The sequence below is a fragment of the Streptococcus macedonicus ACA-DC 198 genome (genome assembly GCA_000283635.1).
GTDB lineage: Bacteria > Bacillota > Bacilli > Lactobacillales > Streptococcaceae > Streptococcus > Streptococcus macedonicus.
Window position 1 is genome coordinate 1,702,299 of sequence record HE613569.1, and the last position, 57,671, is coordinate 1,759,969.

Genomic DNA, 57,671 nt, shown 5'->3' on the forward strand with positions numbered 1-57,671 from the left:
AGCATTAGCGTAAAAATTGCTTACGGTTTGTTCTTTTTTGGTCTTTCTTACATTTTAGCCATTAAACCAAGCAAAATTGCTGACCGCATTGGGAAATATTTGACACCTGCGCTTCTTATCATTCTTGCAATCTTGGTGATTGCTTCCTTTATCAAACCAGCCGGTGATATTGGTACTGCTTATAACGCCGCTAATGATATTAGTAATGCCTTTAAAGATGTACCTTTTGTTGCGGGGCTCATTCAAGGATATGGTACAATGGACGCTCTTGCTTCCCTTGCTTTTGCCATTATTGTTATCGATGCTAGTAAACAACACGGTGCCAAAAATCAGTCAGAAGTCGCTCTTTTGACCTTCAAATCTGGGATCATTGCAACCGTATTGCTTGCGCTTATTTACATTTTTGTGGCTCGTATCGGCGCAACATCACAAAGCTTATTTACATTTACTAACGGACAATTTACATTTAATGGCGCTGCTATCGATGGCGGAAATGTTCTGGGACAAGCAGCTTATTTCTATCTTGGAAGCATTGGACGAGCAGTTCTTGCGGCAGCGATTTTCCTTGCTTGTTTAACAACAGCAACAGGGCTAATCACAGCCTGCGCGGAATATTTCCACAAACTACAACCAAAATTGTCTCACGTTGCTTGGGCAAGTATCTTTACCTTGATTGCTTTATTCTTCTACTTTGGTAGTCTTTCTGAGTTGATTAAATGGTCACTGCCAGTTCTTTACCTTCTCTACCCACTTACAGTCGTGATTGTACTTTTGGTACTCCTTGCTAAATTCTTCAATAATAGTCCAATTGTTTATCGATTAACCATTGGTTTCACCGTTATTCCAGCACTTTATGATGCCTTTTCAACATTATCTACAATGACTGGATTATTCACACTTCCAACAAGTCTCGTTGAATTCTTCACAACAATTGTTCCATTCGGACAATTCTCAATGGGGTGGATTAGCTTTGCCCTCGTCGGCTTCATTCTTAGCATATTTATCACAAAAGTCAAAAAAGCATAGATAATATGATTGCTAACAAACCCCACCAAGCTCAAATGAGTTTGGTGGGGTTATTCTATCTTATTTTCCAAGTAAACTGATGCGTTCTTTGATGTGTTTGCTATTTTCAATTTCATCAACAAAGCCAATAGCATAATCTGCGTAGCTGATAATACATTTACCCTTATCGTTTGTGGTTAATTCTTCACCAGCAAGAATATATTGCCCTGTACGGTTACCGTCAGCTTGGAAATCTGCTGCTGGGCTAACAAATGTCCATTTGACATCATTGCGTTCACGAATTTCTGCCAATGATTGACGTTGCGCATTAGCCAATGGTTTGAAAACAGCAGGAAATTCTGGTGTGTCAACCAATTGTACGGTGTGTTCAGGATTGACATAAAGACTTCCTGCACCACCAACAATCATCAAGCGTGTATCTGTTCCTGACAACAAATCTGCTAAATGCTTTTGTGACTCGCTGTGAAGATGAAGTTGGTCTTCTGTCCAAGCCCAAAAAGCATCCACAACCACATCAAAGCCAGCCAAATCTTCTTTTGTTAAGTCAAATAAGTCTTTTTCAATAACTTTCTGAGCTTTTGATTTATTAAAACTACGAACAACTGCCGTGACATCATGTCCGCGATTAAGCGCTTCTTCAACGATCAATTGACCTGCTTTACCATTTGCGGCAACTACTGCAATTTTCATAATGATTCCTCCAAAATATAAATAATTTTTTTGTTGTAATATATTTTATTACAACTACATCTATAGTATATTCTTCTTCAGATGTAATGTCAATGATTACAACTAAAAGGTTGTAATATTTTTAATTACAACAAAATTATGCTATAATACTCTTAACAAATTAGATTAGTATAAGGAGAAAAAATGCCTTACTCTGCACGATTAGCGACTTCTGTCCATATCCTATTAGCTATTTATCATTTTGAAAATAAAGAAAAAGTGACATCTACCTTTCTCGCTAACAGTATCCAAACCAATCCTGTGATTGTCCGAAATTTATTGGGTAAATTACAAAAAGCTGAACTCGTAAAGGTAGAAGCTGGTGTTGGCGGAGCGCATTTGACAAAAGCACCTCAAGAACTCACTTTTTGGGATATTTTTCAAGCAGTCGAAGATAAAAACAAGCCTATTTTTAAAGCTAATGATGATACCAACCCAAATTGTCCAGTTGGTCGCGTGGTGAACTCCGTTTTACAACCACGTATTGATGTGGTTCAAGAAAATTTTAAAGCTTCTCTCGAGAATATCACTCTTGCTAGTCTCATTACAGACATGGACAATAAAATAGCACAAAACAATCATTAAGCACCTCTGTTTTCACAGAAGTGCTTTTTTCTATTTATGACTTAGTTTTTTAGTGAGGAAGTCTCCGATAAATTGGATAATAAAGACTAGGATAAGGATACAGATTGTTGCAACGATAGTGACATCTGTTGCTGAGCGGTTATAACCGTAGTAAATGGCAATATAACCAAGACCACCTGCTCCAATCGCACCCGCCATAGCTGTTTCACCGATAAGTGAGATGAGCGTTACTGTTGAGACACGGATAAGCTCTGGCAAACATTCGCTAAGGTAAATTTTGATAATATCCCAAAGGGTAGCTCCTGAAGCTTGTGCGGCTTCAATAACACCTCTATCCATTTCTGAAAAGACAACTTGAACCTGACGAGCATAGAAGGCAAATGTCGCTGCTGATAGCGGAATTAGCGCTGCTGTTCGACCTAGGTTGGTTCCAACGATAGCATAGGTAAAACCTTTCAAAATAGCCAACAAAATGATGAAAGGAATGGCACGAACAATTGACGTGAAAATATCTAAAATTTTAAACCCAATACGATTGCTAAGCACACCATTTGGTCCAGTTAGAACTAAAAATAATCCCATTAAAAGCCCTAAAATACCACCAATCACAAATGACCAGCCAGTCATATAAAGCGTTGCTGAAAAGGCATCTGACCAAGAATTCGTTCCTTCCCAACCAATGCGGTAAACATTTGGTAAATTTGTCTCAATCCATTCCATCATTTAGGCACCTCGTTTCAATACAGTTAATTCAATTCCAGCTTCAAGAATAGCTGTTTGGGCAGCAGCAAGCGCATCGGCTTCACCAGATAGGACAACAATCATTTCACCAACTGGTGTATCGTCTAGAATTTCAATATTTCCATAAAGGATATTCGCTGTTACTTCAAATTGTTTGTAAATCTGATTTAAAATAGGCTCGTCTGTTGATGTTCCTGCGTATTTCAATTGAACAAGCAAATCGTCTTTTGGCAAATGTTGCACAAGAGCTTGTTTTTCAATTTTAACCAAGGCTTCATCAATACCAGTAGCTGTTTTGATAAATTCTTGCGTCAATGGTTCTTTTGGATTTGAGAAAATCTCCAATACAGAACCTTCTTCAATCAAGTGCCCATTTTGCATAACAGCAACACGGTGACAGATGTCTTTGACAATTTGCATTTCGTGCGTAATCATAACCACAGTCAAACCAAGTTTTTGATTCAAATCTTGCAATAAAGTCAAAATTTGTTTTGTTGTTTTAGGATCGAGGGCAGATGTTGATTCATCAGAAATCAAGATTTCTGGGTCATTGGCAAGAGCACGTGCAATCGCAACACGTTGCTTTTGCCCACCTGATAATTGAGCAGGATAATTTTCAGCACGATCTGACAAGCCTACTAATTCAAGTAAATCAGCGACTTTTTTGTCTTTTTCTTCTTTTGATAATTTTGAATGACGAAGCGCAAAAGCCACATTTTGGCGCGCTGTTTTTTGTGCCATTAAATTAAAATGTTGGAAAATCATCCCAATTTTTTGACGTTTTTGACGTAAAGCTGCACCTTTTAACTGCACTTTACCATTGTCAAATATCACATCATCACCAATCGTAATTTTTCCAGAAGTTGGTGTCTGTAATAAGTTAATCGTACGAACTAAGGTTGATTTTCCTGCTCCAGAATAACCAACGATTCCATAAATTTCACCTTTGTCAATCGTAATGGAAACGTCTTTTACCGCTTCTATCTCACGTTTTTTCTGATAAAACGTAATGGCAATATGTTCTAAATTAATAATCGGTTTTCTCATAACTCTTAATCAACTCCTCAATCATTTCAATGTGGGTGTAATAATCCGCCAAATTAACATTTTCATCTCCAGCATGGTCACGGCTGTCTGGATTGCCAATACCAAAAGAAGCAATCGGAACTTCTAATACTTCAAAGAATTGGTGCATTGGTCCAGTACCAGCAGTCGTCGGCAAAACTGAAACACCATTTGGTGAAAATGTCTTTGCAATCTCAATCACATTGAGAATAGTCGGGGCAGACATATCACTACGATAAGCCTTTTCGCCCAATGTGTAAACCAACTCTACCTGTTCAAAGCCATGTTGTTGCAAATGTTGTTCAATCTTCTGAAGAACATCTTTTGGCTCAAGCCCAGGAACCAAACGAACTTCCATTTTAGTCTGAGCTTTAGCTGGTAGAATCGTTTTGACACCTTGACCTTGATATCCTGTTGAAATTCCTTCAATCGTGATAGCTGGTTCAAAGAAAAGCGTTCGAACTAACTTTTCCTTATCCCTTGTCAACATTGGCAAATTCAAACCATATAGTGTTTTTAGGTTATCGGCATCAAGATTGGCATGCTCTAGGATAAGTGACAACTCACGCTCACTTGGCTCAATGACTTGGTCATAAATTCCGTCAACCAAAATGCGACCAGTTTCATCACGAAGGCTAGCAATTGCATTAAGCAAATACCATGATGCTGACTCAATGACCGCACCAAATTTCGAATGAATATCAACCTTAGCAGAATCAACAATCATATCAAAGGTGACAATACCTTTTGTTCCACCAGAAATTTCAATCTGACCTTTGGCATTTGAAATACCTTGCTCCCACACCAATAAATCCGCACCACGGAGCTCATCAGCGTATTTTTCAAGATAGGTTTCAAGACCCACAGAAGCTGATTCTTCCGAACCTTCCATAATAAATATAATGTTAACTGGAAAATCTCCAAACTCACGGCGATACTTCTGAACGGCTGTCAAGCGTGCTGTGATATGCCCTTTATCATCATCAACACCACGTCCATACATGTAGCCATCACGGACGGTTAATTCAAAAGGATTTGACGACCAAGGCTGGTCATCATCAGCTGGCACAGTGTCATAATGGTTGTAAAAAATAATCGTCTGAGCATCAGGTCTATTGCTCTTAAAACGCGCCAAAACAAACGGCGCCGTACAAGTATCGTCAATCGTTACCTCAGCACCAGCTTCAGTAAAAATATCGCCTAGATAATTTGCTACTTCTGCTAACCCAATCTGCTGTGCAAAAATCGATTTTTTAGCAATTAACTGACGTAAAATCTCAAAATAATATTGAGCAACGTCATCATTTTCAAACTTCTGCAACTGATTATTATCACTTACTACCATTTTCTACCTCTCAAAATTCAAAACACATCGGTAGCACAGTTTTGAAAACTCTCCAAGTTACTATTCTACCATATTGCTAATTATTTTAAAATCCACTCCCAACAAAGAAGCAATTTAGAAGTTATTAACTCTCCATAAAATACGAAATAATGATTTAGAGACTGGGAAGTTATCCCAGCCTCTAATTTTTCATTTTCAATAGGCTATATTAATCGTCATCAGAAGATGATGAAGATGTTGTTGCGCCATCCCATGCAGGAATATCAGCACCGCCTGAAGCTTCTTTGATGATTTTTCCGACTTCGTCTGTTTGGTAAACAGAAACTAAAGTCTTGATAGCATCAGCTTTATCTGATTTTTTCCAACCTTTTTGGGCTGCAATAACGTTAATCCATTGATTTGAGTTTTCATCAACAGCTTCTTTGTAAAGTGTTGTGTCATAGTCAACATCAGCAGATTGAGCATAAGAGTTGTTAATAACTGCAGCATCAACTGATGTCAATGTAGAAGCAGTTTGAGCAGCATCAACTTCTTTAATATCTAAGTTTTTCGGATTTGATGAAATGTTTTTAATTGTAGCCAATTCATCACCAGAAACGTCTAATTCAATCAAACCTGCAGATTGAAGAAGGTAGAGGGCACGGCTTTCATTTGAAGCGTCATTAGGAATTGAAATAGTTCCTTTATCTGGAATATCACTAACGTCAGTGTATTTTGCATCGCCGTCGCTGTCAGTTCCTGAGAAGAGACGAATTGGGCTAAGAAGCGTATCAGCAACTTCTACCAAAGTTCCATCATTTTCAGAATTCCAGTTTTTCAAGAAATATTTGTGTTGGAAAGCATTGACATCAATTTCGCCATTTTGAAGAGCTTCGTTTGGTTGATTGTAGTCTGTAAATTCAACAAGTTCAATCTTAACGCCTTTGTCTTCTGCCAATTCTTTAACTTTGTCCCAAAGTGGTTCTGTTGCATCATCCAAAGTCATGATACCAACTTTAAGTGTTGTGTCATCAGAAGATGATGAACTTGAAGAACCTCCACATGCTGCCAACAAGACGGTTGACGCAAAAGCTACGCTAGCTAATCCAAATAATTTTTTCAATTTCATAGACATGTTCTCTTTCGTTTTAATCATTGTTTTTATTTTATCCTATTTGATTCTAGGTTTCAAATTGTTATTAATAAGGTTTTCTTATAGTTTAAAACTATAACCCACACTTTTTAATCTGATGTTGGAACTTTCAAATCATCAGCAGAAGGCGTGTAATCTCCACCAAGGTATTTTTCAGAAAGTTCTGTCAATGTACCATTTTCTTGCAATTCTTTCAAACGTTTATTAACAAATTTTTGTAAATCTTCTTGGTCTTGTCCAAAGATGAAATAGATGTATGGTTGCTCTTCTGATTCCAAATCAATGGTTTTCAAATTATCCAAACTTTGATTCTTAATGACAGAATTAACAGTTGGGGCATCAAAAATCTTGAAATCATATTTGCCATCATTTAGATTTGTCAAGATTTGAGTGATATTTTCATTTGTATAATTGATGTCAACAGTATTGTCTGCATTTTCTTCATTGTATTTTTCCAATTGAGCAGCGGTTGTCGTTCCTTGAACAACTTGTGTTGAATGACCACCGATATCATCGTAAGATGTTATATCGCTGTTATTTGGCACGACAAGTACTGACGGTGTTGAACCGATAGGATATGAGAAAAGGTATTTTGCTGAACGTTCTTCAGTATAGCTGATGTTATTACCACCCATTTGATATTTTCCTGAATCAAGCCCAGTAAAGATTGAAGACCATTCTGTTTTTTTGAATGTTACTTCGTATTTATCTGAATCTTTAAAGACTGCTTTTGCGACTTCAATATCATAACCTGTCAATTCACCGTCTTTTTCATATGAAAATGGAGCCGTTGTTCCAACTGTTGCAAAGACAACTTCTTCCTTTCCTGAAGAACTAGATGATGAAGATGAGCTTGATGAACAAGCTGCTAAAAAGGTTGTAGAGGCTAGTGCAACACCTGTTACACCAAGAATTTTTTTCATTAATGTCATAATTGTCTCCTATTTTTGAAACTCCCTTTCAAAGGTATACTTATATCTTAACATCACAAAGCTCACTTAACAAATACTTAAAATCTATCACAGTGATAAACAAAACTTATCACACACGGCTAATCATTTTTAGAACGGTAATAGTCTAGTAGATACTGAGCATTTTGTACATAATAATTAACAGCTGTTGGTAGGGCTTCATCTTTTACGGTAAAGGTATCATGGTGCAAATCTGCTGCATTGTCATCACCGTTGCTGCCAATCAAGGCAAAAACGCCTGGAATATGTTCTTGATAGGTCGCAAAGTCTTCTCCTCCTGTTAATGGAGCAACTTCTAAAACTTCCGCAAACTGTTTTGAATACTCAAAAATAAGCGGTGTCAACGTCTCGTCGTTATAAGTCACTGTTGGTGTTTTTCCCCACTCGATAGTGACTTGTGCGCCAAATTGCTCGGCTGTATTTTTCACAATTTTGGTAAATCGCTCGCGCAAATGCTGACGATTTTCTGGCGTAAATGATCGAATCGTTCCTTCAAAATAACCTGAGTCCGGCAAAACATTCCATGTCGTTCCAGCATCAATATGTGTCACCGATAGCACCGCCGCATCAAATGGCGAAACCGTTCGGCTGATAATCGCCTGCAAATTATTTACAATGGTCGTAATAGTCAAAATCGTATCAATGCCAAAATCTGGACGCGCAGCATGACCGCTAACACCAGTTACCGTAACCTTAAATTTTTCAACCGCAGCCATAATCGCTTTAGAGCGCAAGCCAATTTGCCCTGGTTTAAGATGAGGGTTATTATGATAGCCGATAATTGCAGACACTCCTTCGATACCACCTGCTTCAATCACCGCATCAGCACCAGTCGCCACTTCTTCAGCTGGCTGGAAAATCAATCGAATGGTTCCCTTGATGTCGGCTTCTTTTGCCTTTAATAATTCGGCTGCTCCCAGTAAGCTCGTTTGGTGAAAATCGTGTCCACACGCATGCATTGCACCGTTTTTACTCGCATAATCAAACGTATTGGCTTCTCGAATCGGCAGAGCATCAATATCAGCTCGTAGCGCAATAATTGGCTCACCTTGTCCGATTTCAGCAATAAATCCCGTCTTTAAATGTGTTTCAACAATACGAATTCCAAGATTTGAAATATGATTTTTCAGGAACTCTGTCGTATTAAATTCACGTTCAGACACTTCTGGATGTTGATGAATATCACGACGAATTTTGGCTAATTTTTTATAAAGTTCTGCTGTCATTTGCTCACCTCTAATGCTGATGCTTCTGGTAAATAGCTACCACCTAAATATTTTTGGCTCAATTTTTCCAAAGTACCATTGTTATACAATTTCTTCACGGCTTTATTAAAATCTGTTTGTAACTGCTTGCTATCACTTGAAAAGATAATGTAGTTATTCGGATTATCATCTGTATTCAGCTCAATAACCGTCAAATCCAGATTCTTTTGTTTAATAATCGTTTCAACTGAGATTTTATCAAAAATCAAATAATCAAATTCCCCATCATCCAAATCCAACAAACGTTTGGTAACATCTTCTCCAGAATAGTCAATCGTTGACGGGTTATCACTATGCTGACTATTCCAATCATCAACAAATTTAGCAGTTGATGTGCCTGTATCATCTTGAGTCGTCTTACCGCCAATATCATTCAAAGAAGTGATTTTAGAGCCCTTTTTCACGACTAGAACCAACGGATTTTTAGCAATCGGCACCGAATAGAGGTATTTATTGGCACGTTCTTCCGTGTAGGATAGATTATTAGCCGCCACTTGGTAAATATCGCTATCCAAACCAACAAATATCGAATCCCAAGCCGTCTTTTTAAAACTAATCTTATAATCGTTGATATATTTGCTAGCCGCTTTTATCACCTGAATGTCATAGCCTGTTAACTGCCCTTTCTTATTCTGATAAGAAAAAGGCTTGATGTCACCAGCCGTTGCGACAACTGTTTTTTTATCAGCCGCTTCCACACGGACACTCAAGCTAGCACTCAATAAAACTGCCAATCCCAATAAAACTTTTTTCATTTTCATTCTCCCTAAATATCTAGATATCAAAAAAACTGACTGACATCAGCTTTATCTATCTTATAGTGTTTTTACCAAATAATTGAACAACAAACGACTTTCACTTTTTTCTAAAAGAAGTTCTGGGTGCCATTGAATTCCCAAAATCGGCTCACCGTGTTTGCTTTCATAGGCTTCGATTGTCCCGTCACGAACATCACGCGCTGTCGCAATCAAATTAGGTGCCAAATCTTTGATACTTTGATGATGAAATGAATTAATCCATGAACCTGATTTTACCAAATGGCTGACACGACTATTCGGCAAAATTTCCACTTCATGAGATGTTCCTGAAATATCATCTTGCCAATGATTATCAACCTTTTGATTGAGAGTGCCACCCAAAGCAACATTAAGTAGTTGCATACCACGGCAAACTGCAAAAATCGGTTTATTTTGACGAATGGCTTCTTTCACCAAAGCAAATTCAAATTCATCACGTTCTAAGCTGTAATCGTCACTATCAACTTCTTTTTCTTCACCGTAAAATTCTGGCGTAACATTTTGTCCACCTGATAAAACTAATTTATCAATCATACTAATATAGGTTTTAGCAAGCTCTGGTGTTCCCACAGGAATGATGATTGGAGCTCCTCCAGCTACCTTAATACCATCTGATAAATAACGAGAAACCGCATCAAAATGCAATCCTGACATAGCTGGCATTTCTTTGATATTTCCTGTAATCCCAACAATGACTTGTTTCATTTGATGTCCTCACTTTCATTAGTTTAAAAGTTATCTTACTGTGATAAGATTATTCTATCCTAGATTCGCACCAATTGCCAATAGATTTTTTTTATCACCAAGTTAGCCTTAGCTTATCACCAAAAATAAAAAGGATATTCAGCCTTTTGAACTGAATATCCTATCATTTTATCAATGATGTCTGATATTAGAAATCTGATACGTTATGGTAAACTTTTTGAACGTCTTCGTCATCTTCAAGAACGTCAACAAGTTTTTCAAAGACTTCAAGATCTTCACCTTCAAGTGTCACTTCTGATTGAGGAATCATTTCAAGTTCAGTTACTTTGAATTCTTCAATACCGTTAGCACGCAAAGCTTCGATACCTTTGTGAAGATCAGTTGGCGCTGTGTAAACAGTAACAACACCATCTTCTGCTTCAACGTCTTCAACATCAACATCAGCTTCTAGCAATTGTTCAAAAACACTATCTGCGTCATCACCATCAAAGACAATAACACCCTTTTTATCGAACATGTAGGATACAGAACCAGATGCTCCCATGTTACCACCGTTTTTACCAAATGCAGTACGCAAGTTAGCGGCAGTACGATTAACATTACTTGTCAAAGTATCAACGATAATCATTGAACCATTTGGTCCAAATCCTTCGTAACGACCTTCAACGAAAGTTTCGTCTGTACTACCTTTTGCTTTATCGATTGCGCGGTCGATAATGTGTTTTGGTACTTGCGCTTGTTTTGCACGTTCAAGTACAAATTTCAAAGCTGAGTTTGATTCTGGATCTGGTTCACCTTTTTTAGCAGCAACATAGATTTCAACACCAAATTTCGCATAAACTTTAGAGTTAGCACCATCTTTGGCAGTTTTTTTGGCAACAATATTGGCCCACTTACGTCCCATGGGTAGTCTCCTTTGTAAAGATTATTTTTATTTTAGCATGATTAATTGATTTGGACACCCTAAAGCCCCAAATCATTGAACTACTGAACTAGCAAAGCTAAATTCGTAATCTTTAATATTATAGCACTTTGACGGGGCTGTGTAAAATGGGGGACGGTGTTTAAATCCCTTACAATCGACTAAACGACCATTTTTTAGAAAAAGAAGCCCTTTTACAGTACATAAATGATTAAAAATCAGCTCAAATCTCGTAAATACTCTGCCAATGACGTTGGTGCCTTTCCTAGCACACACTCAATATCATCTGATAAGCCTACTTGTTCCCCTTTAGCGATTGCAGTATAATTTGACACCCAAGAATCGTATTCCTATTGCTCGGCTTGCCAAATTTTGCGAGAGTCATAAGCTTCCTCAACAGTTTCTTCAACGTACGTCACCGTTTTTCCAAGAGAATGACTGATTTGCTCTGCCATTTCCGATAATGTCAATTCTTCTGGTCCTGTCATATTTAAGGTTTGATTTGCCCACTTTTCAGGATTTTTAAGAATTTCTACCGCTACATCGGTAACATCCGAACGCACAACAGCAGAAACTTTTCCATTACCTGATGGACCTTTGATTTCACCGTATTGGCGTGCCATATCAACAAAAAAATCAATATAAAAATTATTACGCAAAAAAAGTGTATGCCAATCCTTTTTCCTTAATGTATTGCTCCGTTACCGCATGGTCACGCGCCAAAGTAAATGTTGAACTTGGACTAGCATTGTAAAACGAAGTGTAAACAATATGCTTAACACCAGCCACTTTAACAGCATCAATAAAAGCCCTGTGTTGTCGCAAACGTTCAGGATTCTCCTTGGCTGAAATCATAAAAAGTACATCAATTCCTGAAAGAGCCGCGATAACTTCATCAGAATACTCATAACTGCATTTTTTCACAGTTGCCCCTGCCAGTTTGGGAGCACGTTCTGGCGAACGCGCCAAGTGACGTGCCGCAACACCTGCTTCTGATAATTCCTTAGCGACAAAACCACCCGAATGCCCCGTAACACCAGTAATCGCTAATGTCGTCATGTTTTTTCCTCCGTTAGCTTTAATAACCTTCATTTTAACATGAGCTCACAAAAACTGCTGACGTTTGGTTTGAAAATGAAAAGCCAAACTTTTTAAAAGCTTGGGCTACTTATAAATTATCCGTTATTTTTAACATATTCTGCAATAACTGAACTGACAAAACTAGCTGTCCCTTGACCTGCCGCTTTATCGATAAAAGCTGTGAAACGATTATCCGTAATATACATTTGCCCCAGACCTGACAAAATCTCCACATCACATTGGTAAAAATGCTCACTAATATAGCTTTGTAAAGTTTCAACTTGTTTTTGAACCTTGCTATCAGAAAGAGAATGCTCTTTTAGCTTTGCAAAGTCTCTCATTATCGCTGCCATTTCTTCCGTAATGACCGAAAAATCAGTCTGTGGATTTTTTTCAAATGCTTGATAAGCTTCCGTCGTTCCCCAACGTTCTTTAGCTTCTCTTTGAAAAGCTTCCAACTCTGACTTGTCGTAAGCCGTAAATGTCATCATGTTTCCTCCATTTTCCTGCAAGGACTTGGCATGAAAAATAACTTTTTCCAAATGCTCTTTTTTCAATTCGAGCCATTTTATCTGCTCGCATAAAGCTTCTTCTTTGTCATAGCTTGGGTCCGACAGGATTTCCTTTATTTTTTTAAGAGGAAATTCTAGCTCACGAAACAGAAGAATTTCTTGCAAGCGTTCAAATGCGTCCATATCATAAAATCGATAGCCATTTTCCCCAATAAAGGAGGGAGTTAAAAGACCAATCTGGTCATAATAATGCAACGTTCGCACGCTAATGCCTGATATCTGACTCATCTCTTTTACTGTTTTCATGTACTAGCTCCTCTCGATGATAAGTATAGGCTATAACGTTACGTTAGAGTCAAGAGAAAAAATAAAGTTTTTTACTTGTAACCGCTCACTTCTTTATTATCACTGGAACTTTTCCCCAGTTTTGCTCTTGAATGTGTGGATTTCCTAGCGCATAAACTTGATCGGCTTGTTGCGTTCCCACATCCCACGGTTTTGCACCGATTCGAGCCACGATATCCACAGATTTTTTCACCGTTTTGAGGTGTTCCTGCCCTTTTGGCGTAAATCCCAGCACATGAACAGCTTCTGGCAAGGGCTTTTCCACAGCTCCCACCAAAATATAAGCCAAAATACGGCGCACACGCGCCTTTGTGTAGCGTTTCGTGGCAACTTTATCCACTAACTCGTCCACAGTCGCTACGCTCCTAACAGCAGAGCGAATACGGCTAGCTAGTTCTTCATTAACTTGGAAAATCCCCGTCAAATCAGCATTTGTTAGGATTTGATATTTAAGCAAAGGGAGATAATCATCCCAAGTCACCTGAGAGGCGTTGAGGAAAAGATCCGCATTTGGCATGAATTTATCCACAAAAGCTTTGTCTTTTCTGTGGACACGCAAATTTGTCGCGGACGCAAAAGGTGTTTCTGTCTCAAGCGAGTGATAACCTGCTCCTTGACGCATGATTGGAGTCAGCTGAATAGCTTTTCCAGCGCAAGCTTTGGCATAAGAAAGCCCTAAAATATGATTTGGGGTATTTCCAGTAAAGTTCACACCAGCAAAAGTCTCCCACATTTTCTGCGTTTTCTGTGGATAAGACAAATTATCTGGCAAACTTTGCAAGTAATCCACCATTTTCTGTTGATTATCCCCATAAATCTGTGAAAAGTGTTGATAATCCAGATTTTCTTCAGTGCCAAATACCAACTTATCCACACCTAAACGCTCTAAAATGTCCACCGCACCTTGTGCAAAGTAATCCGCTGACTGAACAGCCACCAAAAATGGCAATTCAACCACCAAATCAGCGCCATTTCGCAGCGCCATTTCCGCGCGTGTCCACTTATCCACAATCGCAGGCTCGCCACGTTGGACAAAATTTCCCGACATGGCAACAATCTTGATCCCCTCAGCCTGCGACAACAAATACTTATGCCCATTATGAAAAGGATTAAATTCAGCAATAATACCAGTAACAGTCATGGAGTGCTCCTTTTAATTCTAATTCAATCAACTTTTATCACACAGTAACTATGAGTTTACATTTCTGAATAATCAATTAAAGTCATTTTGTTATAGCTAATTTTATCTGGCAAATTCTCAATCTCACTGATATCGATAAAATCCTCACAGTCAATTTTAAAATCATCTAACAGCCACTCTTCTTCAAAAATACCCTCTGAAATCTCTTTAGTAGTAACAATATCATTTGCGATATTAACAAGCTTATTATTATTTGATGACAAATAATCTTCAAATAGATTATTATCCTTGCTTTTATAGATTATTTGAACAATGAGTCTATTTAACCATATGTCTAAATATTCATTTTCACCAAATTTCTCTAACTTCTTGCGTATTTTCTTTATTGTTTCAAATTTCTTGTAAATATTTGTGCTATCTTGGATATTGAATTTCGATAATAAGATAGATAATAATTGAATTCCAATACTAGTTATTTTAGGATTTTTTAAAATAATATCTACTAAGATAGAAATTAAAGTATCAATATCAGTCCCATTATGTATAAAATCTTCTTCAAAAGAATTTATACGATTTTTAAACTCATTAAGTACCTTCACAAGTTGCCCACTATTTGGATATCTATCAGCAAAATCTTTGACAATGAACAGGTGCTTTTTGTACAGTTGCACTATATATTCGATTATCAAAATAATTTTTAAATCTTTTCTTAGAAAGATTTTTCTTTTTTGTGAACCCTACGTAACTTAAAAAATCTGAAAAGAATTCTTCTGGTTTCTTATAAAATTTATCACCACTTAATTTCACAACAGGATCATGTTTCAACCAGTATAACTTATCTTCTTTTATCGAATCCTTGACAACATTATCAGATAATTTTGTCTTTGAGTCACCTAACGATAGTTTATATCGCTGTAAAATTACAGATAGTATCTTTTTGATTTTATGCAATTCATCTATACTATTCGTAAAAATTCGATAATCATCCCTGTATCTTAAAATATGATATCCGCTGATTTTTGAGATTTCGAGCTCATTAACTAATTTAACATCAATATAGGCAAGATAGGCAAGCAATAGTTCGGCAAAAAAATCTGAAACTACATTTCCCTGTGGAATACCAACCGTCTCTCGATAATTCATCCACTGAAATCTTTTATCTATACCACTTCCAAAACTATTATGTTCTTCTTTTGCATTTTCTTCTCCTATAATAGCCCAATGCAGACTGTGAGTATAGATACTTCCATAAAAATTACTAATATCTAATTTTAACATGTAGGAATATTCTACACTAAACCTAATACTTTCTTGTTCTATCTTTTTCCAAAAATGAAGTGCCAACTCTTTTTTATAATCTGTAGCTAATTGACTCTCAACTTCAAACGGAATACTAAAACATTCAATCTGATTTTTTACTTTGCTCCTTAGCTCATTAAATCTTGTTACTAAATTTCTCCAACTATCAGATTTTGTAATGGCATTTACCAAATCTACGTATAAGTAAGGATGGATTAAAGTAATTGGGCGATATGAGTTAGAAGTCTTATTTAGTTGCATGCAAAAATTAATATTTGGATAATCTGAATACTTTACTTGATTCTTCACAATATTTATTTCAGTATCAGAGTTATTCTTATTGGAAAGAATTTTATCTTCCATCTTATCAATTGCTTGATTAAGAATAGAATCAATGTTGAAATAAGAAGGGAGATTTAATGTAAAATAGCTTTCTGATTTTAATAAAAAATTTCTTGCTTCTTCATGGGACATTTCTAAAATAGATCTTTTCTGATATGACATACAGATCTCTTTTATGTAATAAGAATTATCAGCTTAACTAATAAATTGACAAACTCCCCCTACTTCTGGCACACAAAGAACCAGCGGTTTGATTTTTTGCGTGGCTTTTTGTCCTCAAAGTCGGCGTATAGTTTGAATGATTTGAAGCCTGCTTGTTCCAAGAGGATATCGTAAGTTAGAACTTCATAAGTGCGTTCTTCATGAACTTCGTCATAACGTGTGAAGCGTCCATCCTCGTCCTGCAGGAAGAAAGTCAATTCATGCACAACAGAATGTGGTGCCTCATCAGCATAGGTGTCCCAAACCATGGCAAATTCTTCTGCATTTTCATGGTAAGAATAACCAGGAAAAACGGTATCAGTTTGGTAAGTCGAGTGCACGTCAAAGATGAATACTCCGTCCTCATTCAAACAGTCATAAACTTGTTTAAAGACATCGCCAACCTCAACTTCATCAGCCATATAACAGATAGAATCTGAATAACAGGTCACCAAATCGTAATTTCCTGCTTGCGACAAATCGAGCATATTACCTTGTTTGAACTCTATAGCTTCGCCAGCTGCTTTTGCACGTTTTCTTGCGATTTCAAGCATATCCTCACTCAAATCAAGCCCTGTCACGTCAAAGCCAGCTTTGGCAAAACGTACTGACTGAATCCCAGTTCCACAGGCTAATTCCAAGAGTTTTTTCTTATTTTTTGGAAAATGGCGGAGCGAAAAGTCAGTCCATTTATCATAAAGGGAGTCATCCATGATAGCATCATAAACCGATGCAAATTTTTCGTAGTTTTTGTTCATTGTTTTGTCCTATCAAAATTCTATCATTCTTAGAATGAAATAATCTGAGACAAGTGCCCCAGATTATAAGAATAATGTTGCAAAATTAAGCAAGGTATTCTGATACGTCAACCATTGATGCTTCGTGCCAAAGTTTTTCAATGTTGTAGTGTTCACGTTCGTCTTCTGAGAAGATATGGACAACAACATCATTAAGGTCAAGAAGTACCCAACCTGTACGACTATCACCTTCAGCATGACTGGCATCACGACCAGCTTTTTTAACTTTTTCACGAATATTTTCTGCAATAGCGTCCAGTTGACGTGTGTTCATAGCGCTAACCACTACAAAATAATCTGTCACACTAGTCAATCCATAAAGGTCTAAGACAACCATGTCTTCTGCACGTTTTTCATCAGCTGCCTTGACAACAACAGCTAAAAGTTCTTCTTTAGTCAATATAAATCCTCTTTCAATTCTATAAATCTATCTAGTCTTTTAAATAATGAACATACGCATTATAAGTCTCAATGGTTTGTGGGAAGATAGGAAAGGCTTGGTGCGCTAGATGTTCTACGGTATGAACAGTTTCGTAGGCAACCGCCTTATCTAACGATTCTTTAGCAATCACGCGCGCTTCTTCCACCAAGGGAAAACGGCGATTTGGCTCGATATAGTCTGCCACATAAACAATCTTATCTAGCAAGGACATATCACTTGAACCAACTGTATGAGTCTCAATACTGCGCAAGATTTCCTTGTCCGTCACGCCCAAATCTTCTTGAATCTTATAAATACCGACTATGCCATGCCAAACATTATTGCCCCATTTTTTTAGTTCTGGGTCAAGCTGATACTTATCAATCAAATTTAAAAATTCTTGGTCTGAAATCTCTTTGGCATAATCGTGGATTAATCCAGCCAGTCCAGCTTTTTCCGTATCATAACCATAACGCTCTGCTAATTCAATAGCAGTTTTTTCCACGCCAAGGACATGGTTAAAACGTTTTTCACTCATAACTGATGCAACTTTGCCTAAAAGCTCAGCACGTTCAATTCCCACGGTATAAGCCTCATAAGTCATGATAAAGTCCTTCTTTCTCAATGTAGTCAATAACTGCCTGTGGCATTAGGAAATTAGGACGGCAACCAATTTCAAAATGACGACGAATCATACTAGATGAAATATCCATCAGCGGCACATCAACCCAAATCACTGGATAAGACGTTCCAGCTTTGTATTTAGGACGTTGAACACCGACAAATTGCACCATTTTAATCAATTCATCAATTTTATACCATTTTGGCAAATAATCCACCATGTCTGCGCCAATGATGAAATAGTAATCAACATCAGGATTTTTTTCAATCAAAAGCTTCATTGTATCGTAAGTATAGCTAATGCCTTTACGTTCCAACTCAATGGTTTCAATCCCCAAACCATCAACACTTTCAATGGCTAATTCAAGCATTTTCAAGCGATGTTTTTCATCGATTGTATTTTTCTTATCAACGTGTGGTGGCTCGTATTCGGGCATAAGAAAAACCTTATCCAAACACAATTGTTGGCGAACTTGGTCTGCAACGACGAGATGTGCATTATGAACAGGATTGAAATTACCTCCTAAAATTCCAATCTGCTTACGATTTTTATCTTTTTCTTTCTTCTCCAATTCAACTTTGGTGAATGGAGTTAACAATTCTAATGCCATATTGACTACCTCCAAGCCAGGCGACTTCTTAAACGACTAACTCTTTAAACGACATTATCAATTCGTAAACTTGACTTTATCGATTCAATTCTTTTACTTTTGGTGAGATTTTACGGTTTTGTTTTTTAGACGATTCTTTATAAAGAATAAGGATACGTCCGATTTTCAAAACAGTATCGCAACCAATTTGATCTTCTAAGATTTCAGCAACTTCGTGAATATCTTCATCAGTATTTTGAAGAAGCGTTACCTTAATCAATTCGCGCGCATCCAAAGCAATTCGGACACTTGTTTTAATTTGGTCATTAAGACCATTTTTCCCAATTTGCACAATTGGTTTCATTGAGTGTGCTTGTGATTTCAAAAAAGCACGTTGTTTTGATGTTAACATAATTATCATATCAGGCATGAAAATCCGCTGAAAACACACTCAACAAAAAATCTTAATTTGTTCAGTCGGCTTTTCAGTAAATTTTCCGCCTCTGTTCAAGTCACTCAAAACTGACCTGAACTTCCTTTCTTTTTATTCTTTTAAATCAATGCCTTGCGAAGCAATACTGCCACACCTTCTGGCGCCCAAGCAGCAATTTTAACAGGGCTATCTTGCGAAGCTTTAATGCGAATCCAACCCAACCCAGAATAAACCACATCCATTTTAGCTTTAATGGTAAATTCATGACGGACTAATTTTGGAAAATCAACTAATTCCTTGTCTGTCGGTGGTGTCAAAAGACTGCCGACATGTTTGTCATAGAAAGCATCAGCACCAGCTAACTTGGTACGGTGCAATTTCAAATTATTGTCAAAATAAGCTGTAAAACCTTGCTTGTCTCCTGAGATAAAATCAAAACGTCCCAAACCAGCCAAGAACAGCGTTTGTTCAGGGTTGAGCTGATAAGTTTTCGGTTTAATTTCTTTCTTAGGACTGATATATTTCAAATTTTTATCCCCAAGATAATGTGCCATTTGGTGACGGTGAATAATCCCTGGTGTATCAAAAATATAACTACCGTCGTCCAATGGAATTTCGATTTTATCAAGGGTTGTTCCAGGGAAGCGAGATGTCGTAATAATATCTTTTTCCCCTGTTATTTCTTTGATAATAGCATTGATAAGGGTTGATTTACCAACGTTTGTAACACCCACGACGTAAACATCACGCCCACGACGTAATTTTTCAATCTTTTCAATCAAGTCCTTGATAGCTTGGTGATTTTGGGCGCTCGTCAAAACAACATCAACTGGACGAATCCCTTCTTCGTGCGCACGTTCTGTTAGCCATTGTGTCACTTTGCTATCCTTAACTGATTTTGGCAAAATATCCTTTTTATTTCCGACAAGTAGGACGTCATTGTCAGAAACAAAACGTGGCAAGCCAGGGATAACTGAACCATTGAAATCAAAGATATCCACAACATTAACCACAAGGGCGTCACTATCACCAACTTCGTGTAGAAGTTTCAAAAATTCATCATCAGTAATGTGCACATCGGTGATTTCATTGTAATGACGTAATCTAAAACATCTTTGGCAATACAATTTGCCACTTTCTAAACCTTTTTCAAGAGCAGCTTTTGGGGTATATCCTGCCTTTTCCTTATCTTCTATTTGAATTTTGGCTCCACAGCCAATACATAATAATTCTTCCATTAAATTCCTTTTTGATATTGAATTTTTCCGTATTTTTCTTCAAGTTTAGCCCAAACACGGCGTTCGCGCCAACGATTAATCTTTGTATTCCAAGCATCAGAAGTCACTAACGGTCTGACCAAAACGGACTGAATATCAGAACGGTGTGCCGCACGAATGTCCGTCATCAACTGATCACCAACCATGATAACCTCATCACGATCAAAACCATAACGTTTGATTGCCATATTGATACCGCGTGTGAAAGGTTTCATGGCACGGCTAACAAAGTCCACACCAAATCGTGAAACCGCACGATTCACACGAGAATGCTTGTTATTTGATACGACAACAACTGAAATATCCGCCATAGTCATCTCATCTAACCATGCACGTACTTCAGGCGTTCCATCAGGATTATTCCATGCGATTAAGGTATTATCTAAATCCACTAACACGGCATGAATCCCACGTCGTAATAAATCATCTGCTCTTAAATCATAAACTGCTTCAACCACGAAGGTCGGCCTATAATCGTCTATACTCAAATTCTTCTCCAAAAAATATATTTTACTATTCATTTTAACATATTTGCCAAAATATGGCGAATTGAAAACCATTCCCACATAAAGAAATTTAATAAAAAAAAGAGTGGCAAGCCACTCTCTCTATAATTTATTTTTCTTTTCCGTCTACAACTCGTAGTAAGATGACAAGTTCGATAGCTGCTAGAATTAGCAAGACGATAAAGGCATTGCGTGAGCCTTGGGCCGTTGCTGCAGAGTAACTAAGGCTGCTGTTTGTTTGGGTTAGGGCTACAATCAATGAAGCGATTGTTGTTCCAACGGCGCCAGCAAATTGTTGTAGTGTATTAAAAATTGCGTTAGCATCTGCACGCTCCTTATGTGCTACTTGTTTTTGACCACTTGTCATGACATTACCAAACGCAATTCCAGTTCCACCCATTGATAAGATGTAGAAAATTGCCAACCAAGTATTTGATAAATGCAAGCCAAAAATACTATAAAGACAAAGAGCAAAGACAAGCATGCTTACCCCAAAGATAATTGGCTTTTTAGCTCCCAAACGGTCCAAGATGCTTCCACTAAATGGAGCAAAGCAAGCACCAATAAACGCTCCTGGAAAAACCAAAAGACCTGCTAACGTTGAGGTTGAATGATTAACCAATTGAACATAGTTTGGAATCAAGAATGATAATCCCAAGTTAACAATTTGGAAAAGGAAAAATGCCACAACGTGTCCTGCAAATTTTCCATTTTTCAAAACGGATAACTCAACGATCGGCACAGTCAATTGAGCTGAACGTTTCACAAGCACGACAAGCCCTGCAATACCAACAAATAGGCTACCTAAAACAGGCAAGCTAAGGAAATCGGAATCAGCAAGGTTATTAATTCCTAAAATCAGACCAATAAAGGCACAAAGAATCGCAATCACGCTAAGAATATCCAATTTTTCACGCGCCACTTCATATTTTTGTTCAATAGATGTCACACCTAATACTAAAGAAACTAATAACAACGGAATCAACAGAACAAAAATAAAACGCCAACCTAAGTTTGAAGCGACCAAACCACCAAATGTTGGTCCAACCGCTGGAGCGACCGCTGTAATCAACGTTCCCACTCCCATCATTGCACCGATTTTATTCATTGGCACTTGGTCCAAAATGATATTAAACATCAAAGGAAGGGCAATTCCGACACCAATCCCTTGGACCACACGACCAAATAAAAGAATGGCAAAACTTGGCGCAATAGCATCGATTAGAACACCCAAAATAAACAACAAGTTGGCTACTAAAAAGACAGATTTTGTCCTAAATGAACGTTTTAAGTAAGCTGACAAGGGCACAACTGACGCAACAACCAAAAGATAAATCGTTGTCATCCATTGAACCGTTGAGGTATTAATTCCAAATTCTGTCATCAAGGTTGGAAATGTGATATTCATAGCTGTTTCGACAACCACACCACAAAATGATAACATTCCCACACCAACAATGGCTCTAATGACTTTAGGTGAAATTTTTTCTTCTGACATGAGTCCTCCTATTTTTCTTTCATATAATACTCTAAAATTTTCTCAAAAATGGCAATATCCTCTTCTGAAAAGTTTTTTTCCAACTCTTTTTCTTGGTTTCTGAAGTAAGAGCGACATTCTTCCACTAAACCTTGAGCTTTCTCCGTTAAATGAACGGATTTTTGTCTGGCATCCTGTTGTGATATTTGACGATAAATCAGTGCCTTTTTCTCCATTCGTTGCAAAAGTACCGTCGTTGTTGAACGCTGAATGTTAAATTCTTTTTCAATGTCTTGTTGGAAATATTCTTCCTTTACACCTTGACTTAAAAAATCAATGATAGACATCTGCATACCAGTCAAATCAAAAGTTTTTGCGAATTGGTCAAACTCTCGTCCCAATTGATTACTTGCCTTTTTGACCAAACGTCCGATATTTTTTTCCATAACGTTTCCTCATTTTTGTTAGTTGGCTAATTGTTAGAAAGCTAACAAATTATAGTTTGAGCTTCTTTTACAAGAATGTCAAGGGGCAAAACAAAAAAAGTTATAGCAAGCAAATCTGCTCAACTATAACCCTTTAATATTATGACTAATGCAATTGTTTACGCACAGCGATTAAGTCACGAAGAGAAACCGTTAAAACGGCTACAATAATGAAAATCATTCCCACAAAATCCATTGGGTAGAAAATTTCATGCATAATGGTTACCGAGAAAAAAACTGATGAGACTGGTTCTATCGCTGCAAGCAAGCTCCCTTTCACAGCCCCAATAATCGTAGTCCCTTTTAAGAAGAAAGTGTAAGCAAAGGCAGTTCCGATAATGATAATCCCAAATAAAGCTAACCAATTCCCTGTTGTTAACACTAGAGGATACTGCCATGAGCGTGTCACGATTGGAAAAACAACGCCCCCCATAAGCATGCCAAGTCCAATCACCGTAAAACTGCCAAATTCACGAATTAATTTAGCAGGCAAAACAATGTAAAAAGAATAAGTTACTGCTGAAAATAGCCCCCAGAAAAAGCCTTTCGGAGTCATTACCAAACCGTCAAGATGACCATGCGTTGCAATGATAAAGGTACCTAAAATCGAAAAGAGAATCGCAAAGAATTCTGACAATGTCGGCACCTGCTTATTTTTCAACGACATATAAGCCAAAATAATAATCGGTGCCACATACTGTAAAACCGTCGCCGTACCAGCATTCGTGTAGTGAATTGCCATCAAATACGCATATTGATTCATCAAAAGCCCAATAATAGCAAACACAGCGATACCACCAAGAACTTTCGGCTGTTTTACCGCACGAAAAAAATGCTGTGGCTGCGAAATTACCGCCATTGCAGTCAACAAAAGCCCTGAGACAATCAATCTCACGCTTGTCAGCAAGTTAATGTTCATCCCATGTGCCATAAGATATTGCCCTGAGATGCCAGAAATCCCCCAAGCAATACCTGCCATAAGAACCATAATTGTTCCCTTTAAATTCTTATTCATCTTAACTCCATTCAACACATCAAAAATAAATTCAGCCATCAGTATAACATATTTGAATTAAAGAAAACACACCACTTCTGACACCTTTTGTAAAATAATCTTTCTAAAAATTCTGTCATGCTGGTACAAAAAATCACCCCGAAGGATGATTTTAATTTATTAGTCTTCTTTTAATTTTGCCAACTCTTGTGCCAACAATTTAAGGGCAACTTGTGGGTTTGCTTTACCTTTTGTGGCTTTCATCAAGAATCCAGTGAAGGCTTTATCGGCATTACGTTTACCAGACTTGAAGTCAGCAACAGCAGCTTCATTGTCCTCAAAGACTTGGTGGATAATCGGAATAAGCACAGCAGGGTCAGAAATTTGAACCAAACCAGATTTTTCAACGTATTCACGCGCAGAACCACCATTTTTAGCCAAATGAACAAAAACTTTCTTGGCAATTTTAGATGAAATAGTGCCGTCCGCAATCAAACCAATCATTTCCACCAAGTTTTCTGGTGTCAAGCCAATTTGCTCGATAGTCTTAGATTCACTGTTCAAGAATTGAGCAACTTCACCCTGTAACCAGTTAGAAACTTGTTTAGCATCACCACCAAGCGCAACTGCACTTTCAAAGAAATCAGATGTTGCTTTCGTTGCTGTCAATTGCGCAGCATCGTAATCAGACAAGCCAAATTGTGACACGTATTTAGCACGGCGTTCTTTTGGAAACTCAGGAAGGGTTGCACGCATTTCGTCAATCCATTCATCAGACACTTCAAAGAGTGGTAGGTCTGGTTCTGGGAAGTAACGGTAGTCAGCAGCACCTTCTTTGACACGCATAAGAATTGTGCCTTTGTTAGCTTCATCGTAACGACGTGTTTCTTGACGGATTTGACCACCAGCGCGCAAGATTTTCGCTTGACGTTCTTGTTCAAATTCAAGACCTTTACGCACATTGCTAAATGAGTTCAAGTTTTTCAACTCAGTCTTCACACCAAATTCTTCTTGACCGTAAGGGCGAAGCGAAATGTTGGCATCCACACGCATTGACCCTTCTTCCATCTTAACGTCAGAAATACCTGTGTATTGGATGATTTCTTTAAGGGCAGTCAAGTAAGCATAAGCTTCTTCTGGTGAACGCATGTCAGCTTCAGACACGATTTCGATCAATGGCACACCTTGGCGGTTAAGGTCAACGTATGAATAACCATCTGTACCGTGGGTATTTTTACCAGCATCTTCTTCCAAGTGGGCACGTTCAATGCGGATTTTCTTAGTTGAACCGTCTTCTAATTCGACTTCAATCCAGCCGTTGTAACCGATTGGCTCATCAAATTGTGAGATTTGGTAGGCTTTTGGATTATCAGGGTAGAAATAGTTTTTACGGTCAAAGTGCATGTGCTGGTGAATGTCCATGTTCAAAGCTAGCGCAGCCTTGATACCAGCATCAATAACACCCTTGTTCATGACTGGAAGCACACCAGGGAATGACCAGTCAACCACGTTGGTGTTGGTATTTGGGTCTTCACTAAAGTGGGCTGGTGTTGGTGAGAAGATTTTGGAATTGGTATTCAATTCAACGTGGACTTCAAGTCCAATGACTGTTTCAAAGTTCATTAGTTCTCACCTCCGAAAATGATAGGTTGTTGTTTATGGTAATCAGTGCTTGCTTCAAAGGCTGCTGCAGCTTGGTAGATAGTTTCTTCACTGTATTTTGGACCAATCAATTGCATACCAACTGGGAGACCTTGATCAAATCCAGCAGGAATTGAAATTCCTGGAAGCCCAGCCAAATTGACAGGAATTGTCAAAATATCTGCCAAATACATAGCAATAGGGTCATGATTAAGCGAATCCAAATCATAAGCAACACTTGGAGCAGTTGGACCTAAAATCAAATCATAATCCGCAAAGATTTTTTCAAAATCACGAATAATCAATGTACGAACTTGACCAGCTTTTTTGAAGTAAGCATCGTAATAACCTGATGACAAGCTAAATGTACCAAGCATAATACGACGTTTCACTTCATCACCGAAACCTTCACTACGTGTATTAACGTAAATATCTTCAAGATTGTTGTAGTTTTCAGTGCGGTAACCGTAACGAATACCGTCAAAACGTTGCAAGTTTGAAGAAGCTTCTGATGAGGCAATGATATAGTAAACCGCTACGCCATATTTACTGTGTGGAAGGCTAACTTCCTCAACCGTTGCACCAAGTTTTTCAAAGTGTTTAGCCGCTTTAAGAATTGTTTCTTTCACTTCTGGGTCGATACCTTCACCAAGATATTCTTTTGGCAAAGCAATTGTCATGCCTTTAATATCTTGACCAATTTTAGCTGTGAAATCAGCCACTTCGCGGTCAGAAGATGTTGCATCTTTAGTATCATGACCAGCAATCACATTCAACAATTGCGCATTTTCTTTAACCGTTTGAGAAAATGGACCGATTTGGTCAAGTGAGCTACCAAATGCAATCAAACCAAAACGTGATACACGTCCGTAAGTTGGTTTCAAACCAACAACACCATTAAAGGCTGCCGGTTGGCGGATTGAACCACCAGTATCAGAACCTAGTGCCAAACGAACTTGACCTGAGGCAACAGCTGCCGCAGAACCACCAGATGATCCACCAGGAACTTTGCTATGATCCCAAGCATTTTTTGTTTTCTTAAAGTATGATGTTTCAGTTGAACCACCCATGGCAAATTCGTCCATGTTTGTTTTACCAACAACAATCATATCCTTACCGTAAAGTTTTTCAACCGCAGTTGCATCAAAAATGGGTTCATAGTTGTAAAGCATTTTAGAGGCTGCTGTTGTTAAAATACCACGTGTTGAAATATTATCTTTGACAGCCAAAGGAATCCCTGACATCACATTATTAGCATCAATTCCTTTCTCATCAATGGCTGATGCTTGTGCAAGAGCTGCTTCTTCAGAAACAGTGATGAAAGAATCAACAACTACTTCACGTTCTTTAATATCTTCAAGTGTTGCTTTGGTTAATTCAACCGCTGAGATTTCTTTATTGACAAGAAGATTATGCAACTCATCAATTGATTTTGTATTAAATGACATTAGGCATCTCCTCCGTCCTCTAAGATAGCAGGAACTTTAATATAGTAATTTTCAGATTCAGGCACATTTTTAAAGAGCTCATCACGGTCATCACCAGCTACTGCCACATCTTCACGCATAACAGTCTTACGATCTGCCATTGTTGTCGTTACAGGGACGCCCTCTGTATCAACTTCATTCAAGAGTTCTACCATATCTACAATTTTAGACAAAGTTGTCGCAAATTCTGCTGTTTCTTCTTCAGAAAAGGACAATTTTGACAAATCAGCCACATGACGAACTTCTTCTTCAGAAATTTTCATCTCTATCTCTCCTTGATTAAATTAAATCGTAACCTAAATTACAATACAGTCCTTAAAATTATACCATATTTTAAGCCTCTTTAACATGAAAAAAAGAAGTGGTCTACCACTTCTTCCAAACTTTGGCTCTATAATTTCTGTAGTGGGTAAATCCACTGTAGAGATTATGGAGCCTTTTTTAGTGTAGAAAAAAAGTCCCATATGACCTATAATGAAAAGCGACTAAACTCATATTAGAAAGGGTTCATATGGAACAACTAAATCTTATCACAAATTTTCTCAGAATTAAAGACAAAAATATCACTATCACTGATGAATATAATATGGGGACTCACTTAGAACTCCACGGTCACTTGGACTACACAGCCCCTAAATGCCCAAAATGCAAGGGACAAATGGCTAAGTACGACTACCAGAAAACTTCTAAAATCCCCTACCTAGAAACTGCTGGCTACCCTTTGCTTATCCGTCTTCGAAAGCGTCGTTTCAAGTGTAAAGATTGCGGAAAAATGGCGGTAGCTGAAACTCCTCTTGTCAAGAAAAACCACCAAATCTCTGTCGCTGTTAACCAGAAGATCGCTCAATTACTCATCGAAAATCAAGCAATGCAACAGATTGCACACAGGCTATCTATCTCAACATCGTCAGTTATGAGAAAGCTCAATGAGTTCAAGTTTGAAACGGATTGGAATACCCTACCCGAGGTGATGAGCTGGGACGAGTATGCCTTCAAGAAGGGGAAAATGAGCTTCATCGCTCAAGATTTCGACTCCCTAAATGTCATCGCCATTCTCGACGGAAGAACCCAAGCAACCATCCGAAACCACTTTCTACGCTATCCTAGAAAGGTTAGAAATCGGGTCAAAGTGATTACCATGGATATGTTTAGTCCCTATTATCAACTTGCTAAACAGCTTTTTCCGAATGCAAAAATTGTACTCGATCGCTTTCATATCGTGCAACACCTTAGTCGTGCTATGAACCGTGTCCGTATTCAAATTATGAATCAATTCGACAGAAAATCCCAGGAATACCGAGCCTTGAAACGTTACTGGAAATTGATACAACAAGATAGCCGTAAACTCAGCGATAAACGATTTTATCGTCCTATGTTTCGAATGCATTTGACTAACAAGGAAATCCTAGAAAAACTCCTATCCTACTCAGATGAACTACGACAGCACTATGAACTCTATCAGCTTCTCTTATATCATTTCCAAGAGAAAAACTCAGATCATTTCTTTGACCTCATCGAACAGGAAATAGCCACTGTTAATCCTATTTTCCAGACGGTATTTAAGACATTTTTAAAGGATAAGGACAAGGTTTTAAACGCCATGGAATTGCCTTATTCCAACGCCAAACTGGAAGCTACCAATAATCTCATCAAAGTCATTAAGAGAAATGCCTTTGGTTTCAGGAACTTTGAAAACTTTAAAAAACGGATTTTGATTGCTTTGAACATAAAGAAAGAGAGAGCGAAGTTCGTCCTCTCTAGGTGTTAGCTTTTCATCTACCCACTACAGTTGACAAAGAGCCCAAACTTTTAAACAATCCTTGCACCTAAGACATTTTTTAAATGATTTAGTGCAAACTGATGATTTTCCTCTGTTAAGCTCGCGACTGCTTCCGCAGGAATTTCAACATCATATCCTAAATTGTAAGCATCGATAGCTGTATGAAGGACACAAATATCCGTCAAAACGCCTGTCAATACAACAGTTGTCACACGACGTTCACGCAATCGAATATCCAAATCCGTCCCTGAAAAGGCTGAATAATGACGTTTATCCAACCAAAAGACTTTGCTATCTTCCTTGATTTCTGTATATAAATCAGCTAACTGACCATATAAATCACGACCACTTGTTCCCTTGATATTATGAGGTGGGAACAATTTTGTCTCTGGATGAAAATCATCCCCCTCATCATGACCGTCAATAGCAAAGAAGATATAATTCCCCGCTTCATAGGCTTCTTTGGTGACACGCGTAATAGCTTCTTCAATAGCTTGTGCTGACTTTCCAGCCGTTAACTTACCATCATCTGCTACAAAATCATAGGTATAGTCAATTGAAATAAGAGCTTTTTTCATTAATCATATGCCTTTCTTTTTTCATTAATCATATGCCTTTAATTTATCGAAGATACCTTCATTGATGACTTTAAGGTAAGTTCCTTTCATACCCAATGAACGACTTTCGATAATCCCCGCAGATTCCAATTTACGTAGGGCATTAACAATAACTGAACGTGTGATACCAATGCGGTCAGCAATAACTGATGCAGTTAAGCGACCTTCTGTACCGTCTAATTCACCCAAAATAGCTGATACAGCTTTCATTTCTGAGTAAGATAGCGTGTTAATAGCCATATTAACAGCTGTTTGTTTACGAATGGTTTCTTCAAGATTTTCAGTTTGAAGATTAAGTAATTGGATACCAACTACTGTTGAGGCAATTTCAACAAGAATCAAATCATCTTCTAAAAACTCTTTATCATTACGCCAAATGATAAGAGAACCTAGACGCATACCTCCACCATAAATTGGTGCAATAGTTGTCAAGCCATCAGGATAGATGTCTTTTGATTCTACTGGGAAAATAGTCAATTCATTATCCACAGACAAGTTTGCCTCTGTGTCGTAAACACGACTAGCCGCTTTAACGTAGCTTTCCGGAAATTGTTTGGCATCAAAGAATTCCTCTACGCGGTCAGTATTTGTTTTATACTTCATTGCATAACCAAGAAGGTTACCTCCTCCGTTGATGATGCAAACGTTACAATCAATGATATCAGCTAATTGATCAGCCATTGTATTATATGGCAATTCAGTGTCTAAGCTGTCAACAGAGCGTTGCAAAATTGATGTAATCTTTCGTGTTTTTTCTAATAAATTCGACATTTTCTACTTCCTTTGCGTTATTTGCGTTATTTGCATTATTTGCATTATTTGCATTATTTGCGTTATTTGCGTTATTTGCGTTATTTGCGTTATTTGCGTTATTTGCGTTATTTGCGTTATTTGCGTTATTTGCGTTATTTGCGTTATTTGCGTTATTTGCGTTATTTGCGTTATTTGCGTTACAATTATATCAAAGGAATCCTTATTTTGCAAACAATTATCTGAAAATTACTTTATTTTATGACATTTTTGTAAACGCATTCTTTTTAAGCAAATTTTAACCAAAAAAAGCATCAAAATGTTCGGATTTTGCGCTTGATTTTTTAATCAAACTGTAAATTTCCAACATTTTAATAGCTTTTTCTTTAGCGTCGATATTGATTTAATACTCGTGTTAATTTTTCTTGAACTTTTGCCAATTCTTCCACGCGTGGTAGATAAACGATACGGAAGTGGTCTGGCTCATTCCAGTTGAATCCTTTACCCGGAACCAACATGACTTTTTCTTGTTTCAATAATTCCAAACAGAATTGTTCGTCATCATCAATCCGATACATTTCACGGTCGATTTTAGGGAAAATGTAAAGTCCTGCGTCTGGTTTCACAGCTGAAAGCCCTGGAACTTCATTGATAGCTTTATAGATAAAGTTACGTTGTTCATAGATTCGACCACCAGGAATTAACAATTCATCAACTGATTGGTAGCCACCAAGTGATGTTTGAACAACATGTTGACCTAAAACATTGGCGCAAAGACGCATGTTTGCCAACATATTAAGTCCTTCAATGTAGCCTTTAACATTATTTTTAGGACCTGATAAGACCATCCAACCAACACGGAAACCGCAGATTCGGTGAGATTTTGATAAACCATTCATTGACACACAGAAAACATCTGGTGCTAAGCTAGCAATTGCTGTATGTTTTTTACCGTCCATTACCAAGCGATCATAGATTTCATCAGCAAAGATAATCAAATCATTTTGACGAGCAATTTCAACAATTTCTTTAAGAAGCTCATCAGGGTATAAAGCGCCTGTTGGGTTATTAGGGTTAATCACAACAATCGCTTTTGTGTTAGAAGTGATTTTTGATTTGATATCATCAATATCAGGATACCAGTTAGCTTTTTCATCACAAAAATAATGAACAGCATTACCGCCCGCCAAGCTAACACAAGCTGTCCACAATGGATAATCAGGCATTGGCACCAAGACTTCATCGCCATCATCAAGAAGCGCCTGAAGAGACATTGAAATCAATTCAGATACACCATTTCCTAGATAAATATCATCAATATCTATATGTGGGAACCCTTTTAGCTGACAATATTGCATAATTGCCTTACGCGCAGAAAAAATCCCTTTACTATCTGAATAAGCTTCACTATTGCGGGCATTAGCAATCAAGTCTCGAATGACTTCGTCTGGTGCTGTAAAGCCGAATTCAGCTGGGTTACCAGTATTAAGACGCAAGATTTTTTCACCGTTGGCAATCATACGATTGGCTTCGTCAAGAATGGGACCACGGATATCGTAAGCAACGTGTTCCAGCTTTGAAGATTTATCAAATGTTTTCATAGATTTCACCTCGTTTTAGATATTATAAACTTTCCCTTACAAATTTTCAATCCAAGAAAGGTTAGTTAGACGCAAAAAATAGTCAAGATAGCTATTATCATTTGCTAAATACTCCTCAATATCACTCACTAGGTCTGGATAATCGGTAATAATCCCATCTGTACTGGTTTTGACGTACTTTTCAATATCATCAGTTGAATTAATCGTCCAAACGTAAATTTTCTTACCATTTTTATGTGCTGTACGTGCTAAGAGCTCATTATATGAGAAGTCCTCAATCGCATAAAAATCCACTTTCTGACTGGTAAAATTTCCAATTTGCAAAGAAATGGTATAACCTGTCTTGATTGTTGGGTCAAGTTTTTCAACCGTTTCAATTGTCTTTAGGTCCGCAGACATGATCATATAAGATTTCTCAACACCCAGCTCTTTCATTTTATCAACAAACAATTGTTCATAATTTGCAGGCTCATTGCCTGTTGGTTTTAACTCGACTAACAATTTAATACCGAGTTGCTTTGCCTTAGCGACGTAATCCTTAAAAGAAACAATTTGTGATTGATGACCATTTTGACTTGTTTTCAAACCAACAACGTCTTTGGCGTTAGATTGCGAAATCATGATATCCTTACCTGTTAAGCGTTTGAGATTATTATCATGGCTAACGATAAATTGCTGGTCTTTTGATAAAATAATATCCATTTCAGCATAGTCAGCGCCAGCATTTGCCGCACCTTCCAAAGCTTCCAGAGAATTTTCAACCCCTTGCGAAACCATTCCCCTATGTGCAATCACTTCTAAGTGCTCCACAGGTTCGCCAGACACTTTCAAAACATTGTATATATAATTAATACCACCAATGACCAAAATAAGTCCAGTCAAAGCTAACAAACGATGACGTCTTTTTCCTTGATTATCAGGTGCTAAAGTGGTACTGCTATTTTCTGTCACTTGTAATAAGTAGGAAATCGATGCTAATTTGAACAGCAGTCGCCCTGCAAACAATACTCCCCAAACAAAGGATAAGAATAAAGTTTCAACCCAAAACGATTTATCTGCGCCATCAACCAAAGCCGCTAAACTGATGCCAAGAAAACTAAACGCAGCAACAACAGCTATAACACTAATCAGAACAATAGCAAGCCCAAATAATTTTAAAATTTTCTTACCACGTGTTAGTTGCCAAGATGTTGCCATATTACGCCCAAAACGTTCACCTTTTCCAGTCACCGTCAAGGGCAAGGTGTATAAAAATCGAAGATTTAGGTAGCCTAAAACAAGGTAAAGCACATAATAGAGTAGTTTTCCATTCGTCGTTTTCAAAAGCTCACCTGAGATAAATTTCGGAATATAGAGATTTTCTAACAAAGCTGATGAAAACATCACATTCAAAAACGGAATTGTCAAAACAAGATAAACCAAAAAGGCTAAGAAATGCCAACCTGAAATGGCTTTAAAAAAGTAAATTTTATCTTCTTTTAACCGCGTCCAAGTTAACCGTAGTTTTGCTTCCTTATGCCGAATAATTTCAACGAGAAGCGAAAATTCTAGGTAAACTAAAAAAGCTAGCAAAAAAAGATAAATCACCAAAACACTTAATGTTAACGGATTGGTCAAAAATGAAAAGATATTGTCGATTGTCATTCCTGGAATATCAGAACCAACCAAAACAAGCCTAATTAACAGTGACAAGACATAAGCCCCAACTATCGTGATTAGGAGTTGTAAAATCGTTGCTCGTAAAATGTATGTGTATTTATGACGATACAAATCTTTTAAAACAGCTACCATATCTTTTCTCATTACTTTTTCCCTCGCTTTTTCTATTATAGTAAAAAATATTCAAAAAAATACTTCAAACGCTTTCATTTTTTGTATAAACAGAGTATAATAGCGTTAGGGATGTTTTAATATTAATTATAAGCGGTTAACGATTTATCTCATCCCTCTTAGCTTATTAAAATTATTGATATGGGCTGAAATTTTGGAACGCGAGATGCTGTTTTTTGAGCAAGACAGCATACGGATAACTAACCTTAGGTCACTAAAGCCAAGATTTCTTATTAATCCTATTTTTTCGGTCACTTCACGCTTTTACTAGCATAATTAAGGAGGCAGTTATGTCACATCATTATGAACGAATCTTAATTGCGATTGATGGTTCTCATGAATCAGAATTGGCTTTTAAAAAAGGAGTAAACATTGCACTGCGCAATAATGCTGAGTTGCTACTAACACACGTTATTGATACACGCGCACTTCAAAGTGTTGCTACTTTCGATACTAACATTTATGAAAATCTCGAACAGGAAGCAAAAGATGTATTGAACGATTATGAGCAACAAGCACGCGAAAAAGGATTAACGAAAGTCAAACAAGTTATCGAATTTGGTAATCCTAAAACTCTCCTAGCACGAGATATTCCTGACAAAGAAAAAGTTGACTTGATTATGGTTGGGGCAACTGGTCTCAACACCTTTGAACGACTTCTTATCGGTTCTTCATCAGAATATATCATGCGTCATGCAAAAGTCGATTTGTTAGTTGTTCGTGATAGCGAAAAGACTTTCTAAGTCTTGAGCCATATCGATACTCTTTAATAATAATTTTTAATCAATCTTCTATAATTACAAAAAAGCCAAGTTAGTTAATGACTAGCTTGGTTTCTTTTTTTACGATTTAATGATTTTTGAATTTGGCGGTCAAGTTCACGTTTGATAGCAGGTTCAGGCGCAAACTGCTCTTCCCAATTATCTGGTTTCAAAATTTTATGTGTTACAGAGTCAAAATGTGCTTTCCCGTCAGGAAAGATTTTTCCCATATTGGCTTCATGAACCGTATCAAAAAATGGTTTTGGGTCAATTCCCATCAAAACAAATGAACCATAGGTCAAATATAACAAGTCCGTCAAAGCATCTACCTGACCAACCAGCGGTGTTTCTGGATGTTCTTTACTTCGTACTTTATTTACTGCTTTATCAATGGCAGCATGCAAATCTGATATCGATTTTTCAAACGCTTCTGGATTCCCCTTACTTGCCGCATGTAAAAATTCGACAATTTCTTCCACTTTAAAATCAGAACGATGTGTTGCCTCTTCACTGCCGTACAATCGTGGTGTTTCGCAAGTCTCACCGTCCATAAGATGATGAAAATCCTTAACTTTATTGAAATTCTCGTCTTGACTTTCAAAACTTTCTTCAACTTCAAAATGAATTAAGCCGTAATGAGCCAAGGCCTTTGAAATGCCATCATTGTTATTGCTATCAGTTGTATAGTGAGCGAGTTCTTTGACCGAGCTCTTGGCATTTCCCATAGCCACACCAATACCGACACCTGATAACATCTCAATATCATTATCAGAATCACCAAATGCCATGACTTCAGTTAATTCAAAACCAAACATCTCACCCAAACGCTCAATCCCTTTTATCTTTGATTGTTCTTTTGAGATTAAGTCCGCAGAATAAGGGCTACTACGTGTGATTTTGATATAAGGAAAAGCTTCCTGAATCTCATCAGTCTCACCTTCAGTTGCAATAAGAACGATTTGGTAAATTGGCTGGCGCATAATGGTTAACAGATTGTTCAAATTTTGCGGTTTGAAACGACGAATCAGATGTTTAAAACTACGCTCCACCGCTTTTGCCCAACGTTTTGGGACAATCGTGCTAACCACTTGTCCAAAACGACTAGTTCCCATATCAATAATACGTGAGCCAACTAAACCAGATGCCGTTCCCAGAGAAATTTCACGGCGTCTATCACTCGCATAACGAATAATACGATAAATGGTTGAAACAGGCAATTGATTATGATAAAGCACTTGATCACGTGTAAAAATATATTGCCCGTTATAGGTTACCGCAAAATCCAAGCCAAGATTTTCAAGATACGGTTGTACAAAACTTGGTCCGCGCCCTGTCGCCAGACCAACAAAAATTCCTTGTTTTTTCAAACTTTTAATGGCTTTTTGTGTTGATTGTTGCACATTTTTTCGGTCATTTAAAAGAGTTCCATCAATATCAAAAAAGACTGCTTTTATCGCCAAATCGGTTCCTTGCCCTCCATCTTTATGTTAAAATAGATTATAACATATTTTTAAAGGAAGTTTTATAATAATGAAAAAAATCCTTGTTCTGCATACTGGTGGTACCATTTCTATGCACGCTGATGAAGCAGGCAATGTCCGCCCAGATACTGATAATCCAATGAATCATGTTGGGGTTAATCTTGAAAACATTCAAGTGACGGCAGTTGATTTTTTTAATGTTCCAAGCCCGCACATTACACCTAAACATATGCTAAAACTCTACCAAGAGATTAAAAAAAACGCTGATAACTATGACGGCATTGTCATCACTCATGGCACAGATACCCTAGAGGAAACGGCTTATTTTCTTGATACAATGGAAATTCCCAATATTCCTATTGTCCTAACGGGTGCTATGCGCTCATCAAATGAGCTTGGTAGTGACGGTGTTTATAATTATCTTAGTGCCCTTCGTGTGGCTAGTCATGACCAAGCTATCGGAAAAGGTGTTCTCGTTGTCATGAACGATGAGATTCACGCAGCCAAATACGTCACAAAAACGCATACTACTAACGTTTCAACCTTTCAAACACCAATCCACGGTCCACTTGGTCTGATTACAAAACATGACATTCTTTTCTTTAGAACGACCGACCCACGTGTCCGTTTTGATTTGCAGGATATTTCAGGGACGGTTCCTATTGTAAAAGCTTACGCTGGTATGGGAGGAGACGGCATTATCAGTTTCCTAAATCCTAGCAATGTCTGTGGTGTTGTTGTCGAAGCCCTTGGTGCTGGAAATGTGCCACCACGCGCAGCTCAAGAAATCGTTGATTTAATCAAACAAGGTGTACCTGTTGCTCTCGTTTCACGTTGTTTCAACGGAATCACCGAGCCAGTTTATGCTTATGAAGGTGGCGGTGTTCAACTCGCCAAAGCTGGTGTCATGTTTGTCAAAGAACTCAACGCCCAAAAAGCACGCTTGAAATTGCTCATTGCCTTAAATGCTGGCTTAAAAGGACAAGCCCTCAAAGAATACATTGAAGGTTAATTAATATAAAAAAATCTGAAACATTGATTCTGCCAAACTGACAGACAGTGTCTCAGATTTTTTATTAATCAGGAATACATTCTAAAACATCCTCAGGCTGACAACCCAATTCACGGCAAATAGCATTTAAAGTCGTTAACCGAACAGCTTTAGCCTTTCCTGTTTTAAGAATAGAGAGATTAGCATTCGTAATCCAAATACGTTCCGCCAATTCCTTAGATTTCATTTTTCGCTTTGCCAGCTCAACATCAAGATTAATTCGAATCATATGCTTCCTCCGTTAAATCGTAAATTCGTTTTCTTCAGCGATGATACTTGCTTCTTTTAAAATCATTGAGAATACCCAGACTACAAAAGCAGCCACCAAGTATGCTACATTAACAAGGTTAAGCACCTCCGAACCAGAACATAAACTTTGAAACCAGCTATCTAAAAATGCCAAAGCGATAAAATTATATTCAACATAACGCGCTAGTTTAACATTATCTTGAGTAAAAATGCGATTATCAATAATATTTTGAAAGAACATTTTAACCCAAACAAGCAAAGCAATCCAAAGAGCAGAAACAATAACAGTCAAGCCAATAAAAGCTGGCGAATGTACCAGTTTTTCTGGAATGTTAATATCAAATACAATGCTATTGCCTACTTGATTAGTCAAAGCTAAATGTGATTGAGTCACCGAAAGTCCAATAGCGATTATCGTTGATATGACAATAACAGCAATCACAATATTGATAAAAATATTAGCAATTTTCAAGGCTTTATAGTTTGTTTTTTTCATGGTGTTCTCCTTAAATCGTATCCTTTTTTATTGAGCTAAGCGACGTGTGCGGAAGTATTTAACTGCCAAAGTAGCTAGTAGGATGTAGCCACAGATTGAAAAGTCAAAGATAATGTTTGCTTGGTTGAGAGATGTTGCCAAGGTATTTTGAAGCAATGAGACAACAAATGTGTAGATAGTAGCACATTTCAAGAAAAGATATGTTTTATAAGTTAAAACTTCTTTGATAGTAAATTCTGAAATAAATGCTTTTAATTTTGCAAGACCATAGATGATAGTGCTGTTTGTTAGAATGTTTAAAGCAGTCAACAACCATGTGTTCGTTTCCTTACCGATTGACCAATCAATGACACCATAATGACCAACGTGGACAGTATCATAACCGTAAATATGTGAAACCAAAGCAGAAGGATAGTTGCAAGATTGATAGCGACTTTAGCGACTGTTTTTGTAATGTTTTCGATAGTTTTTGTGTTCATGATAAATATCCTAAAAAATATTTTTCTTGGATTTGTTGTGAGCTCAGTTTTTAAATCCGTTTTACAATATGTAATTATTCTTTTTCGAAAATATTTTATCGTTTTTCGATATGTTTAGTAAATCACAATTTTTATGTTTTGCAACACTTTTTTTATTGATTTTCGATATTTTTGTATTTTTTTGCAGCATTCTGACGTTTTGACCTAAAAATTAACTTTAAAAGCACCAAAAAAGCCCAGCCACCGTCAGCTGAGCTCGATATTTTAGCTCTATAATTTCTGTAGTGGGTAACTCCACTGTGGAATTATAGGGCTTTTTGAATATACACAAAAAGTCCCATATGACTTATAATGAAAAGCGACCAAACTCACATTAGAAAGCATCATATGGAACAACTCTATCATACTACACAATTGATTGGAATTAAAGACAAAAATATCACGTTGAACAAAGTTTTGAAACATAAGACACACATTGAGATGATAGCTACACTGGACTACGCTCCTGGAAACTGTAATCACTGTCAGGGAAAACAGATAAAATATGACTTCCAAAAGCCATCGAAAATACCATTTCTTGAGGTGGCTGGCTTCCCCAGTCTTATTAGGCTCAAGAAACGGCGTTTTCAATGCAAGAATTGTCGTAAGGTAACCGTCTCTGAAACCAGCTTGGTACAGAAAAACTGTCAAATCTCTGAACCTCTCAGACAGAAGGTCGCGCAAGCCTTGGTCAATCGTCAAGCCTTAACACACATTGCTCAGGATTTAGCGATTTCAACCTCTACCGTACACCGAAAACTCAGGGAATTCACTTTCAAAGAGGACTTCTCTCGTCTGCCTGAAATCCTCTCCATCGATGAGTTTTCGTATCAAAAAGGAAAGCTTGCCTTCATTGCACAGGATTTTGAGACCAAGAAAATCATCACCATCCTTGAGAATCGGACACAAACAACCATTCGCAATCATTTCTTCAGGTATTCTAAAGAGGCTAGGAACAGCGTGAAAGTCGTTACCGTTGATATGTCTGGCAGCTACATCCCGATGATTCCTAAGCTCTTTCCCAAAGCTAAGATTGTTATTGACCGTTTCCACATTGTTCAACACATGAGCCGTGCTCTTAATCACACACGTATTCAACTTATGAAACAGTTCGACAAGAAATCTTTAGAATATCGTGCCCTCAAATACTACTGGAAATCCGTGCTGAAAGACAGTCGTAAACTCTCTCTAAACAGCTTTCGTTCAAGGACTTTTGGAGAAACGCTCACACCAAAAGAATGTTTGACCGAGATATTCCACCTTGTCCCTGAGTTGAAAGGGTATTATGACCTCTACCAGCTCCTACTGTTCCACCTGCAAGAGAAAAACGCTGACTACTTCTTTGACTTGATTGAAGAAGCCTTACCACATCTCAATCAAACCTTTAAAACAGCTCTGAGAACTATCCTTCACCACAAGCAACACGTCATAAACGCTATTGAGCTTCCTTATTCTAACGCCAAACTGGAGGCAACCAACAAACTCATCAAAGACATCAAGCGTAATGCCTTTGGATTCAGGAACTTTGACAACTTTAAAAAACGTATCTTTATCGCTTTAAACATGCAAAAAGAGAAGACGCATTTCGTCTCCTCTCGTGTTTAGCTATAAGTCACCCACTACAGTTGACAATGAGTCATATTTTCTATGGTCTTATGTGTCTTATCATGGGATTTTACCCTACTGCCATAGCGTTTTGTCAAAAAAGAGTACTCTTTTTTCAGCTTACTTTCCGTAAGCTGGTTTCACATGAATTTTTTTGGCAAAATACTTTTTGTAGGTTACTTTTACTGTCATAAGCTTTGCCTCTCATTTCATTTGATAGGGTCATTATAAGAAGCAAAGCTTAACCTATCCTTGCAGAAAACTTTCATAAACCTTAATCGAAAGTTCCTTTGTCTTTGAGATTTTGGCTAACAATTTGCCATTGTGGATTATTTTGCCAATCTTTTTCGGAAACAATCTGACTTGCAACGCGTCTAGCTTCCTCGAGAATATTGTAATCTTCGACAATATCTGCCACTTGGAATTCTGGAATTCCTGATTGGCGTGTACCGAAAATCTCACCTGAACCACGCATTTTAAGGTCGGCTTCTGCTAAAACAAAACCATCCGTTGTTTCTGTCATAATTTTCATGCGCTCTTTTCCTGTTTGTGTTTTGGGATTGGCAACTAAAATAGCATAAGATTGTTTATCTCCACGCCCAACTCGTCCACGAAGCTGATGCAACTGGCTAAGTCCAAAACGGTCAGCATCCATGATAATCATAATGGTCGCATTTAGGACATTAACACCAACTTCAATGACGGTTGTCGATACCAAAACCTGACTTTTTTGTGACTTAAAATCTTGCATGATAGCTTCTTTTTCGTCATTTTTCATGCGACCATGCATGAGCGCTACGGTTGCACTATTCGCAAAATAGGCTGATAATTCCTCGTGCAAGGCAACAGCATTTTTCAAATCAAGTGATTCAGATTCTTCAATTAAAGGTGAAATCACATAGGCTTGTGCTCCTTTTTGCAATTCTTTTTTGACCCAATCAAGCACAACTTCCAACTGTTCATGTTTAACCCAACGCGTGATAATCGGTTTGCGTCCTGCAGGCAATTCATCAATAATCGAAACGTCCATTTCACCAAATGCCGTAATAGCAAGTGTCCGTGGAATTGGTGTCGCAGTCATCATGAGCACATCTGGATTTTCGCCCTTTTCACGGAAAACACGACGTTGATTGACACCAAAACGGTGTTGTTCATCAGTAATGGCAAGCCCCAAGCGGTGGTAAGTTACCGCATCTTGAATCAGCGCATGCGTACCAACAATCATATCTACCGAACCATCCGCAATCGCCAAAAGTGCCGCTTGTTTGGCTGCTGTTTTCATCCCTGATGTTAAAATTGCAATAGACAAATTTGGAAAAAGCTGGGTCAAACTTTCAAAATGCTGCTCCGCTAAAATTTCCGTTGGTACCATCAAAGCTGATTGAAAACCTGCCGTATAAGCAGCATACATAGCAAGACTAGCCACAACCGTCTTACCAGAACCAACATCCCCTTGCAGGAGACGATTCATATGACCACCAGAACGCATATCCACCAAAATATCATCAAGACTGCGTCTTTGCCCACCCGTCAAGGTGAATGGCAGAGCTGCAATCTTATCAGCAACTTTTTGCTCATCATAAGCAATCGCCAAACCGTTAGCTTCTGATTTATTCTCTGCCTTTAAAGTTTGCAAATTCATTTGGAAATAGAACAGTTCTTCAAATTTAATCCGACGAAGTGCTTGTTTATACTCAGCTAAATCTTTTGGAAAGTGCATAGCAGCCGTTGCTTGAGCACGCCCTAGCAAACGATACTTGTCCAAAAGCACCTGCGGTAAATTTTCAGGCAACCAATTCTGAGCACCAATTTCAAAAGCTGATTTGATAGCTTTGACCAGTGCATTTTGTGAAATACCTTGAGCAACACGGTAAACTGGCTGCATATCATCTTCAACTTGCGCTAAAATTTTCATACCAGTCACCGCTGATTTTAGGGCATCCCATTTTCCAAAAATCGCGATATCGCTGCCAAGCTCGACTTTATCTGCTAAATAAGGCTGGTTAAAAAAAGAAATCGCAATAACCGCTTCGCCCTGCTTGATTTTAAACGACAGACGATTACGCTTATAACCATAATATTGCACATTGGCAGGTGTCACAACCGTTCCCGTAATGACAGCTTTTTCCCCATCAGTAAGCTCTGAAACACGCTTGCTCTTAAAATCTTCATATCGAAAAGGATAGTACAGCAGTAAATCTTCAATGGTATAAATATCTAACTTATAAAATTTTTCCGCTGACTTAGCCCCCACTCCTTTTAATTCCACAATTGATGATTGTAAATTCATATGACCTCACTTTGCTACTATTATAACAAAAAATAGATTCTAAATCGCCGCAAGTTTCTTACAGCAAGATAGAATCTTTTTATCATTTATTTTGAATAAACACGTGGAATACGGTCACTCAATAGACAAAGAACTTCATAATTGATTGTGCCACGTTTTTGAGCCAAATCTGTCGCTGAAATAACCTTATCGCCCTCTTGACCAATCAAAGTAACTTTCGTTCCGATTGTAAGTTTTTCTGGCAAGCGAATGGTAATTTGATCCATTGACACGCGTCCAACGATTTCACAAAATTCACCATTCACAAGCACTGAAAAACCTTGTAAATCACGTGTCCAACCGTCTGCGTAACCGATTGGAACAGTCGCGATATATTCCTCTTTTTGAGCAGTATAGGTCGCACCGTAGCCAACCGTTGCACCAGCAGGAATCATCTTAACATGAACCAATGATGATTCCAAACTAAGCGCTGGTTTAAGCGGATAAGGCAAATCAAGCTCTGTTCCACTTGGATTCAATCCATACATGACAATTCCAAGTCGAACAAGGTTAAAAATAGTTTCACTATGCCAAATACTTGTTGCTGAATTACTAGCATGGACAATGCCAGGCTTGTCGCTCAAATTGTTAACCAAATTCGTAAAGAATTCCAACTGTTCATTGAATTTCGTATCGTCAGCTTCGTCTGCTGTTGCAAAATGCGTAAAGATACCTTCAACGTTAGCCCCAGCTTTTTTCAAATTCGCAATCACATTTTCTGCTTCATCAAGACTGCGCACACCGATTCGCCCCATACCAGAATCCACTTTCAAGTGAACGTCCAAACCAGCTAAGCTAATACCTTGTTCATTTGCCAAATCAAGCCATTCTTGACTAGCAACTGTCAAAGTAACATGGTAATCACGCGCCAAAGCCACCTCATCAGGCATAATAACACCTAAAATAAGGATTGTTTCCTCAATACCTGCTTCACGTAATTCCAAAGCTTCATCAATATTTGACACACAGAATCCATCCACAAGATGATGAATAGCTTGCGCTACGTTTGTGGCACCGTGTCCATAAGCATTGGCTTTAACAACTGCAAAAGCTTTTTTATCTTGTGGTATATTGGCTTTAACCGCATCAATATTTTGACAAATAGCATCTAAATCAATGACAGCCTTTGTTGGTCTGTGTAAACTTGAAATCATTTTATCTCCTCCAAAGCTAGAAATTTTTTTGAATGTTTTTGTTTCAATTTCATTGTTCAGCTATTTATTATCTTCTAAAATAACACTGGCTTGAACAAGGTTTCCTGTATGAGAAAGTGAAATAAAGCACTTCCCTGAGAAAGGTGACCGGGTAATCACAGGAGCACCTAATTGGTTGTTTAAAATTTCAATATCCTTAAAACTAAGTGTTCCAATCCCAGTTCCCATTGCCTTTGCAAAGGCTTCTTTTGCCGCCCAGCGTCCCGCCAAAAACTCCATCTGTCGTTTCGTGCTTTTTTGCTCCAAAAAACATTGGAATTCTTTGTCTGTCAACACTCGCTTAGCAAATCTGTTATTTCTCTCATAGGCTCGCTTGATTGCATCAATTTCCTGCAAATCAATACCGTGACCAATAATCATACGTCTCCTTTATGAAAAACGATTTTTTACCAATTCAAACGTTTTATCAGCTTAACCGCTTAATGATTTCCAAAACTAAGGAGCTGAGAAAATTCCCCAGCCCCATAGGTTATTCAATTATTAGAATAGCAATTCTTCAAAAGAATCATGACTTAGTGTGGCATGAATTTCACGGATAAGTTGTTCTGTTTTTTCCCAGCCAAGACATGGGTCTGTAATAGATTTTCCAAATACCTCTGGTGCATCTTGACGACCATCTTCTAAGTAAGATTCAATCATGAAACCACGAACGTACTTATTAATCTTATCATTCCAATCACGATTAATCAATGTTTGACGAACGATACGAATTTGTTCAAGGTAATTTTTCCCTGAATTATCATGATTTGTATCAACAACGATAAATGGATTTTCTAAGCCCATTTTCTCATAAAGCTCAATAGCTTTCAACAAATCATCGTAGTAATAATTTGGTTCATTTTCGCCATGTTCATTCGTTGCTCCACGAAGAATCACGTGTGCCAATGGATTTCCGTCAGTATCAACCTCAGCGTTATGATAAATAAAGTTTTGTTTATTTTGTGCGGCATAAATACCGTTAAACATAACGTTCAAGTTACCTGATGTCGGATTTTTCATACCTGTCGGAACATCAATACCTGATGCCACAAAACGATGTTCTTGATCCTCAACAGAACGTGCACCAATAGCATGATAAGAGACCAAGTCATCTACCAATGGAAGATTTGCTGGATAAAGCATCTCATCTGCTGTTGTTAAGCCAGTTTCTGTGATAACACGATAGTGAAGATGACGAACCGCAGCAATACCATTGATAAGGTCAGGCAATTTTGAGGTATCAGGTTGATGCATCAATCCTTTGTAACCATCACCATTTGTACGTGGTTTCGCTGTATAAACACGCATAACGATAAAGATTTTGTCTTTAACTTCCTCTTGAAGTTTCGCTAAGCGGTTAGCGTATTCAAGAACAGCCTCTTCATTATCAGATGAACAAGGACCGATAACCAAAAGGATACGATTGTCCTCACCGGTGATGATTTTTGCCAATTCTGCATCACGCACAGCTTTCTTAGCAAGAAAATCACCTTCTAATTTTGAAAGTTCTTTTACTTGTGCAATATCAATTTTTGCACTTTTTTGATGTATTCCCATAGATTATTTACCTAATGTGTCATAAATTTCGTGAACAAGTTGTGCTGTATTTTCCCAACCAAGACATGGGTCAGTAATAGATTTACCAAATACTTCTGGCGTATCTTGACGACCATCCTCTAAGTAAGATTCAATCATGAAACCACGAACATATTTGTTAATTTTTTCATTCCAATCGCGGTTAATCAATGTTTGACGGACGATACGAACTTGTTCTAAATATTGTTTACCTGAATTATCATGGTTTGTATCAATAACGATAAATGGATTTTCTAAGCCCATTTTTTCATATTGCTCAATCGTATCAATAACATTGTCATAATAATAATTTGGTACATTTTTACCATACTCATTAGTTGCACCACGAAGGATTGCGTGTGCTAATGGGTTACCTGACGTTTCAACTTCTTCGCCGTTAAATAGGAAAGATTGCTTGTTTTGCGCAGCATAAATACCATTAAACATAACATTCAAGTTACCTGATGTTGGATTTTTCATTCCCGTTGGAACGCTGATACCTGATGCCACAAAACGGTGCTGTTGGTCCTCAACAGAACGCGCACCAATAGCAATATAAGAAACTAAGTCATCAACCAATGGAAGATTTTCAGGATAAAGCATTTCGTCTGCTGTTGTCAATCCTGTCTCTGAAATAACGCGATAATGAAGGTTACGTACAGCCTTGATACCATTAATCAAGCTTGGTGCTTCTGACGTGTCAGGTTGGTGCATCAAGCCTTTGTAGCCATCACCATTTGTACGTGGTTTTGCTGTATAGACACGCATAACCATAAAGACACGATCTTTAACTTCTTCTTGAAGTTTTTCCAAACGGTGTGCATATTCAAGAACAGCCTCTTCATTATCAGATGAGCAAGGACCGATGACCAAAATAACACGGTCATCTTCACCCTTAATAATAGCTTCTAGTTCACGATCACGTGCTTCTTTTTTAGCTAAAACGTCACCTGTTAAGGCAGATTCTTCCTTGAGAGCATCGAAATTAATCTTTTTACTTGTTGCTTTAAATGACATGAATTTTCCTCTCCTGGATAGAAACTTTAGATTTTTTCTATTATACCATTTTCAGGCGGGTTTTCAATTGATTTTTCAGAATTTTCTATCGACTTTTTAAAATTGTTTACGACCATGGCAATTTTTGAATTTTTTACCAGAGCCACAAGGGCACAAGTCATTGCGTTTAACTTTAGAAAAATCAATATCGCTGTCAGCTTGAGCACGAACAGTTTGCGCAGCAATATTCTTTTCTGCCATTGTTGTTGCACGTTGTGATGAATGTTCACGTTCTTTTTGGTGAATTTGAGCTTTCATCATTGTACGTGTGACATCAAATTCAATCGCTCCAATCATTGCTTGGAACATACGGAAGCCTTCAGCTTGGTATTCAACAACAGGGTTATTTTGGGCATAACCACGCAAACCAACTGATTGACGCAATTGATCAAGAGCATCGATATGGTCAGTCCACTTGTTGTCAACAACCATCAAAATCAAAACTTTTTGGAATTCGATGACAGCTTCTTGGTTTTGTAATTTGGCAATTTGTGCATCGTAAACTTTCAAAGCACGTTCGTACAAGTTTTCTTTGATTGCTTCAAAGTCTAAATCTTCTAAATCAGACAAGCTAATTGAATCTTCAGCAACCAAGTTTGCTTTGGCGAAGTTCAAGATTGCCTGGATACCTTCTTCGCGGTCTGAACGACTGTGAGCATCAACGGCACGATTGATTGTGCGTTTAATCATGGCTTTGATTTCAGGAGATAAGTCACGATCTGCTGTGATAACATCACGACGTTCTGCGTAGATAATTTCACGTTGTTCACGCATCACGTCATCATATTGCAAGACTTGTTTACGAATATCGTAGTTATTACCTTCAACACGTTTTTGAGCTGATTCAACTTGACGTGTCAACATTTTAGATTTAATGACAGCTTCTTCTTCCTCAAGATTCATACGGTCAAGAAATGCCTTGATACGGTCTGAACCAAAACGACGCATCAAATCGTCTTCAAGTGAAAGGTAAAATTGTGATTCACCTGGGTCACCTTGACGACCTGAACGACCACGAAGCTGATTATCAATACGACGGCTTTCGTGACGTTCTGTACCAATGACACAAAGCCCACCAAGTTCACGAACACCTTCACCAAGTTTAATATCGGTACCACGACCAGCCATGTTTGTCGCAATCGTAACAGCGCCACGTTGACCAGCATTCATGATAATTTGTGCTTCTTTGAAGTGATTTTTCGCATTTAAAACTTCGTGAGGCACGCCAGCTTCAACCAATTTCTTAGAAATAAGGTCTGATGTTTCCACCGAAACAGTACCAACCAAGACTGGTTGACCTTTTTCATGACGAGCCTTAACATCTGCAACAACAGCTCTAAATTTAGAGTCAAGTGTTGGATATAGAAGGTCTGAATGGTCAATACGTGCCACAGGTTTGTTTGTTGGGATTGGAATGACGCGCATATTGTAAACTTCGCGGAATTCATCCTCTTCTGTTTTTGCAGTACCTGTCATACCAGCCAATTTTTTATACATACGGAACATATTTTGATAAGTAATTGAGGCACTTGTTTTAGATTCTTCTTGGATAGGCACGCCTTCTTTGGCTTCAATAGCTTGGTGCAAACCATCAGAGAAACGGCGTCCTTCCATTGTACGACCTGTAAATTGGTCAACAATCAAGATTTCTCCCATTTGACTAACCACATAATCAATATCTAAAAGCATGATGTAGTTAGCACGAAGGGCATTATCAATGTAGTGCGTTAGAGCAACATTTTCCAAGTCATAAAGATTTTCCACGTGGAAGTATTCTTCTGCTTTATCAATACCATAATCAGTCAAACTGATTGTTTTTGTAGGTACATCAATAGTGTAATCAACACTTGTCAATGTTTTTACAAAACGATCCGCACGAATATAAAGTTGGCTTGTTTCTGAACTTACTTGACCTGAAACAATCAATGGCGTTCTTGCTTCATCAATCAAGACAGAGTCAACTTCATCGATCAATGCAAAGTTTAATGGACGTTGTACCATGTCTTCTTGACGAACAACCATATTGTCACGAAGATAGTCAAAGCCAACTTCTGAGTTTGTTGAATAGGTTATGTCACAATTGTATGCTTCGCGTTTTTCATATGCTGATTTAGCTGCCAAATTGATACCAACAGACAATCCAAGCCAGCTGTAAACTTCACCCATTTCAGTAGCGTCACGTGTTGCGAGGTATTCGTTAACTGTGATAACGTGTACACCTTCGCCAGCAAGGGCGTTAAGGTAAACAGGCATTGTCGCTGTCAATGTTTTACCTTCACCAGTACGCATTTCAGGAATGTCACCATTGTGCATAACAATACCACCCATGATTTGAACACGGTATGGATAAAGTCCTAACACACGTTTTGCTGCTTCGCGGACAACCGCAAAGGCTTCTGGTAACAATTGATCTAATGTTTCACCATTTTGGTATCTTTTTTTAAATTCTGGTGTTTTTGCTTGCAGTTCTTCATCAGACAAAGCTGCCATAGCGTCAGCATATGACTCAACTTTCTTTGCAATTTTTTCTAATTTTCTTAATTCACCTTTATCGTTTTCGATAACAGTCCGTAGAATATTTGCCATCCTAATTCCTTTCGATAAACTTATCATCACATTCTAACACAAAAAGCGCTCTAATTCAAGAATTCACCGTTGAAGCGATGAGCTCGCAAGATTAAAATGAGTAATTCTTATCTAAATTTAATGATTCCTATTTTCAGAGTTTTAATCCGCTACGATTATACCCTTTTTTTGCCCTAACAACAAGAAAACACCTTAAATCAACGTCGCAAGATTTCAGATAAAAAAAGATTGAAGAAAGCCCTACTGGATTTCCCCAATCTAAATGGTTTATTATGACATTAATAATTAGCGTTCTGATACTTTTTTAGCTAAAGCAAAGTTACCAAGAGTAGCAGAACCATTTTCGGCAACACCAGGTGTTACGATATATTCTGTTACATCTGGAACTGGTACATAACCGTTCAACAAAGCAGTAAATTTATCACGAACGCGTTTCAACATGTGTTCTTGAGCCATAACACCACCACCAAAGACAATAACTTGTGGGCGGTAAAGAAGAGTGGCTTGAACGACAGCTTGTGCGATATAGTAAGCTTGAACGTCCCAAACTTCTGAGTTCAACTCAATCAATTCACCACGAATACCTGTACGACCTTCTAGTGATGGTCCTGCTGCCATACCTTCTAGACAACCTTTGTGGAAAGGACAGAAACCAGTGTAGTTGTTTGCAACGTCTTGTGGGTGCGGAGCCACATAAACGTGACCAGCTTCTGTATGACCGATACCACCGATAAATTCACCATTTTGAATTGCACCAGCACCGATACCTGTACCGATTGTGTAATAAACAAGGTTCTTAACATCTTTACGAACAATTGTTTCCCCATAAGCAGAGCTGTTAACATCTGTTGTGAAATAAATTGGCACTTTAAAGTGTTTTGAGATCAATCCAACCAAGTCAACGTTCGCCCAATGTGGTTTTGGAGTTGTTGTGATATACCCATAAGTTTCTGAATTTTCATCAATATCGATTGGACCAAAAGAACCAATAGCAATCCCTGCCAAATCAGCTTCGAAACGTTTAAAGAATGCTACTGTTTTGTCAATTGTTTCATAAGGTGTTGTTGTTGGAAATTGCACTTTTTCAACAACTTGGAAATTCTCATCTCCAACTGCACAAACAAATTTTGTACCACCTGCTTCTACACTACCGTATAATTTAGTCATTTTTTCTCCCTCAATTGCTAATTTTATACTAAATATTATACACAAAAGAAAGCGATAACGCAAGAGCAAAAATAGCTCAAAACCTTGTAAAATCAAGCTTTATCCTATATAAAAAAGAGGTGAACATTCACCTCTTAAAATATACATGTATATTTATTTAAGTTCAAGTAAATCTGTACCTACTGCAACTGTACCTTCTGCAACTGGAGTTACTTCTGAATAGTCGGCAGTATTTGTCACAATAATCATTGTTGTATCATCAAGACCTGCCGCTGCAATAGCTGCAGTATCAAATGTTCCAAGAACATCGCCTTTTTTAACTTTTTGATTAGCAGTAACTTTTTGTGCAAATCCTTCACCATTCATTGATACTGTGTCGATACCAATGTGGATAAGAACTTCAGCACCATTGTCAGATTTAAGACCATAAGCATGACCAGTTTCAAAAGCGATTTGAACTGTACCGTCAACTGGAGAATAAACTGTATTTCCGCTTGGTTTTATAGCGATACCTTTACCCATAGCTTCTGATGAGAATACTGGGTCATTTACTGATGTAAGAGCAACTGTTTCACCAGCAAGTGGGCTAACAATTATTTCAGCAGAGACACCAGTTTGAGCTGGTTCAGCAACAACTTCTGCTTCTTTAGCAGCTGGAGTAACTTCTTCTTCGTCTTCATAACCAAACATGTAAGTCAAGACAAATGCAAGAGCAGTTGTAGCAAGAACCATAATGATGTATTTAAGAACTTGACCATTGAGGTAAAGAAGTGTACCTGGAATAATTGTGATACCGAAACCTGTACCAGCAAGGTTAAAGATTGAAGCTAACCAACCACCAGCAGCACCAGCGACAAGACCTAAGATAAATGGTTTACCAAAACGAAGGTTTACCCCGAAGATAGCAGGTTCAGTAATACCAAGTCCTGCAGAAAGAGCAGCTGGGAATGCCAAAGCTTTAAGTTTAGCAGATTTTGTTTTAACACCAACAGCAAGAGTTGCACCAGCTTGGGCAGTCATAGCGGCAGTGATAATTGCGTTGAATGGATCTTTACCGTCAGCAGCAATCAATTGTGATTCAAGCAAGTTAAAGATGTGATGAACACCTGTAACCACGACAAGTTGATGAAGTCCACCAATGATAAGACCAGAAAGTCCAAATGGTAAGTTAAGCAAGAATTTAGTACCAGCAAGAACGTAATTTTCAACGCTGTGGAATACTGGACCAATGACAAAGAGTGCCAAGACTGACATTACTAAGAAAGTCAAGAATGGAACAACCAAAAGGTCAAGAACATCTGGAACTTTTTTGTGCAACCATTTTTCTAACTTAGCACCAATCAAACCAACAAAGAATGCTGGAAGCACTGAGTTTTGGTAACCAACAACTGGAATGAAACCAAAGAAGTAAAGAGGTGAATCAGTTCCAGAAGCAACATTCCAAGCATTTGGAAGTGACGTATTAACCATCATAAGACCTAGAACAAGACCTACGATTGGACTTCCACCAAATACATTAAAGGCTGACCAACAAATCAACGCTGGGAAGAAAGCGAATGCTGTATCTGTCAATACAACAGTGTAAGTGTAAAAGTTTGAAGATGAGAAAGCTTCTGATGTTGTTCCAAAGAGTCCTAGAATTGTATCATTATTGATTGCTCCACGGATACCCATGAACAAACCAGTTGCTACGATAGCTGGAAGCAACGGTACAAAAACGTCACCGAATGAACGAATAGCACGTTGGAACCAGTTTCCTTGTTTAGCTACTTCTGCTTTTTGTTCATCTTTTGATGCAGTTGGCAAGCCAAGAGCAACAACTTCGTCATACATCTTGTTAACAAGACCTGTACCAAAAATAATTTGATATTGACCTGAGTTGAAGAAAGCTCCTTGAACTTTATCTAGATTTTCAATTTTGTTTTTGTCGATTTTTTCTTCATCAACAACCATAACACGTAAACGCGTTGCACAGTGTGCGACACTACGCACGTTTTCGCGCCCACCTAAAGCAGCGACAACTTCTTTTGCAATCTGTGCGTTATCCATTACAAAAACTCCTTTTATAATTTTCTTTAGTAAATCTTTTGTGAAAGCGTTTCACTTGACTACTTTTACATTCTAACATATTTCAAGAATATGTCAAGCGTTTATCATATTTTTTTGTTTTTTGCGGAAAATAATTGATTTTTAGGCAGAAAACGTTTACTATATTAGTTGTAGATAGATTAACAAAAGGAGAAAAATATGAATCTACCTCAAGAAGTGCGATACCGTGCTTATGCTGATTGGAGCAAAGACGAGATTGCAAAAATCAACGACAATGTCAAACAATCCCCTTGGCATGCCAGCTATCATATTGAGCCAAAAACTGGGTTGTTGAACGACCCTAATGGTTTTTCTTTTTTTAATGGAAAATACACACTCTTCTATCAAAACTGGCCATTCGGAGCTGCTCATGGTTTGAAAAAATGGGTTCATACCGAATCAGATGACTTGGTTCATTTCTATGAAACTGGGGCTGAGCTTCGTCCTGATACAAAACACGATAGCCACGGGGCTTATTCTGGTTCTGCCTATGAAATTGATGGCAAACTTTTCTTATTGTATACAGGAAATGTTCGTGATGAAAACTGGGTACGTTACCCGGTTCAAATTGGGGCTTGGATGGATAAAGATTATAACATTACAAAATGTGAAAATGTTCTTATTCATCAGCCTAGCGATGTTACTGATCACTTCCGTGACCCACAAATTTTTAATTACAAAGGGCAATTCTACACAATTATCGGTGCTCAAAGTCTTGATAAATCAGGCATTATTAAGCTTTATAAAGCTGTTGATAACAATGTTGAAAACTGGGAAGAAGTTGGCAATCTTGACTTTGGCGGTACTGGTTCAGAGTACATGATTGAGTGTCCAAACCTTGTTTTTGTAGATAAAAAACCTGTGCTACTTTACTGCCCGCAAGGTCTTGATAAATCAGAACTAAATTACGGCAACAATTACCCAAATACTTATAAAGTATGTCAAGCGTTTGACACAGCAAATGCAAAATTGGTTGGAACTTCAGAAATTCAAAACCTTGATTATGGATTTGAAGCCTATGCCACTCAAGGATTTAACGCTCCTGATGGACGTACTTTAATTGTCAGTTGGATTGGACTCCCTGACGTTGACTACCCAACGGATAAATACGATTATCAAGGTGCAATGAGCCTTGTCAAAGAACTTTCTATCAGAGATGGGAAACTCTATCAATACCCAGTTGAAGCTATCACGTCACTTCGTGCTGAATCTGAGAATTTTGCAGCAAAAACTGAAACAAACAATACTTACGAGCTTGAATTACAATTCCCAGCTAACCAAAAATCTGAAATTCTTCTTTTCGCTGACGACAAAGGCAACGGACTCAGCTTGACTGTCAATACTAAAGACGGTAAAATTATCCTTGACCGCAGTAAAGCCGGTGTTCAATACGCTACGGAATTTGGCACAACTCGCGAATGTTCAATTGACCCTAAAGAAACAAGTGCCAATATTTTTGTAGATAATTCGATCATTGAAATCTTTATTAATAAAGGAGAAAAAGTATTTACCAGCCGTGTGTTCCCTGAAGAAGGACAAAATGGTATTCAAATCAAATCAGGTGTGCCAACTGGAACATACTTTGAATTAAAATACTAATATGGTAGCAAAACTAACAGATGTCGCTGAATTAGCTGGTGTTAGCCCAACAACCGTTTCACGCGTTATTAATAATAAAGGCTATTTGTCAGAAAAGACAAAACAAAAAGTCCAAGAGGCTATGAAAACGCTAGGTTATAAACCTAACAATCTGGCTCGTGGACTTCAAGGAAAATCTGCTCAGCTTATTGGACTTATTTTCCCAAATATTAGCAATATCTTCTATTCTGAACTTATCGAATATCTTGAAATCGAATTATTCAAGCATGGTTACAAAGCTATCATTTGCAACAATCAAAACGACCCTGCCAAGGAACGTGAATACCTTGAAATGCTCGAAGCTAACCAAGTTGACGGTATCATCTCTTCTAGCCATAACCTCGGTATTGATGATTATGAACACGTTGGTGCACCCATTATCACTTTTGATAGAAATTTAGCTCCTAATGCCCCAATTATTTCTTCTGATAACTTCGAAGGTGGAAAATTAGCTGCTAGAACACTCCAGAAAAATGGCTGTGAAAACATCATCATGATTACAGGGAATGACAACACCGATTCGCCGACGGGCCTACGTGCACTTGGTTTTTCTTTCCAAATTCCAGACGGCAAGATTTTCAAAGTTCCTAATAACTTATCGACAATTCGCCGTGAAATGGAAATCAAGTCAATCATCGCAAGCAATAAACCTGACGGCATCTTTGTTTCAGATGACTTAACAGCTATTCTTACGATGAAAATCGCGCACCAGCTTGAGTTAAATATTCCTGAAGATTTGAAGATTATCGGTTATGATGGGACATCATTTATTGAGAATTTCTTCCCACAATTGACAACCATTCGACAACCAATTGATGAAATCGCAAGCCTAATCGTGGATGTTCTGTTAAAGAAAATCAAAGGCGAAAAGACAAGCAAAGATTACATTTTACCAATATCACTTCTACCTGGCGGAAGTATTTAAAGATAAAAGCACCAACTATCACAAAAATAGTTGGTGTTTTTCTATTTAGATAACCGACTGTTGCTACTTAAAAAGAGTGAAAGCTTATAACTTTCGCTCTTTTTATTATTCTACGACAAATTGGCTCAACAAGCCATTGACAAATTTTGCTGAAGTGTCATCTGAATACTTTTTAGCAATTTCGATGATTTCATTTACCGCTACACGTCCTGGAGTTTCTTCGAAATATTTGATTTCGTAAAGCCCCAAGCGAAGCAAGGTTCTGTCAGTTAGTGTCAAACGTTCTAATAACCAGCCTGACTTCAAATGTGTTTCAATTTGTTGGTCGATTTCAGATTGGAAATCTTGTACGCCTTTAACAAGATTTAAAAGAAAGACAGGAACATCAATAGTATCGTCTTCTTCGATTGTCTTGTCATAAGTGTAAGCAAATTGTACGGCTGCTAAATATTCTCCACCAAATTCTAGGCTAAAGAGCGCTTGGAAAGCACGTTCACGAAGGTCTCGTCTCGAATTTGTAAAATTATTAGTCATCCAAGAAATCCTCATCAAACAATGCTTTCAAATCTGGTTTTGGTGTTTTTTCAGGAACGATACCTTCAACGTGAATATTAACAGATGAAATCGTTACTTCTGCCATATCGTAAACAGCTGCTTTAACAGCTTGTTGGATTGCGATTGAGACAGCAGGAACATTAACACCGTATTGAAGATAAACGTAAATATCTGCATTAACTGTACCGTCTTCTTCTGTTTGAAGGTAAACACCTTTACCTAAAACTGTTTTGCTGAAACTGTCTGTCATAGCTTTATTACGAAGTGAATGAACGCCATCGACTTTTGTTGCAGCAATACCTGTGATAACTTCTAGTACTCGTGGTGAAATAACAATATCACCGATATTTTCAGTTGTCATAAGCATTCCTTTCTAACTTAAAATATAAGGATAAAAGCAAAGAGAGCGGTCCCCTCTCTACCCGCTCTACTAGCAAACTTAGGCACGTGATAGGTAAGTACCTTCTTGCGTATTAATCACCAATTTTTGACCGATTTCGATGAAGTCTGGTACGTTGACAACAAGACCTGTTTCAAGAGTTGCAGGTTTACCTGAACCAGTAACAGTAGCCCCTTTGATTGATGGTTGAGTGTCAGTAACTGTCAATTCAACTGTTGTAGGAACAGTCACACCGATAACTTCTGTACCGTAGAATTGGATTTTAACTTCAGAGTTTTCAAGGATGTAAAGCAATTCTTGTTCTATGTTAACAACTGGAATTTCATATTGTTCGTAGCTTTCAGTATCCATGAAGTATGCTGTGTCATCCATTTTGTAAAGGTATTGTGCAGCACGTGTTTCGATGATTGCTTGTTCAAATTTTTCTTCTGGACGATAAGTAGTGTCAAAAGTTGAACCAGTACGTACATCACGAAGTTTCATACGCATAACAGTGTTACCTTTACCTGGTTTGTGGTGACTTGCTTCGAGAACTTTGATGAGTTTTCCATCAGATGTTACGAAAGTCATACCTGCCCTAAGTTTACTTGCTTCAATCATTTATTAATTACCTCTTATAAATTATTTATCACTTCATTCTACCATAAAATACGCTATGGCTCAAATCTTTTATGATCTCATTATCGAATAAGACAGTGTTAGCGCTGTCTAAATCTTATTCTGCTTAGTCAGCCATACCAAGCCTTACTTCTGGAACGTCATGTTGAACATATTCAACACCTTTTTGTTCCATTAATTCGATAGCAAATGGATGCATTCGATAAGCAGTCTTATAAGTAATTTTTTTTATTCCTGCTTGAAGCAGCGCCTTGGTACAGTTGATACATGGAAAATGTGTGACGTAAATTTTTATACCTTTGGTTGAAATGCCTTCCTTAGCACACTGAATGAGTGCGTTCATTTCAGCATGAACGGTGCGGATACAATGTCCGTCCTCCATTTTATGCCCAACTTCATTACAATTGTCAGTTTCTGACACACCACCGTTGTAACCAGTTGCGATAATGCGATTATCTTTCACCAAAACAGCACCAACAAAAGCACGATCACAAGTCGAACGCTTAGAAATCAGCTCCGCATTTGCCATAAAATAATCTTCCCAAGAAAGTCTATCAGTCATCGTTTTCCTCCTTATCTAACTCTACAACACAATCAATTCTTTTGGTGCTAAGGTTAAGACTTCGCAGCCATTTTCTGTCACAACCAAGTCATCTTCGATACGGACACCGTATTTGTTATCAAGGTAAATTCCTGGTTCATCCGTAATCGTCATACCAACTTCAACCAACTCATCTGAATTGCCAAAGAACGGAATTTCATGAATATCAAGCCCAATACCGTGTCCAATACCGTGCGTGAATTGCTCAGCATATCCCGCTTTTGCAATCACATCACGCGCCAATTTATCGTAATCACGGCGTGTCATTCCTGCTTTGACCGAATCAATCACCGCTTGATTAGCACGTAAAACTACGTCATAAATTTCACGCTCCTCATCAGTCGTCTCACCGATATGAATAGTACGTGTCATATCGCTGACGTAATGGTTGTAGTAGCAACCAAAATCAAGTGTCAAAGTTTCACCAGATTGGATGACTTTCTCACTGGCTACGCCGTGAGGCATGGCAGAGCGGTAACCAGAAGCTGCAATGGTTTCAAAAGACACACCAGAGGCGCCATATTCTCGCATACGAAAATCAAGAAAATTAGCCACTTGCAGTTCAGTCGTCTGACCAGCTTTGATGAAATCAAGCACATCTGTAAATGCGCGGTCAGAAATCGAACAAGCCTTACGAATCGTCGCAATTTCAGAAGCATCTTTAATCATGCGCAATTTTTCCATAAAATTCGTCATAGCTACCAAATCATAACCTGCAAACACCCCCTGCAAAGTCTGATAATAAGCAAAAGATACTTGGCTATCAAAACCAATTTTCTTTAGATTATCCGCCTGAATCACCTTAACAATTTCTTGGAGAGCATCTCTACTTTCAATGATGTCAAATCCTTGAACAGACTGTTTAGCAATCAAGGTATAACGAGCATCCGTCACAAACAACCGACGACTTTTAGAAATAAAAACAGTTGCTGACGTTCCCCAGAACCCTGTCAAATAATAAATATTATTTTGACCAGTCACCAAAAACGCATCAACCTCTGATTGATTCAACTTAGCCTCAAATCTCTCAATCCTCGCTAACATACAACTCTCCTTAGTAGGTATTTTAAATTTATTATACCAAAAAAACACCAACACAATTGTATTCTACCGACTTTTTCCAAAAAAGCTTAAGTCATGAAGGAAAGTTGATGAAAAACACCCCGAAAACCAGATTTCAACTAGCTTTCGGAGTGTATTTTTTATTTCAATTTGTCTTTTAAATATTGTCCTGTGAAGGATTCTTTGACTTTGGCGACCTCTTCTGGT

58 protein-coding genes and 1 pseudogene (2 of these 59 cut by a window edge) are annotated in these 57,671 nt (G+C 37.9%); 9 read left to right on the plus strand and 50 right to left on the minus strand.

The genetic code is table 11. The features are described from left to right. On the plus strand, positions 1–1,026 hold the 3' portion of the coding sequence (gene brnQ, locus SMA_RS08530) for a branched-chain amino acid transport system II carrier protein (protein WP_014295175.1). It extends 348 nt beyond the left edge of the window; the window shows 1,026 of its 1,374 coding nt (coding positions 349–1,374); its start codon lies off the left edge, out of view; its stop codon occupies positions 1,024–1,026. Between the two features lie 60 nt (positions 1,027–1,086). Here brnQ and SMA_RS08535 read toward each other — a convergent pair whose 3' ends face one another. Beyond that, positions 1,087–1,716: an NAD(P)-dependent oxidoreductase gene (locus SMA_RS08535; RefSeq protein WP_014295176.1), complete on the minus strand. Its 630-nt coding sequence runs from the start codon at positions 1,714–1,716 to the stop codon at positions 1,087–1,089. Positions 1,717–1,899: 183 nt separating this feature from the next. Here SMA_RS08535 and SMA_RS08540 point away from each other — a divergent pair, with 183 nt between their 5' ends. After that, complete coding sequence (locus SMA_RS08540) at positions 1,900–2,340, plus strand: Rrf2 family transcriptional regulator (protein WP_014295177.1); 441 nt, start codon at positions 1,900–1,902, stop codon at positions 2,338–2,340. 30 nt (positions 2,341–2,370) lie between these two features. Here SMA_RS08540 and SMA_RS08545 read toward each other — a convergent pair whose 3' ends face one another. From SMA_RS08545 to gatC, 27 genes and pseudogenes are all read right to left on the minus strand, one after another. Then, a complete protein-coding gene (locus SMA_RS08545) occupies positions 2,371–3,063 on the minus strand; it encodes a methionine ABC transporter permease (protein WP_014295178.1) in 693 nt (230 codons plus the stop codon). Beyond that, positions 3,064–4,128 carry a methionine ABC transporter ATP-binding protein gene (locus SMA_RS08550; protein ID WP_014295179.1) on the minus strand — a complete coding sequence of 355 codons (1,065 nt, stop codon included), beginning with the start codon at positions 4,126–4,128 and terminating at the stop codon, positions 3,064–3,066. Then, entirely contained in the window at positions 4,109–5,491 is a 1,383-nt protein-coding gene (locus SMA_RS08555) for a M20/M25/M40 family metallo-hydrolase (RefSeq protein ID WP_014295180.1), read from the minus strand. Before SMA_RS08555 ends, SMA_RS08550 begins: the two co-directional genes overlap by 20 nt. Positions 5,492–5,699: 208 nt before the next feature. After that, positions 5,700–6,599 (minus strand): MetQ/NlpA family ABC transporter substrate-binding protein, encoded by a 900-nt coding sequence (locus SMA_RS08560; protein WP_044563107.1) that lies wholly within the window; start codon positions 6,597–6,599, stop codon positions 5,700–5,702. Positions 6,600–6,712: 113 nt separating this feature from the next. Continuing rightward, a complete protein-coding gene (locus tag SMA_RS08565; protein WP_014295182.1) occupies positions 6,713–7,555 on the minus strand; it encodes an amino acid ABC transporter substrate-binding protein in 843 nt (280 codons plus the stop codon). Between the two features lie 119 nt (positions 7,556–7,674). Continuing rightward, a complete protein-coding gene (locus tag SMA_RS08570) occupies positions 7,675–8,820 on the minus strand; it encodes an amidohydrolase (RefSeq protein WP_014295183.1) in 1,146 nt (381 codons plus the stop codon). Beyond that, on the minus strand, positions 8,817–9,614 hold the full coding sequence (locus SMA_RS08575; RefSeq protein WP_014295184.1) for an amino acid ABC transporter substrate-binding protein: 798 nt from the start codon (positions 9,612–9,614) through the stop codon (positions 8,817–8,819). Before SMA_RS08575 ends, SMA_RS08570 begins: the two co-directional genes overlap by 4 nt. 60 nt (positions 9,615–9,674) lie before the next feature. Then, entirely contained in the window at positions 9,675–10,361 is a 687-nt protein-coding gene (locus tag SMA_RS08580; protein WP_014295185.1) for a gamma-glutamyl-gamma-aminobutyrate hydrolase family protein, read from the minus strand. A 187-nt stretch (positions 10,362–10,548) separates the two neighbouring features. Next, the gene (locus tag SMA_RS08585) at positions 10,549–11,265 is read right to left on the minus strand and encodes a YebC/PmpR family DNA-binding transcriptional regulator (protein ID WP_014295186.1); all 717 of its coding nucleotides are present in this window, start codon (positions 11,263–11,265) and stop codon (positions 10,549–10,551) included. A gap of 236 nt (positions 11,266–11,501) precedes the next feature. Beyond that, a pseudogene (locus tag SMA_RS08590) lies at positions 11,502–12,342 on the minus strand (SDR family oxidoreductase). 116 nt (positions 12,343–12,458) lie between these two features. Then, a complete protein-coding gene (locus SMA_RS08595) occupies positions 12,459–13,181 on the minus strand; it encodes a MerR family transcriptional regulator (RefSeq protein WP_014295187.1) in 723 nt (240 codons plus the stop codon). Between the two features lie 85 nt (positions 13,182–13,266). Next, entirely contained in the window at positions 13,267–14,361 is a 1,095-nt protein-coding gene (locus SMA_RS08600; RefSeq protein WP_014295188.1) for a nucleotidyltransferase, read from the minus strand. A 56-nt stretch (positions 14,362–14,417) separates the two neighbouring features. After that, positions 14,418–14,960 (minus strand): hypothetical protein, encoded by a 543-nt coding sequence (locus tag SMA_RS08605; protein WP_142348592.1) that lies wholly within the window; start codon positions 14,958–14,960, stop codon positions 14,418–14,420. A 25-nt stretch (positions 14,961–14,985) separates the two neighbouring features. Then, positions 14,986–16,164, minus strand: a complete 1,179-nt coding sequence (locus tag SMA_RS08610) for an RNA-directed DNA polymerase (protein ID WP_048816352.1) — start codon at positions 16,162–16,164, stop codon at positions 14,986–14,988. A 59-nt stretch (positions 16,165–16,223) separates the two neighbouring features. Continuing rightward, positions 16,224–16,961, minus strand: coding sequence for a class I SAM-dependent DNA methyltransferase (locus SMA_RS08615; RefSeq protein ID WP_014295189.1), 738 nt, complete (start codon positions 16,959–16,961; stop codon positions 16,224–16,226). A gap of 85 nt (positions 16,962–17,046) precedes the next feature. Next, positions 17,047–17,400 carry a ribosome silencing factor gene (gene rsfS, locus SMA_RS08620; RefSeq protein ID WP_014295190.1) on the minus strand — a complete coding sequence of 118 codons (354 nt, stop codon included), beginning with the start codon at positions 17,398–17,400 and terminating at the stop codon, positions 17,047–17,049. Positions 17,401–17,431: 31 nt separating this feature from the next. After that, positions 17,432–18,025, minus strand: coding sequence for a bis(5'-nucleosyl)-tetraphosphatase (symmetrical) YqeK (gene yqeK, locus SMA_RS08625; RefSeq protein WP_014295191.1), 594 nt, complete (start codon positions 18,023–18,025; stop codon positions 17,432–17,434). Next, entirely contained in the window at positions 18,015–18,653 is a 639-nt protein-coding gene (locus tag SMA_RS08630; RefSeq protein WP_014295192.1) for a nicotinate-nucleotide adenylyltransferase, read from the minus strand. Before SMA_RS08630 ends, yqeK begins: the two co-directional genes overlap by 11 nt. 76 nt (positions 18,654–18,729) lie before the next feature. Then, on the minus strand, positions 18,730–19,044 hold the full coding sequence (gene yhbY, locus SMA_RS08635) for a ribosome assembly RNA-binding protein YhbY (RefSeq protein WP_093529519.1): 315 nt from the start codon (positions 19,042–19,044) through the stop codon (positions 18,730–18,732). A 140-nt stretch (positions 19,045–19,184) separates the two neighbouring features. Further along, complete coding sequence (yqeH, locus tag SMA_RS08640; protein ID WP_014295194.1) at positions 19,185–20,303, minus strand: ribosome biogenesis GTPase YqeH; 1,119 nt, start codon at positions 20,301–20,303, stop codon at positions 19,185–19,187. Beyond that, on the minus strand, positions 20,303–20,830 hold the full coding sequence (locus tag SMA_RS08645; RefSeq protein ID WP_039671178.1) for a YqeG family HAD IIIA-type phosphatase: 528 nt from the start codon (positions 20,828–20,830) through the stop codon (positions 20,303–20,305). The genes yqeH and SMA_RS08645 overlap by 1 nt, the downstream gene beginning before the upstream one ends. Positions 20,831–20,957: 127 nt before the next feature. Further along, a complete protein-coding gene (locus SMA_RS08650; protein WP_014295196.1) occupies positions 20,958–22,346 on the minus strand; it encodes a DHA2 family efflux MFS transporter permease subunit in 1,389 nt (462 codons plus the stop codon). Positions 22,347–22,354: 8 nt separating this feature from the next. Further along, positions 22,355–22,771 carry a MarR family winged helix-turn-helix transcriptional regulator gene (locus SMA_RS08655; RefSeq protein WP_014295197.1) on the minus strand — a complete coding sequence of 139 codons (417 nt, stop codon included), beginning with the start codon at positions 22,769–22,771 and terminating at the stop codon, positions 22,355–22,357. Positions 22,772–22,916: 145 nt separating this feature from the next. Then, complete coding sequence (locus tag SMA_RS08660; protein WP_014295198.1) at positions 22,917–23,825, minus strand: DMT family transporter; 909 nt, start codon at positions 23,823–23,825, stop codon at positions 22,917–22,919. A 159-nt stretch (positions 23,826–23,984) separates the two neighbouring features. Further along, positions 23,985–25,427, minus strand: coding sequence for an Asp-tRNA(Asn)/Glu-tRNA(Gln) amidotransferase subunit GatB (gene gatB, locus SMA_RS08665; protein WP_014295199.1), 1,443 nt, complete (start codon positions 25,425–25,427; stop codon positions 23,985–23,987). Further along, entirely contained in the window at positions 25,427–26,893 is a 1,467-nt protein-coding gene (gene gatA, locus SMA_RS08670; RefSeq protein WP_014295200.1) for an Asp-tRNA(Asn)/Glu-tRNA(Gln) amidotransferase subunit GatA, read from the minus strand. Before gatA ends, gatB begins: the two co-directional genes overlap by 1 nt. Then, complete coding sequence (gene gatC / locus SMA_RS08675) at positions 26,893–27,195, minus strand: Asp-tRNA(Asn)/Glu-tRNA(Gln) amidotransferase subunit GatC (RefSeq protein WP_014295201.1); 303 nt, start codon at positions 27,193–27,195, stop codon at positions 26,893–26,895. Before gatC ends, gatA begins: the two co-directional genes overlap by 1 nt. A gap of 248 nt (positions 27,196–27,443) precedes the next feature. Here gatC and SMA_RS08680 point away from each other — a divergent pair, with 248 nt between their 5' ends. Further along, positions 27,444–28,700 carry an ISL3 family transposase gene (locus tag SMA_RS08680; protein ID WP_014294295.1) on the plus strand — a complete coding sequence of 419 codons (1,257 nt, stop codon included), beginning with the start codon at positions 27,444–27,446 and terminating at the stop codon, positions 28,698–28,700. Between the two features lie 41 nt (positions 28,701–28,741). On the opposite strand, the gene SMA_RS08685 is transcribed toward SMA_RS08680, so the two are convergent. After that, positions 28,742–29,290, minus strand: coding sequence for a cysteine hydrolase family protein (locus SMA_RS08685; protein ID WP_014295202.1), 549 nt, complete (start codon positions 29,288–29,290; stop codon positions 28,742–28,744). Positions 29,291–29,314: 24 nt separating this feature from the next. Beyond that, entirely contained in the window at positions 29,315–30,100 is a 786-nt protein-coding gene (codY, locus tag SMA_RS08690) for a GTP-sensing pleiotropic transcriptional regulator CodY (RefSeq protein ID WP_014295203.1), read from the minus strand. A gap of 12 nt (positions 30,101–30,112) precedes the next feature. On the opposite strand from codY, the gene SMA_RS08695 reads away from it, so the two are divergent. Further along, positions 30,113–30,325: a hypothetical protein gene (locus SMA_RS08695; RefSeq protein ID WP_014295204.1), complete on the plus strand. Its 213-nt coding sequence runs from the start codon at positions 30,113–30,115 to the stop codon at positions 30,323–30,325. 140 nt (positions 30,326–30,465) lie between these two features. Here the strand turns inward: SMA_RS08695 and SMA_RS08700 are convergent, their stop codons facing one another. Together SMA_RS08700 and SMA_RS08705 are read right to left on the minus strand one after the other, a co-directional pair. Further along, positions 30,466–31,680, minus strand: coding sequence for a pyridoxal phosphate-dependent aminotransferase (locus SMA_RS08700; protein WP_014295205.1), 1,215 nt, complete (start codon positions 31,678–31,680; stop codon positions 30,466–30,468). A 36-nt stretch (positions 31,681–31,716) separates the two neighbouring features. Then, positions 31,717–33,483: a glycerophosphodiester phosphodiesterase gene (locus SMA_RS08705; RefSeq protein ID WP_014295206.1), complete on the minus strand. Its 1,767-nt coding sequence runs from the start codon at positions 33,481–33,483 to the stop codon at positions 31,717–31,719. 317 nt (positions 33,484–33,800) lie between these two features. Here SMA_RS08705 and SMA_RS08710 point away from each other — a divergent pair, with 317 nt between their 5' ends. Continuing rightward, positions 33,801–34,253 (plus strand): universal stress protein, encoded by a 453-nt coding sequence (locus SMA_RS08710; protein ID WP_014295207.1) that lies wholly within the window; start codon positions 33,801–33,803, stop codon positions 34,251–34,253. Between the two features lie 74 nt (positions 34,254–34,327). Here SMA_RS08710 and SMA_RS08715 read toward each other — a convergent pair whose 3' ends face one another. Continuing rightward, on the minus strand, positions 34,328–35,731 hold the full coding sequence (locus tag SMA_RS08715; protein ID WP_014295208.1) for an HAD-IIB family hydrolase: 1,404 nt from the start codon (positions 35,729–35,731) through the stop codon (positions 34,328–34,330). A gap of 70 nt (positions 35,732–35,801) precedes the next feature. Here SMA_RS08715 and SMA_RS08720 point away from each other — a divergent pair, with 70 nt between their 5' ends. Further along, the gene (locus SMA_RS08720) at positions 35,802–36,764 is read left to right on the plus strand and encodes an asparaginase (protein WP_014295209.1); all 963 of its coding nucleotides are present in this window, start codon (positions 35,802–35,804) and stop codon (positions 36,762–36,764) included. 64 nt (positions 36,765–36,828) lie between these two features. Here SMA_RS08720 and SMA_RS08725 read toward each other — a convergent pair whose 3' ends face one another. From SMA_RS08725 to SMA_RS08735, 3 genes are read right to left on the minus strand one after another with little or no spacing between them, the layout of a single operon-like run. Continuing rightward, complete coding sequence (locus tag SMA_RS08725; protein ID WP_014295210.1) at positions 36,829–37,032, minus strand: helix-turn-helix domain-containing protein; 204 nt, start codon at positions 37,030–37,032, stop codon at positions 36,829–36,831. Positions 37,033–37,044: 12 nt separating this feature from the next. Beyond that, positions 37,045–37,548 carry a DUF2975 domain-containing protein gene (locus tag SMA_RS08730; RefSeq protein WP_014295211.1) on the minus strand — a complete coding sequence of 168 codons (504 nt, stop codon included), beginning with the start codon at positions 37,546–37,548 and terminating at the stop codon, positions 37,045–37,047. A gap of 27 nt (positions 37,549–37,575) precedes the next feature. Then, a complete protein-coding gene (locus tag SMA_RS08735; RefSeq protein ID WP_223246316.1) occupies positions 37,576–37,950 on the minus strand; it encodes a hypothetical protein in 375 nt (124 codons plus the stop codon). A 464-nt stretch (positions 37,951–38,414) separates the two neighbouring features. Here SMA_RS08735 and SMA_RS08740 point away from each other — a divergent pair, with 464 nt between their 5' ends. Beyond that, positions 38,415–39,671: an ISL3 family transposase gene (locus tag SMA_RS08740; RefSeq protein ID WP_014293804.1), complete on the plus strand. Its 1,257-nt coding sequence runs from the start codon at positions 38,415–38,417 to the stop codon at positions 39,669–39,671. 274 nt (positions 39,672–39,945) lie between these two features. Here the strand turns inward: SMA_RS08740 and recG are convergent, their stop codons facing one another. The 8 genes from recG to SMA_RS08780 form a co-directional block, all read right to left on the minus strand. Beyond that, positions 39,946–41,961: an ATP-dependent DNA helicase RecG gene (gene recG / locus SMA_RS08745; protein WP_014295212.1), complete on the minus strand. Its 2,016-nt coding sequence runs from the start codon at positions 41,959–41,961 to the stop codon at positions 39,946–39,948. Between the two features lie 86 nt (positions 41,962–42,047). Beyond that, entirely contained in the window at positions 42,048–43,154 is a 1,107-nt protein-coding gene (alr, locus tag SMA_RS08750) for an alanine racemase (RefSeq protein ID WP_014295213.1), read from the minus strand. Between the two features lie 60 nt (positions 43,155–43,214). Further along, complete coding sequence (acpS, locus tag SMA_RS08755) at positions 43,215–43,574, minus strand: holo-ACP synthase (RefSeq protein ID WP_014295214.1); 360 nt, start codon at positions 43,572–43,574, stop codon at positions 43,215–43,217. Positions 43,575–43,694: 120 nt separating this feature from the next. Further along, a complete protein-coding gene (locus tag SMA_RS08760) occupies positions 43,695–44,750 on the minus strand; it encodes a 3-deoxy-7-phosphoheptulonate synthase (RefSeq protein ID WP_014295215.1) in 1,056 nt (351 codons plus the stop codon). Between the two features lie 3 nt (positions 44,751–44,753). Next, the gene (locus SMA_RS08765) at positions 44,754–45,785 is read right to left on the minus strand and encodes a 3-deoxy-7-phosphoheptulonate synthase (RefSeq protein WP_014295216.1); all 1,032 of its coding nucleotides are present in this window, start codon (positions 45,783–45,785) and stop codon (positions 44,754–44,756) included. A gap of 96 nt (positions 45,786–45,881) precedes the next feature. Beyond that, complete coding sequence (gene secA, locus SMA_RS08770) at positions 45,882–48,410, minus strand: preprotein translocase subunit SecA (RefSeq protein WP_014295217.1); 2,529 nt, start codon at positions 48,408–48,410, stop codon at positions 45,882–45,884. Between the two features lie 285 nt (positions 48,411–48,695). Then, positions 48,696–49,577 (minus strand): fructokinase ScrK, encoded by an 882-nt coding sequence (scrK, locus tag SMA_RS08775; RefSeq protein ID WP_014295218.1) that lies wholly within the window; start codon positions 49,575–49,577, stop codon positions 48,696–48,698. Positions 49,578–49,730: 153 nt separating this feature from the next. Continuing rightward, positions 49,731–51,626, minus strand: coding sequence for a sucrose-specific PTS transporter subunit IIBC (locus SMA_RS08780; RefSeq protein WP_014295219.1), 1,896 nt, complete (start codon positions 51,624–51,626; stop codon positions 49,731–49,733). Between the two features lie 198 nt (positions 51,627–51,824). Between SMA_RS08780 and SMA_RS08785 the strand changes: the two genes are divergently transcribed. Together SMA_RS08785 and SMA_RS08790 are read left to right on the plus strand one after the other, a co-directional pair. Further along, on the plus strand, positions 51,825–53,264 hold the full coding sequence (locus SMA_RS08785) for a sucrose-6-phosphate hydrolase (protein WP_014295220.1): 1,440 nt from the start codon (positions 51,825–51,827) through the stop codon (positions 53,262–53,264). 1 nt (position 53,265) lies between these two features. Beyond that, positions 53,266–54,228, plus strand: a complete 963-nt coding sequence (locus tag SMA_RS08790; protein ID WP_014295221.1) for a LacI family DNA-binding transcriptional regulator — start codon at positions 53,266–53,268, stop codon at positions 54,226–54,228. A gap of 105 nt (positions 54,229–54,333) precedes the next feature. On the opposite strand, the gene nusB is transcribed toward SMA_RS08790, so the two are convergent. From nusB to uvrA, 6 genes are all read right to left on the minus strand, one after another. Further along, positions 54,334–54,762, minus strand: coding sequence for a transcription antitermination factor NusB (nusB, locus tag SMA_RS08795; RefSeq protein WP_014295222.1), 429 nt, complete (start codon positions 54,760–54,762; stop codon positions 54,334–54,336). Then, the gene (locus SMA_RS08800) at positions 54,755–55,144 is read right to left on the minus strand and encodes an Asp23/Gls24 family envelope stress response protein (protein WP_012962452.1); all 390 of its coding nucleotides are present in this window, start codon (positions 55,142–55,144) and stop codon (positions 54,755–54,757) included. Before SMA_RS08800 ends, nusB begins: the two co-directional genes overlap by 8 nt. 78 nt (positions 55,145–55,222) lie before the next feature. Next, positions 55,223–55,783, minus strand: a complete 561-nt coding sequence (gene efp / locus SMA_RS08805) for an elongation factor P (protein ID WP_014295223.1) — start codon at positions 55,781–55,783, stop codon at positions 55,223–55,225. Positions 55,784–55,907: 124 nt separating this feature from the next. After that, the gene (locus SMA_RS08810) at positions 55,908–56,363 is read right to left on the minus strand and encodes a deoxycytidylate deaminase (RefSeq protein ID WP_014295224.1); all 456 of its coding nucleotides are present in this window, start codon (positions 56,361–56,363) and stop codon (positions 55,908–55,910) included. Between the two features lie 21 nt (positions 56,364–56,384). Further along, positions 56,385–57,446, minus strand: a complete 1,062-nt coding sequence (locus SMA_RS08815) for a M24 family metallopeptidase (RefSeq protein WP_014295225.1) — start codon at positions 57,444–57,446, stop codon at positions 56,385–56,387. Positions 57,447–57,604: 158 nt separating this feature from the next. Continuing rightward, a protein-coding gene (gene uvrA / locus SMA_RS08820) for an excinuclease ABC subunit UvrA (protein ID WP_014295226.1) crosses the window boundary here: on the minus strand, positions 57,605–57,671 show its 3' portion. It continues 2,759 nt past the right edge of the window; the window shows 67 of its 2,826 coding nt (coding positions 2,760–2,826); its start codon lies beyond the right edge, outside the window; it ends in the stop codon at positions 57,605–57,607.

What these genes read in the sequence shown, in the direction of transcription:
- SMA_RS08565 (WP_014295182.1), bottom strand. Translation starts at nt 7,555, where the DNA reads ATGACATTAATGAAAAAAATTCTTGGTGTAACAGGTGTTGCACTAGCC.
- SMA_RS08720 (WP_014295209.1), top strand. Translation starts at nt 35,802, where the DNA reads ATGAAAAAAATCCTTGTTCTGCATACTGGTGGTACCATTTCTATGCAC.
- SMA_RS08815 (WP_014295225.1), bottom strand. Translation starts at nt 57,446, where the DNA reads ATGTTAGCGAGGATTGAGAGATTTGAGGCTAAGTTGAATCAATCAGAG.
- SMA_RS08610 (WP_048816352.1), bottom strand. Translation starts at nt 16,164, where the DNA reads ATGTCATATCAGAAAAGATCTATTTTAGAAATGTCCCATGAAGAAGCA.
- SMA_RS08655 (WP_014295197.1), bottom strand. Translation starts at nt 22,771, where the DNA reads ATGGAAAAAAATATCGGACGTTTGGTCAAAAAGGCAAGTAATCAATTG.
- SMA_RS08790 (WP_014295221.1), top strand. Translation starts at nt 53,266, where the DNA reads ATGGTAGCAAAACTAACAGATGTCGCTGAATTAGCTGGTGTTAGCCCA.
- SMA_RS08700 (WP_014295205.1), bottom strand. Translation starts at nt 31,680, where the DNA reads ATGAAAACATTTGATAAATCTTCAAAGCTGGAACACGTTGCTTACGAT.
- recG (WP_014295212.1), bottom strand. Translation starts at nt 41,961, where the DNA reads ATGAATTTACAATCATCAATTGTGGAATTAAAAGGAGTGGGGGCTAAG.
- gatC (WP_014295201.1), bottom strand. Translation starts at nt 27,195, where the DNA reads ATGAAAATTTCTGAAGAAGAAGTTCGTCATGTGGCTGATTTGTCAAAA.
- SMA_RS08600 (WP_014295188.1), bottom strand. Translation starts at nt 14,361, where the DNA reads ATGACTGTTACTGGTATTATTGCTGAATTTAATCCTTTTCATAATGGG.
- codY (WP_014295203.1), bottom strand. Translation starts at nt 30,100, where the DNA reads ATGTCGAATTTATTAGAAAAAACACGAAAGATTACATCAATTTTGCAA.
- SMA_RS08580 (WP_014295185.1), bottom strand. Translation starts at nt 10,361, where the DNA reads ATGAAACAAGTCATTGTTGGGATTACAGGAAATATCAAAGAAATGCCA.
- SMA_RS08660 (WP_014295198.1), bottom strand. Translation starts at nt 23,825, where the DNA reads ATGAATAAGAATTTAAAGGGAACAATTATGGTTCTTATGGCAGGTATT.
- SMA_RS08545 (WP_014295178.1), bottom strand. Translation starts at nt 3,063, where the DNA reads ATGATGGAATGGATTGAGACAAATTTACCAAATGTTTACCGCATTGGT.
- gatA (WP_014295200.1), bottom strand. Translation starts at nt 26,893, where the DNA reads ATGTCATTTAATACAAAATCAATTGATGAGTTGCATAATCTTCTTGTC.
- SMA_RS08785 (WP_014295220.1), top strand. Translation starts at nt 51,825, where the DNA reads ATGAATCTACCTCAAGAAGTGCGATACCGTGCTTATGCTGATTGGAGC.
- SMA_RS08800 (WP_012962452.1), bottom strand. Translation starts at nt 55,144, where the DNA reads ATGACAACTGAAAATATCGGTGATATTGTTATTTCACCACGAGTACTA.
- SMA_RS08550 (WP_014295179.1), bottom strand. Translation starts at nt 4,128, where the DNA reads ATGAGAAAACCGATTATTAATTTAGAACATATTGCCATTACGTTTTAT.
- SMA_RS08570 (WP_014295183.1), bottom strand. Translation starts at nt 8,820, where the DNA reads ATGACAGCAGAACTTTATAAAAAATTAGCCAAAATTCGTCGTGATATT.
- SMA_RS08680 (WP_014294295.1), top strand. Translation starts at nt 27,444, where the DNA reads ATGGAACAACTAAATCTTATCACAAATTTTCTCAGAATTAAAGACAAA.
- alr (WP_014295213.1), bottom strand. Translation starts at nt 43,154, where the DNA reads ATGATTTCAAGTTTACACAGACCAACAAAGGCTGTCATTGATTTAGAT.
- SMA_RS08705 (WP_014295206.1), bottom strand. Translation starts at nt 33,483, where the DNA reads ATGAGAAAAGATATGGTAGCTGTTTTAAAAGATTTGTATCGTCATAAA.
- SMA_RS08760 (WP_014295215.1), bottom strand. Translation starts at nt 44,750, where the DNA reads ATGGGAATACATCAAAAAAGTGCAAAAATTGATATTGCACAAGTAAAA.
- yqeH (WP_014295194.1), bottom strand. Translation starts at nt 20,303, where the DNA reads ATGGAAGAATTATTATGTATTGGCTGTGGAGCCAAAATTCAAATAGAA.
- efp (WP_014295223.1), bottom strand. Translation starts at nt 55,783, where the DNA reads ATGATTGAAGCAAGTAAACTTAGGGCAGGTATGACTTTCGTAACATCT.
- SMA_RS08725 (WP_014295210.1), bottom strand. Translation starts at nt 37,032, where the DNA reads ATGATTCGAATTAATCTTGATGTTGAGCTGGCAAAGCGAAAAATGAAA.
- SMA_RS08585 (WP_014295186.1), bottom strand. Translation starts at nt 11,265, where the DNA reads ATGGGACGTAAGTGGGCCAATATTGTTGCCAAAAAAACTGCCAAAGAT.
- SMA_RS08540 (WP_014295177.1), top strand. Translation starts at nt 1,900, where the DNA reads ATGCCTTACTCTGCACGATTAGCGACTTCTGTCCATATCCTATTAGCT.
- SMA_RS08780 (WP_014295219.1), bottom strand. Translation starts at nt 51,626, where the DNA reads ATGGATAACGCACAGATTGCAAAAGAAGTTGTCGCTGCTTTAGGTGGG.
- SMA_RS08810 (WP_014295224.1), bottom strand. Translation starts at nt 56,363, where the DNA reads ATGACTGATAGACTTTCTTGGGAAGATTATTTTATGGCAAATGCGGAG.
- SMA_RS08740 (WP_014293804.1), top strand. Translation starts at nt 38,415, where the DNA reads ATGGAACAACTCTATCATACTACACAATTGATTGGAATTAAAGACAAA.
- SMA_RS08765 (WP_014295216.1), bottom strand. Translation starts at nt 45,785, where the DNA reads ATGTCATTTAAAGCAACAAGTAAAAAGATTAATTTCGATGCTCTCAAG.
- nusB (WP_014295222.1), bottom strand. Translation starts at nt 54,762, where the DNA reads ATGACTAATAATTTTACAAATTCGAGACGAGACCTTCGTGAACGTGCT.
- yqeK (WP_014295191.1), bottom strand. Translation starts at nt 18,025, where the DNA reads ATGACTTATGAGGCTTATACCGTGGGAATTGAACGTGCTGAGCTTTTA.
- secA (WP_014295217.1), bottom strand. Translation starts at nt 48,410, where the DNA reads ATGGCAAATATTCTACGGACTGTTATCGAAAACGATAAAGGTGAATTA.
- SMA_RS08560 (WP_044563107.1), bottom strand. Translation starts at nt 6,599, where the DNA reads ATGAAATTGAAAAAATTATTTGGATTAGCTAGCGTAGCTTTTGCGTCA.
- SMA_RS08615 (WP_014295189.1), bottom strand. Translation starts at nt 16,961, where the DNA reads ATGAACAAAAACTACGAAAAATTTGCATCGGTTTATGATGCTATCATG.
- SMA_RS08575 (WP_014295184.1), bottom strand. Translation starts at nt 9,614, where the DNA reads ATGAAAAAAGTTTTATTGGGATTGGCAGTTTTATTGAGTGCTAGCTTG.
- gatB (WP_014295199.1), bottom strand. Translation starts at nt 25,427, where the DNA reads ATGAACTTTGAAACAGTCATTGGACTTGAAGTCCACGTTGAATTGAAT.
- scrK (WP_014295218.1), bottom strand. Translation starts at nt 49,577, where the DNA reads ATGACTAAATTATACGGTAGTGTAGAAGCAGGTGGTACAAAATTTGTT.
- SMA_RS08650 (WP_014295196.1), bottom strand. Translation starts at nt 22,346, where the DNA reads ATGTCAGAAGAAAAAATTTCACCTAAAGTCATTAGAGCCATTGTTGGT.
- SMA_RS08710 (WP_014295207.1), top strand. Translation starts at nt 33,801, where the DNA reads ATGTCACATCATTATGAACGAATCTTAATTGCGATTGATGGTTCTCAT.
- SMA_RS08730 (WP_014295211.1), bottom strand. Translation starts at nt 37,548, where the DNA reads ATGAAAAAAACAAACTATAAAGCCTTGAAAATTGCTAATATTTTTATC.
- acpS (WP_014295214.1), bottom strand. Translation starts at nt 43,574, where the DNA reads ATGATTATTGGTCACGGTATTGATTTGCAGGAAATTGATGCAATCAAG.
- SMA_RS08535 (WP_014295176.1), bottom strand. Translation starts at nt 1,716, where the DNA reads ATGAAAATTGCAGTAGTTGCCGCAAATGGTAAAGCAGGTCAATTGATC.
- SMA_RS08685 (WP_014295202.1), bottom strand. Translation starts at nt 29,290, where the DNA reads ATGAAAAAAGCTCTTATTTCAATTGACTATACCTATGATTTTGTAGCA.
- yhbY (WP_093529519.1), bottom strand. Translation starts at nt 19,044, where the DNA reads ATGTTAACATCAAAACAACGTGCTTTTTTGAAATCACAAGCACACTCA.
- SMA_RS08595 (WP_014295187.1), bottom strand. Translation starts at nt 13,181, where the DNA reads ATGAAAACAGTAAAAGAGATGAGTCAGATATCAGGCATTAGCGTGCGA.
- SMA_RS08555 (WP_014295180.1), bottom strand. Translation starts at nt 5,491, where the DNA reads ATGGTAGTAAGTGATAATAATCAGTTGCAGAAGTTTGAAAATGATGAC.
- SMA_RS08630 (WP_014295192.1), bottom strand. Translation starts at nt 18,653, where the DNA reads ATGGCATTAGAATTGTTAACTCCATTCACCAAAGTTGAATTGGAGAAG.